This window comes from Janibacter sp. LM, from assembly GCF_039631275.1.
Lineage (GTDB): Bacteria > Actinomycetota > Actinomycetes > Actinomycetales > Dermatophilaceae > Janibacter > Janibacter terrae.
In genome coordinates this window covers 55,581-111,548 of record NZ_JBDIVG010000005.1, presented here as the reverse complement: position 1 = coordinate 111,548, position 55,968 = coordinate 55,581, and the positions used below count along the sequence as shown (strand labels likewise).

The window sequence follows — 55,968 nt, the reverse complement described above, 5'->3', positions numbered from 1 at the left end:
ACGAGGCGCGGGCCGTCGTGGAGCGGCTGCGCACGCAGCACTGGGACGCCCGGCACCACTGCTCTGCCTTCGTCCTCGGGCCCGAGCGCGGGACCACGCGCTCGTCCGACGACGGCGAACCCTCGGGGACCGCTGGTGCGCCCATGCTCGAGGTGCTCCTCGGGCACGGTGTGTCCGACGTCGTCGCGGTCGTGACCCGCTGGTTCGGTGGTGTGCTCCTCGGCACCGGTGGCCTGGTCCGCGCCTACGGCGACTCCGTGCGCGCCGGGCTGGCGGACGTCGGCACCCTGCGCCGCACGCTGGTCACCGAGCACGAGCTCGTCGTCCCGCACGCCGAGGCCGGCCGGATCGACAACGAGCTGCGCGCCCGGGGCGTCCGCGTGCACGGCGCCCGGTACGCCGCCGAGGTGACGCTGCGGCTCGGCGTCGCCGCCACCGACCAGGACACGCTGCCCCCGCTCGTGGCCGAGCTGACCGCGGGCACCGGCCGGCTGCGCGAGGTGGGCTCGCGCTGGGTGGACGGCGGGCGCGACGCCACCACCTAGGCTTGCGGCCATGACGCGACCCCCCTTCGCCGCCGGCAGCACGCTCACCGTCCAGGACGTCGCCGACCTCATCGACCATGCGCTGCTCAAGCCGGAGCTGACGCCCGACGAGGTCGCCACCTCGGTCCGCGAGCTCGCCGCGCAGCGCATCTGGAGCGTCTGCGTGCGGCCCAGCGACGTGGCCCTGGCCAGGGAGACCATCGCCGAGGTCGCCGGCAGCCCGACGCGGGTGTGCACGGTCATCGGCTTCCCCCACGGCACGACGTCGACCGCCGCCAAGGTCGCCGAGTCGCGGCAGGCCCTCGCCGACGGTGCGAGCGAGCTCGACATGGTCCTCAACATCGGCCGGCTGCGCGGCGGGGACGTCACCGCGGTGCGTGACGACATCGCGGCCGTCGTCGACGTCGGGCACGCGGCCGGCGCGATCGTCAAGGTCATCTTCGAGACCGCGCTGCTGGACGAGCGGGCGAAGGTCGACGCGTGCCGGGCGAGCGCCGATGCCGGGGCGGACTTCACCAAGACGGCCACCGGGTTCGCGGGAGGCGGCGCCACCCTCGCCGACGTCGCGCTGATGCGCGCCCACACCCCCGAGCGCATGGAGGTCAAGGCCTCCGGCGGCGTCCGCGACATCGCGACCCTCCTGGCGATGCTCGCCGAGGGCGTCACGCGCATCGGCACCTCGAGCACCGCGGCCCTGCTCGCCGAGGCCGAGCAGCTCGGTCCGGACGGCCTGGTCATCCCCGACCCCGGCCGGACCACCGACGCCGCCCCCAGCGCCACCTACTGACCCCTCCCTCCTCGGTGGAGGCGAACGCGCTGACCTTTCGTCCGCGCGTCAGCATCCACTCGTGAGACGCCGGTGCGCGGTGACGACCTGGGCCATGAAGTCCTCCTCCAAGGTGCGCAGCCCGATCGTGTCGATCCGCAGCACGGTGTCCCCGGCCAACGTCGCGAAATTGTGCCGCAGGTTGTCGTCGCTCACCGCCAGTCCCCACCGGTGGCCGGCTCCGTCGATCTCGACGACGAGGCCGCAGGCCCATCGCACGTCGAGGTAGATCCGGCCCCTGGGACCGCGCCTGACGACCTGCCGCTGCGGCTCCGGCAGGCCGTGGATCCGGCAGATCCGGGCGAAGTCGAGCTCGCTCAGCGCCTGGGCGCCACCCGCGATGTCGGCGGCGAGGAGCCTGATGAACTTCCGTCGGGTGCGACCGCGCACCTCGCGGGTGGCGACGACGAGCTGGTCCCCCGTGACCAGGCGCTGCTGGACGGGCAGCACCATGATGAGCGCCGCCTGTCGGTCCGAGCGGGCCCAGTGCGCTCCCCTCACGGCTGCCGGCCCGGGTGCCGCGACCGGGAGACCGGTCGCGCTGACATGGCGACGAGGGCGCGTGCGCACCTTGTGGAGCACGACCCCGTCGACGGGGTGGGTCCTCGCGGTGTGCGGCACCGAGACGTGGATGCTCGGCTCGGCGAATCCCGTGAGCCCCCTGTGGTGCAGTGCGCTCACGCCGTCGACCACGGCGATGCGCTCGCCCACCTCCCAGACCGCGCGCCAGCGCTGGGCGAGCAGGCTCAGGTCGCCCGTGTGGACCGCGATGGTCCATCGCCCGTGCTCACGCCAGCGACCCGCACGGACGTGGCCGCGCACCTCGTCGCGGTCGATCCCCGCCGCCCGCAGCATCCGCCGGGAGGCGACGCCGTCCTGCGCAGCAGCCGCTGCCACGGCGACCCGGTGCACGGCCCTGATGCGTTCGATCACGGACCCAGCACACCGGCTGCGAGCTGACCGAGGGCGGCGGACCACCGGGCTGTGGGTACCCGCGTCGTGAGCTCGCCCCCTGGGGACGAATCGGTGGAGGTGTACGCGCGGGGGTTTCCCCGGCGCGTACACCTCCACCCGGTCAGGGTCGGGTGGCAGCCGCTGCGTAGCCCGGCTTGATCGTCCCCTCGATGAGCTCCAGCCGCTCGTCGAAGGGGAGGAAGGCCGACTTCATCGCGTTGGTCGTCACCCAGCGCAGGTCCTCGAGCGTCCAGCCCGCCTCGGTGACCAGCGCGGTCATCTCCTTGGTCATCGACGTGTCCGACATCAGCCGGTTGTCGGTGTTGAGGGTGACGCGGTAGCGCAGCAGCGCGAGCAGGGTGATGGGGTGGGCGGCGATCGACGGCGCGGCGCCGGTCTGGACATTGCTGTGCGGGCACATCTCGAGCGGCACCCGGGTGTCCCGGACGAAGGACGCCAGCCGCCCGAGCCGCAGCTGCGAGGGGTCCTCCCGCGCGGCCTCGTTGGCGGCGAGGGGGTCGTCGGTGACGGTCGCCCCGCGGAAGCCGATGTCGTCGACGATGCGCACCCCGTGCCCGAGCCGGTCGGCGCCGCACCACTGCAGCGCCTCCCAGATGCTCGGCAGCCCGAAGGCCTCCCCGGCGTGGATCGTGAAGTGCGCGTTCTCGCGGCGCAGGTACTCGAAGGCGTCGAGGTGCCGGCTCGGGGGGTAGCCCGCCTCGGCGCCGGCGATGTCGAAGCCCCCGACCCCGCGGTCGCGGTAGCGCACGGCCAGCTCGGCGATCTCGCGCGACTTGGCCGCGTGGCGCATCGCGGTGAGCAGCCCCCGCACGACGATCGGGTGGCCCTCGGCAGCCGCGGCTTCCTCCCCTTCGCGGAACCCGGCGTCGACCTCCTCGACGACCTCCGTCAGGCTCAACCCGCCCTCGAGGTGCTGCTCGGGGGCGTAGCGCGACTCCGCGTAGACGACCCCGTCGCGGGCCAGGTCGAGGACGCTCTCGCGGGCGACGCGGCGCAGCGCGGGGGCGGTCTGCATGACACCCACGGTGTGCGCGAAGGTCTCGAGGTAGCGCACGAGCGAGCCCGAGTCGGCGGACTCGCGGAACCACCGGGCCAGGCCCTCGACCGTCCGGTCGGACCCGCCCACCGGCAGCTCGTGGCCGACCTCGTCGGCGAGGTCGAGCACGGTCTGCGGCCGCACGCCGCCGTCGAGGTGGTCGTGGAGCACCACCTTGGGCAGCGCCCGGACGGCGGCCTCGTCGAGGCTCATGCCTGGTCCTCGCGGTGCAGCGTGCCGGGGCCGAGGGCCGGTGTGCAGATGGCGACGCGACCGACGTGCTCGGCGATGACCATGCCGCCGGCGACGTCGATGATCGACGGGGAGGTGGTGAGCTCGGGCACCTCAGCGCTCCTCTGCGGTGATGCGGTCCAGCACGATCGGGGACGAAGGGGGCGCCTCCCGCGTGATCCGCCACCCGCCCTCGAGCGCCTGCCGGGCGCGCTCGAAGCGCTCCGGGGTGTCGGTGTGCAGCGTCATGAGCGGCTGACCGGCGCTGACGCGGTCCCCCGGGCGGGCGTGCAGCTCCACGCCGGCGCCGGCCTGCACGGGGTCCTCCTTGCGGGCGCGACCGGCACCCAGCCGCCAGGCCGCGACCCCGACGGACATCGCGTCGAGCTCGGCCAGGTGGCCGTCGGCGTCCGCGGTGATCGTCTCGGTCTCGCGGGCGGTGGGGAGCTCGGCGTCGGGGTCGCCGCCCTGCGCGGAGATCATCCGACGCCACACGTCCATGGCCCGGCCGTCGGCCAGGGCCGCGCGCAGCTCGTCGGTACCGACGTCCTTGCCGGCGGCGCGGGTCATCTCGTCGGCGAGCGCGACGGTGAGGTCGACGACGTCGGCCGGTCCCCCGCCCGAGAGGACCTCGACGGACTCGCGCACCTCGAGGGCGTTGCCGGCGGTCAGTCCGAGCGGCACGGACATGTCGGTGATCAGCGCGACGGTGTCGACCCCCGCGTCGGTGCCGAGGTCGACCATCGTGCGGGCGAGCTCGGTGGCGTCCTCACGGGACTTCATGAAGGCCCCGGACCCGACCTTGACGTCGAGGACGAGCGAGCCGGTGCCCTCGGCGATCTTCTTGCTCATGATCGAGCTGGCGATGAGCGGGATGGCCTCGACGGTCCCCGTGACATCCCGCAGCGCGTAGAGCTTCTTGTCAGCCGGGGCCAGGCCCGCGCCGGCGGCGCAGATGACCGCACCGACGTCCTCGAGCTGGGCGAGCATCTCGGCGTTGGTGAGGTCGGCCCGCCACCCGGGGACGGACTCCAGCTTGTCGAGCGTCCCGCCGGTGTGGCCGAGCCCGCGGCCGGACAGCTGCGGGACGGCGACGTCGAAGACGGCGACGAGCGGCGCCAGGGGCAGCGTGATCTTGTCACCCACGCCGCCGGTCGAGTGCTTGTCCGAGGTGGGGCGGCTCAGGGCGGCGAAGTCCATCCGCTCCCCGCTCGCGATCATGGCCGCGGTCCAGCGCGCGATCTCGGGGCGGGTCATGCCGTTGAGGAGGATCGCCATGGCCAGCGCCGACATCTGCTCGTCGGCGACGACCCCACGGGTGTAGGCGTCGATCACCCAGTCGATCTGCCCGTCCGTGAGCTCTCCCCGGTCACGCTTGGTCCGGATGATGTCGACGACGTCGTGCTGCTCGGTCACGGTGCTCCCTTCGTCAGGTCCTGCGCGCCGAAGGCCTGCGGGAGGATGTCGGCGATCGTCAGCTCCCCCTCGGGGGTCTGGATGCGGCACTGCGGCCCACCGTGCTCCCAGAGGAGCTGTCGGCAGCGGCCGCACGGCATCAGGGTCTCACCGCGTGCGTCGACGCACCACACGGCGACGAGCAGGCCGCCGCCGGTGCGCACGAGGTCGCTCACGAGACCGCACTCGGCGCACAGCCCGACGGCGTACGACGCGTTCTCGACGTTGCAGCCGCTCACCAGCCGCCCGTCGTCGGCGAGGCCGGCGACGCCGACCGGGAAGTGGGAGTAGGGCGCGTACGCCCGCTCCATGGCCTCGACCGCGGTCACCCGCACGCGCTCCCAGTCGGCGTCCGTGACCTCCATGTCAGTGGCCCTCTCCCCTGCGGTAGACCTTGCCGTCGGCCGCGGGCATCCGCAGCCGTTGGCTGGCGAAGGCGAGCACGAGCAGGGTCGTCAGGTGCGGGGCGAAGGGGGTGATCTCGCCCGGGACGGTGTCGCTGAGGGCCCAGTAGACGACGACGACGAGGCCCGCCACGACCGCGAAGGTCCCCTGCACGAACGCTCGGCGGCGCAGGACCTGCCACAGACCGATGCCGAGGAGGACGAGCGCGACGAGGAGCAGCAGCGCGTGCAGCGCGGCGCCGCCGCCGCGCAGCTGGAGCGCGTCCATGTAGCCGAAGAGGCCCGAGCCCATGAGCACGCCACCCGGGCGCCAGTTGCCGAAGATCATCGCGGCGAGACCGATGTAGCCCCGGCCGCCGGTCTGGCCCTCGCGGTAGGCGTCGGAGGCGACCATCGCGAGGAAGCCACCACCGAGCCCGGCGAGGCCGCCCGAGGCGACGACGGCGATGTACTTGTAGAGGTAGACGTTGACGCCGAGCGTCTCGGCGGCCACCGGCGACTCACCACAGCTGCGCACCCGCAGGCCGAAGGGGGTGCGCCACAGGACGTACCACGTCCCGGCGATCAGCAGCAGGGCGATGACGGTGAGGGCGGACAGGCCCGTCGTCGCGGCGCGCAGCACGGCGGCCACCTCGGAGACGAAGAACCAGCCCTTGGCCTCGACGCTGGCCAGCGGCTCCGAGATGCCGGGGATCCCCAGCTTCGGCAGCCCGGGCAGCTGCGGCGACTGGACGTCGCTGCCGCCCTCGACCTGGCCGAAGAAGCGCGCCGCGAGGTAGCTCGCGACACCGACGGCGACGATGTTCAGGGCCACACCGGAGACGATGTGGTCGACGCCGAAGGTGACGGTCGCGAGGGCGTGGACCAAGCCACCGAGCGCACCGCAGACGAGCGCACCGAGCACGCCGCCCCACGGACCGGCGTGGATCGCCCCGAAGGCAGCGCCCCACGTGCCGAGGACCATCATCCCCTCGAGCCCGATGTTGATGACGCCGGCCCGCTCCGACCACAGACCACCGAGGCCGGCGAGGGCCAGTGGCATGGCCCAGGCGAGGGCGGCGCTCAGGGTGCCGGACGAGGCGATGTCGCCCTGCCCGGTGACGACGCGGATCGTCGAGAGCACGACGATGAAGCCGGCGAGGGCCAGCGGCCAGAACCAGAAGGGCACCCGGCGAGAGGGCCGGGCGGGCTCGACCTCGGTCTCGGTCCCGACGCTGAGGGTCATGCCGGGGCTCCTTCCGTCGTGGCATCGAGCTGACGGGCGACGTGCCGCTGCTCCATGCGCTGCTCGATGCGGTGGACGACCTCGTAGGCGATGACGACCGCCAGGAGGATGACGCCCTGGATGATGAAGACGAGCGCGGGCGAGACGTCGGCGCGCAGCTGCAGCCCGTCGCTCGCCTTCTCCAGCCACGACCACAGCAAGGCCGCGAAGGCGATGCCGATCGGGTGGTTGCGGCCGAGGAGGGCGACGCCGATGCCGATGAAGCCGACGCCCGACTGGAAGTTCATGCCGTAGCTGTGGTCGGCGCCGAAGAAGCCCGGCATGCCGATGAGGCCGGCGACGGCACCCGAGGCGATCATCGCGACGAGGACCATCCGCGGGACCTTCACGCCGCTCGCGACCGCGGCCGACTCGGACTCACCGGTCGCGCGCACGTCGAAGCCGAAGCGGGTGCGGTTGATGACGAACCAGTAGCCGATGCCGAGGAGGACCGCGAGGAGGAGCAGGGTGTAGACCTTGCCCGTCGCGCCCGGGACGAGCCCGAGTCCCTCGAGCTGGCTCGAGGCCGGGATCTCCTGCGTGCTGCGGGTGTTGCTGCCCTCGGCGCGCTGTCCCCACGAGCGCAGGCCCCACGCGACGAGGCCGCCGGAGATCGCGTTGAGCATGATCGTCGAGATGACCTCGGAGACGCCGCGGCGGACCTTGAGCCAGCCGGCGATACCGGCCCAGAGACCCCCGACGAGCATCGCGACGAGCAGGGCCAGGACGATGTTGAGCGGCCCGGGCAGCCAGCCGTTGCCGGCGACGAGCGCCGCGGCGAAGGTGGCGATGCGGTACTGGCCGTCGACGCCGATGTTGAACAGCTTCATCTTGAAGCCGACCGCGACGGCGACGGCGGCGATGTAGTAGGTGATCCCGCTGTTGACGATGTTGACGATGGTGCGGGGCTTGGGTTCGGACAGCAGCGTCGCCCACACCTTGCCGACCGGGTCGCCCACCGCGACGAGCACGAGCGAGGTGACGACGAAGGCCACGACGACGGCGAGCACCGGGGCCGCGAGGGTGAGCGCCAGGCGGCGCGGGTCGAGCTTCATGATGCGTCCTTACCGGCGCCGGTCATCGCGCTGCCGAGCTCCTGGCTGGTCACGGTGTCGGGGTCGAACTCACCGGTGATCCGCCCCCGCAGGATGACCTTGATCGTGTCGGAGAGCCCGATGAGCTCCTCGAGGTCGGCGCTGACGAGCAGCACGGCGAGCCCCTCGCGCCGCGCGTCGCGGACGAGGTCCCAGATGGCAGCCTGCGCGCCGACGTCGACGCCTCGGGTCGGGTGGCTCGCGACGAGCACCTTGGGGTGGTGGCTCATCTCGCGGCCGACGATGAGCTTCTGCTGGTTGCCGCCGGACAGCGAGCCGACGGTCACGTCGATGCCCGGGGTGCGCACGTCGTACTCGCGCACGATCCGCTCGGTGTCCGCCTTCGCGGCCGAAGGGGTGAGCAGCCCACGTCTCGAGGACGGCGCCTCCGTCTGGTGGCCCAGCATGCGGTTCTCCCACAGCGGGGCGTCGAGGAGCAACCCTTGGCGGTGGCGGTCCTCCGGGATGTAGCCGACGCCCGCCTCGCGGATGGCGCGCACGTCCCAGTCCGAGATGTCGGTGCCCTCGAGGTGGACGGTGCCGGAGGTCGGCTCGAGCATGCCCATGAGGACCTCGACGAGCTCGGCCTGGCCGTTGCCCTCGACCCCGGCGATGCCCAGGACCTCCCCCGCATGGATGTCCAGCGTGATGTCCTGCAGCAGGTCGCGACCGTGGCCCCGCAGGGTGATCTCCCGCATCGAGAGCACGACCCGGTCGGTGACCGTCGACTCCTCGGTCTGCGGGGTCGGCAGCTCCGAGCCGACCATGAGCTCGGCGAGCTGGCGCGCGGTGACGCCGGCCGGGTCGACGGTGTCGACCGTCGTCCCGCGGCGGATCACGGTGACCGCGTCGGCGACGGAGAGCACCTCGTCCAGCTTGTGCGAGATGAACAGGACGGTGATGCCCTCGCGCTTCAGCTCACGCAGGTTGTCGAAGAGCTCCTCGACCTCCTGGGGCACGAGCACGGCGGTCGGCTCGTCGAGGATGATCGTGCGGGCCCCCCGGTAGAGCACCTTGAGGATCTCGACGCGCTGGCGCGCCCCGACGCCGAGGTCGGCGACGAGGGCGTCGGGGTCGATGTCGAGGCCGTACTCGTCGGAGATGCGGGTGATCTCGGCCCGCGCCCCGCCCCGGATGCCGTGCAGACGCTCGGCGCCGAGGACGACGTTCTCGGTCACCGTGAGGTTGTCCGCGAGCATGAAGTGCTGGAAGACCATGCCCACGCCGTGCTTGATCGCCTCGGACGGGCTGGACATCGTCACGGGTTCGCCGTTGATGCGGATCGTGCCCTCGTCGGGCTTCTGCACCCCGTAGAGCATCTTCATCAGCGTCGACTTGCCGGCGCCGTTCTCCCCGACGATGGCGTGGACGGTGCCGCGGCGGACACCGAAGGTGACGTCGCGGTTGGCGACGACGCCCGGGAACCTCTTGGTGATGCCCTCGACCTCGACGGCCAGGCCGCCGCCCCCGGTCACGGGCGCTGGGGTGGTGCTGCTCATGATGCCTCCGGTGGTGGCTCCGACAGGGACGGGGTCCGGCGACGCACTCGGCGCCGACGGACCCCGTCTCGATCAGGGCGTCACTTGGACGGGACGGAGATCTTCCCGTCGATGATCTGCTGCTCGTAGTCGTCGAGGTCCTTGGTGATGTCGTCGATCTTGCCGCCGGTGGTGGCGTAGGAGACGCCACCCTCCTTGAGGCCGTAGACGATGTTGCCGGACTGCGGCTTGCCGTCGACGCTGGCCTTGATGTAGTCGAAGACCGCCACGTCGACGTTCTTGACCATCGAGGTGATGATGACGTCGCGGACGCTCGCGTCGGCCGTCTTGGCCTGGTCGGAGTCGACGCCGATCGCCATCTTCTTGCTCTCGGACGCCGCCTTGAAGACACCCGAGCCGGAGCCGCCGGCCGCGTGGTAGACGACGTCCGCGCCCTTGTCGTACATGCCCTGGGCGGCGGTCTTGCCCTTCGCCGGGTCGGCGAAGCCGGAGCCGTCCTCGGCGAGGTACTTGACCTGGATGTCGATCTTGGGGTCGACGGCCTTGGCGCCGGCCTCGAAGCCCGCCTCGAACTTGTTGATCAGCGGCACGTCCGTCCCACCGATGAAGCCGACCTTGCCGCTCTTGGACTTCATCGCGGCGGCCGCGCCGACGAGGAAGGAGCCCTCCTGCTCGGCGAAGGTCAGCTGGGCGACGTTGTCGGCCTTGGACGCGTCGGAGGCGTCGTCGATGACGGCGAAGCTGATGTCCTGGTTGGCCTTGGCCGCGGCACCGATCGCGTTGGCGTAGATGAAGCCGACACCGATGATGTTGGTGCACCCGGCGTCGACGAGCTGGTTGAGGCGGTCCTCGCGGGCCGCGTCGTTCTCGCCCTGGCTGGCCTCGACCTCGTCGATCTCGACGCCGAGCTCGTCCTTGGCCTGGTCCAGGCCCTTGGCGGCGGAGTCGTTGAACGACTGGTCGCCGCGACCACCCACGTCGTAGGCGAGGCAGGCCTTGACGTCGCTGCCGCCGCCCTCGCCGGAGGTGGCGTCACCACCGGAGTCACTCCCACCGCACGCGCTCAGGGCCAGTGCGGCGACGGACATGATCGATGCAGCCTTCACGGTGTGACGCAAGGCGCTCTCCTTCTCGAGCAGGGGTACAGGGCACGCGATGGCGCATGCCGTCCGGGGGATGCTACGTCCGGGTACGCCCGGGGTCACCAGCCGATGCGATCCGTGGGCCAACTGTTATGAGACCGCGACCCCTCGCGCACCTCCGGCAGGGTTTTCCCTTGCAGGGCAGGACCCTGCCGGACGAGGGGGAGGTCAGTCCGCCTCGACCCGCGTCCACTCCCCCGCCGCGGCGATGGCGAGCAGGGCCGTGCCGTTGCGCACCGCGCCCTCGTCGACGACGAGGTCCCCCTGGTGGAGGTCGAAGGTGCGCCCGCCGTGGGTGCGCGTGCCCAGCCGGGCCATGGCGCCCTCGGCGTCGTGCAGCATCCAGGCGAAGTCCTCACCGCCGAGGCTGTGCGGCGTGGGCACCGGCCGCAGGCCCGCGGCCATCGTCGCGCGACCGAGCGCCGCCACGGCGGGTGCGTCGTTGACGACCGGCGGCACGCCGCGCACGTGGTCGACCGCCGCGTCGACGCCGTAGGGGCGCACGACGTCGTCGATGACCTCGTGGAGCAGCGGGCCGATCTCCTCCCAGAGGTTGACGTCGAGCATCCGCAGGGTGCCCTGGGCGACACCGGTGGAGGGGATGACGTTGATCGCCTCGCCGGCGGAGACCTTGCCCCACACGAGGACGAGACCGGCGCGCGGGTCCACCCTGCGGCTGAGCACCCCCGGCACGTCGGTGATGACCTTCGCCAGGGCGTACGTGAGGTCCTCGGTGAGGAAGGGGCGGGAGGTGTGGCCACCCCGGCCGCGCAGCGTGACCGTCACCTGGTCGGCCGCGGCGGTGAGCGCGCCCTCGCGCAGCCCGATCTCGCCGACGTCGAGTGCCGGGTCGCAGTGCACGGCGTAGACGGTGTCGACGCCCTGCATGACGCCGGCCTGCACGAACTGCAGCGCGCCACCGGGCATGCGCTCCTCGGCCGGCTGGAAGAGCAGGCGGACCGCGACGTGCCGGGCGGCGAGCTCGTCGGCGACCTCGGCGAGGGCCAGGCCCGCGCCGAGCAGGGCCGTCGTGTGCACGTCGTGGCCGCAGGCGTGGCAGACGCCGTCGACGGTCGAGCTCCAGTCGAGACCGGAGCGCTCGCGCACCGGCAGCGCGTCGAGGTCACCGCGCAGGGCGACCCGACGTCGTGGCTCGGGGGCGCCGAGGTCGACCACGAGACCGGTCTCGCCGACCGACCGCGGGGTGAGGCCCGCTGCCTCGAGCCGCGAGCGCAGCCGCTCGCTCGTGCGGTGCTCCTCGAAGGAGAGCTCGGGGTGGGCGTGCAGGTCCCGCCGGAAGTCGATCAGCTCCGGCAGCAGCTGGTCGATGACCCGCAGGAGCGTCGGGGCGAGGGGGGCAGTCATATCGGGTGAACTCTACCGACGGCCGGGCACCCGCCCGTGGAGGCGCTCACACGAGGTCGGTGCGTCCGGCGGCCTTGAGCGCCTCGACGACGAGCTTGACGTCCTGGGCGCGCTCACGACTGGCCACGAGGAGAGCGTCGGAGGTCTCGACGACGACGACGTCCTCGAGCCCGACGACCGCGACCATGCGCCCGGACTCGGAGACCACGAGACCGCCCGAGTCGACCGCCTGGACCTGCGCGGGGTCGCCGACGACGGTCATCGAGCCCTCCCCCTTCGGCAGCAGCCCGGAGAGCGACTTGAAGTCGCCGACGTCGTCCCAGTCGAAGACCCCGGGCACGACCGCGACCCTCCCTTCGTCCGCAGCGGGCTCGGCGACCGCGTGGTCGATCGAGATCTTCTCGAGCCCGGCCCAGCGCTCCTCCAGGAGCGAGGGCGCCGCGGCGATCTCGCGCAGGCCGGCGGCGAGGTCGGGGTGCCACCCCGCGAGGAGGTCGAGGAGCGTGCTCGCCCGCACGACGAACATGCCGGCGTTCCACCGGAACTCGCCGGTGGCGAGGTAGGAGGCGGCGCGGCGGGCGTCGGGCTTCTCGACGAACTGGCGCACCCGCGCGGCCGTGGGGTGCGCGCGCAGGCGCGGGCCCATCTGGATGTAGCCGAAACCCGTCGAGGGGAAGGTCGGCTCGATGCCGATCGTCACGAGCAGGTCGTCGCGCTGAGCGACGCCGACGGCCTCGGTGACCGCGGCGGCGAAGGCCTCCTCGTCGCGGATGACGTGGTCGGCGGCGAAGGAGCCGAGGATCGCCTCGGGGTCGCGCAGCTCCAGGACCGCGGCGGCCAGGCCGATCGCGGCCATGGAGTCGCGCGGCGAGGGCTCGGCGATGATCAGGTCCGAAGGGAGGTCCGGCACCTGCTCGGCGACCGCGGCGGCGTGGGCCGCGCCGGTGACGACGAGGACCCGCTCGGGGGCCAGGCAGCGCAGCCGGTCGACGGTCGCCTGGATGAGCGTGCGGCCGCTGCCGGTGAGGTCGTGGAGGAACTTCGGCGAGGCCGCGCGGGAGACGGGCCACAACCGCGTCCCGGCACCACCGGCGGGCACCACCGCCCAGAAGCGCTCGAGGTCGGGTGCCGTCGTCACAGGTCGTCCTCCCCGGTCGGTCCGAAGCGCAGGATCCGCAGCTGCTCGAGCGTCTCCTCCATGAGCACGCGGTTGGTGCGTTGCAGGTCGGCGATGACCAGCAGGGCGTACGAGAAGAGGGCCCCGACGATCAGCGCGGTGCCGAAGATCAACGACTGGACGTGGCCGCCCCCGTCACCCATCGCCGCGAGGACGAGGAAGCGGACGAAGGGGATGAGCCCCAGCAGCAGCAGCGCCGTCCCGAGCAGGCCGAAGAACACGTGCGGCTTGAACATGATGTAGGAGCGGATGATCGCCGACCCGGACTTCGCCATGTGCTGCCAGATGCTGGAGAAGAGCCGCGACTCGCGCGTCTTGTCGTTGGTCACCACGGGGATCGAGGCGATGGACATCCGCTTGTGCCCCGCCTGGATGATCGTCTCCATGCAGTACGAGAAGTCGGTGACGATGTTCAGCCGCATCAGCGACGCCGCGGAGTAGGCGCGGAAGCCGCTCGCGGCGTCCGGGAGGTCCGTGCTCGCCACCTTGTTGACCACGGCCGAGCCGAGCGCCTGCATCTGCCGCTTGAACGGGGAGAAGTGCTTGATGGTCCGGGTCTGCCGGTCCGCGACGACGATGTCGGCCTCGCCCGCGAGGATCGGTTGGACGAGGTCACCGATGCGCTCCTGCGGGTACTGGTTGTCCCCGTCGGTGTTGACGAGGATGTCGGCGCCGTGGCGCAGGGCGAAGTCGGCCCCGTCCCGGAAGGAGCGGGCCAGCCCCAGGGGCCGGGTGTGGCTGAGGACATGGGTGACGCCGAGCTTGCGGGCGACCTCGGCGGTGCGGTCGCTCGATCCGTCGTCGATGACGAGGGTCTCGATGACGTCGACGCCCGGGATCGACGCAGGGATCGTGGCCAGGACGAGGGGGAGCGTGGTCTCCTCGTCGAGGCAGGGGATCTGCACGATCACCTTCATGGGTCAGGGAGCCTTCCGGACTGGTGCTGGGATGAGCCGCGTCTCAGGGTAGTCGGCGCGTGCGACGGGCCGGAGCGACCAACGGGTAACCTGACGCGGTGAACGCTCGGGACCGCCAGGGAATGGCTCAGGAGATGGCCGGGCCCCCGCGCCGGGTGATGGTCACCGGTGGCGCCGGGTTCATCGGCTCGCACATCTGCGAACGGCTGCTGGAGCAGGGCCACGAGGTCCTCGTGGTCGACAACTTCTACTCGAGCACCCGACGCAACCTCACGCACCTGCTCGACCACCCCAGCTTCGAGCTGATGCGGCACGACGTGACCTTCCCGCTCTACGTGGAGGTCGACGAGATCTACCACCTCGCCTGCCCGGCGAGCCCGATCTACTACCAGCGCGACCCCGTGCAGACGACGAAGACGAGCGTCCACGGGTCGATCAACATGCTCGGTCTGGCGAAGCGCACCAAGGCCAAGATCCTCCTGTCCTCGACCTCCGAGGTCTACGGCGACCCGCAGGTCCACCCGCAGACCGAGGACTACTGGGGCAATGTCAACCCCATCGGCATCCGCTCCTGCTACGACGAGGGCAAGCGGTGCGCCGAGACGCTCTTCTTCGACTACCGGCGGCAGCACGACCTGGGCATCAAGGTCGCCCGGATCTTCAACACCTACGGCCCCCGGATGCAGCCCGACGACGGCCGGGTCGTCTCCAACTTCATCGTGCAGGCCCTGTCCGGTGCCCCCATCACCATCTACGGCGACGGCAGCCAGACCCGCTCCTTCTGCTTCGTCGACGACATGGTCGAGGGACTCATGGGCCTGATGGCGACCGACCACGAGGTCACCGGCCCCATCAACATCGGCAACCCCACCGAGTTCACCATGCTCGAGCTCGCCGAGCTCGTGCTCGAGCTGACCGGCAGCTCCTCGTCGATCGAGCACCGTCCCCTCCCCGAGGACGACCCGACCCGACGTCGGCCCGACATCACCCGGGCCACCGAGGTGCTGGGCTGGCACCCCCGCGCCCGGCTGCGCGACGGCCTCCAGCGCACGATCGACTACTTCACGCAGCTGCCGACCCGCTAGGGCGCTGGACGCGGGGCCCCGGATGGTCACCTGATGCTCACCGGACACCCACCGCGAGGTCACCGAAGGGGGGTGGCACCGCACGCAGAGTGGGTCCCGTGCGAGTGGCGATTGCGACCGAGTCCTTCCTGCCCAGCCTCAACGGCGTCACGACGAGTGTCTGCCGCGTGGCCGAGAACCTGCGCGAGCAGGGCCACAAGGCGGTGATCATCGCGCCGGGGCCGGCCCCGGCGACGTACGCGGGCCACGTGGTCCGCGCGCTGCCGGCGGTGCCCGTGCGCGGGTTCCGTGCAGGCCTGCCGACTGCGGCGGTGCGCAGGGCCCTGCGTGACTTCCGCCCCGACGTCGTCCACGTCGCCTCCCCCTTCCTCGTGGGGGCTCGCGGGCTGCAGCAGGCCGAGAGCTTCGACCTGCCCACCGTGGCGATCTACCAGACCGACATGCCGGGCTACGTCCGGCAGCACGGCCCCGGGGCCCTCGGTCGCAGCGCGTCAAACCTGGCCTGGGAGTGGGTGCGCCGCATCCACGAGCGCGCGGACCTCACCCTCGCGCCGAGCCGACCCACCCTGGAGGAGCTGCGTGCCCACCGCATCCCGCGCACGGGTCTGTGGGGTCGCGGCGTCGACACGCGCCTGTTCACGCCGGCGTGGAAGGACGACTCCGAGACGCTCGCGCTCAAGCACGCCCTCGCCCCGAACGGCGAGCTCCTCCTCGGCTACGTCGGCCGGCTGGCCCCCGAGAAGGAGCTCCACCGACTCGTCGAGCTCGCCCAGCTGCCGGGCACCCGCCTGGTGCTGGTCGGCGAGGGCCCGAGCCGCAACGAGCTCGGGGCCCGGCTCGCCGAGGCCGTCGCCGCCAGCTCCGGCCGGCCCAACCTCCCACCGGCATTCCTCGGGCCCCGCACGGGCGCCGACCTCGCGCGCGCCTACGCGACCTTCGACGTCTTCGTCCACACGGGGACCAAGGAGACCTTCGGGCAGACGCTGCAGGAGGCCGCCGCCGCTGGGCTGCCCGTCGTCGCGCCGGGCGTGGGTGGCCCCCTCGACCTCGTGGCCCACGGCGCGTCCGGCTACCTCTTCGACCCCGACCGCCGCGGCGACCTCGCTCGCTGGGTGGGCGAGCTCGTCGAGTCCCCCGGTCTGCGGGAGCGCATGGCCGCGACAGGTCCGGGGATGGTCGCGGAGCGCTCGTGGAGCAGCCTGACCACCCAGCTCGTCGGGCACTACGAGAGTGCGATCGCCGCACGCGCAGCCTGATCCGGTAGGCCTCCCCCACACCGTCATCCGCCCCCTTCGGGCTATGGCATCCACCCGGTGACCGCTGGCATAGTGATGGTGCAGGCACAGGCCGGGGGCCGGTGCCGCCGGACGTGAGGATGTTCAGATGGACGCACCACGGTGCCGGCTCTGCTCCACCGAGCTACGACACACCTTCGTCGACCTGGGCGCGTCGCCGCCCTGCGAGAGCTTCCTGCGGGCCGACCAGCTGGACCAGGGCGAGGTCTTCTACCCGCTCCACGTGCGGATCTGCTCGGAGTGCCTCCTCGTGCAGCTGCCGGCCTACATTCCGGCCGAGGAGATCTTCAGCGACTACGCCTACTTCTCCTCCTACTCCGACTCGTGGGTGCAGCACGCGAAGGAGTTCGTCGACGGCGCCGTCTCCCGGCTCGGCCTCGGCAGCGACGGCTTCGTGGTCGAGGTCGCGAGCAACGACGGCTACCTGCTGCAGCACGTCGTCGCGCGGGGGCTGCGCGCCCTCGGGGTGGAGCCCGCGGCGAACATCGCCGAGGTGGCCCGCGGCAAGGGCATCCCCACCGAGACCACCTTCCTCGGGGAGGAGACGGGGGCCGCGATCGCCAGGGAGCACGGCCGCGCCGACCTGGTCGTCGCGAACAACGTCTTCGCCCACGTCCCCGACATCGTCGACTTCAGCACGGGGCTGCGTCGGCTGGTCGCCGACGACGGCGTCGTGAGCATCGAGATCCCCCACCTCCAACGCCTCATCGAGGGCAACGAGTACGACACGATCTACCACGAGCACTACTCCTACCTCAGCCTGCTCACCACCCAGCGGGTGCTCGCGGCCGCGGGCCTGACGGTGGTCGACGTCGAGGAGCTGTCCACCCACGGCGGCTCCCTGCGCACGTGGTCCAGACCCACGGAGTCTGCAGGTGACCCGAGCGATGCCGTCGCCCGCGTGCTCGCGGCCGAGGAGGCCGCCGGGCTGCACACCCTTCAGGGCCACGACGGGTTCGCGGACTCCGTGGCGACCGTGCGCAACGACCTGCTCGAGTTCCTCATCCGCTGCTCGCGCGAGGGCCTGACCGTGGCCGGTTACGGGGCACCGGGCAAGGGCAACACGCTGCTCAACCACTGCGGGATCCGCCGCGACCTGATGGCCTTCACCGTCGACCGCAACCCGCACAAGCACGGGCTCTTCCTGCCCGGCACGCACATCCCGATCCGCCCGCCGGAGGCCCTCGACGACGAGGCACCCGACGTCGTGCTCATCATGCCGTGGAACCTGCGCACGGAGATCGCCGCCCAGCTGCAGCCCTTGCGCGACCGGGGCACCCGCCTCGTCGTCGCCCTGCCCCACCTCGAGCAACTGTGACGGCCGCCGGCCGTCCGGGAGGGAGCCAACCGTGAAGGTCGTCCTCTTCTGCGGTGGTCTCGGCATGCGCATGCGCGCCGACAACCAGTCGCTGCCCAAGCCGATGATGCCCATCGGGCCACGTCCGGTGCTGTGGCACGTCATGCGCTACTACGCCCACTTCGGCCACACCGAGTTCATCCTCTGCCTCGGGCACGGGGCGGAGGCGGTCAAGGAGTACTTCCTCGACTACCGGGAGACCGCGTCCAACGACTTCGTCATGACGAAGGGGGGCGAGGAGATCGAGATGCTCGGCACCGACATCAGCGAGTGGACGATCACCTTCGTGGACACCGGGCTCAGCACCGCGATCGGTGAGCGCCTGCGCCGCGTGCGTCCGCACCTGGGGGACGACGAGATCTTCCTGGCCAACTACGGCGACGTCCTCACCGACGCGCCGATGAACGAGCTCATCGAGGAGTTCCGGGGCACCGACGCCGTGGGCCAGATGCTCGCGGTGAGGCCGCAGGAGTCCTTCCACGTCATCGAGATGGACGACGAGGGGCTCGTGAGCGGCCTCACCCCCGTCGCGGACATGCCCTTCCCGATCAACGGCGGCTACTTCTGCCTGCGGCAGGGGATCTTCGACTACCTCCACGAGGGCGAGGACCTCGTCATGGACGCGTGCGTGCGCGCGGCCGCCGACGGCCGGATGCGAGCCGTCCGGTACGACGGGTTCTGGGCGCCCATGGACACCCTCAAGGAGCGCACCGCGCTGCAGGAGCAGTACCGGCAGGGCACCAGCCCCTGGGCCGTCTGGCGCCCCGACCCCACCCCCGACCCGGTCCCCGCGTCGCTCACTCCTGCCGTCGTCATGCCATGACGGCTCGCCGGGGGGCGGCAGGTCGCGACAGAGGTGGGAGGGCCTCATGATCACCCTGCATCCGGGGAGCAGCCCGCTGACCGTGCTGGCCCTGGGCGCCCACCCCGACGACATCGAGATCGGTTGCGGTGGCACGTTGCTCGCCCTGACCGAGCGGGCCGGGACGAGCGTGCACGGCCTCGTGCTCACCGGCACCCCGGCGCGCCGGGCCGAGGCCGGGACCGCGCTCCCCGCCTTCTTCCCCGGGGCGAGCCTGGACGTCCTGGACCTCCCCGACGGGCACCTGCCGAGCCACTGGGGAGCGGTCAAGGAGGCCCTGGAGGACCTGGCGGGCCGGGTCCGTCCCGACGTCGTCCTCGCGCCCCGGGCGGACGACGCGCACCAGGACCACCGCCTGGTGGGTCGGCTCGTGCAGACCGTGTGGCGGGACTCCCTCGTGCTCCACTACGAGATCCCGAAGTGGGACGGTGACCTCCTCCCCCCTTCGCACTACGTCCCGCTGACACCGGAGCAGGCACGGCGCAAGGTGGAGCTGCTCGACGCGGCCTACCCGAGCCAGCAGGCCAGGGACTGGTGGGACGAGGAGCTCTTCCTCGGGCTCATGCGGTTGCGCGGCGTCGAGTGCCGAGCCCGGTACGCCGAGGCCTTCCACGTCGGCAAGGTCGTGCTCGACTGGTCATCGGAGGCGACATGACGAGCTTCACCCGGTCCGACGCCGCGCAGGCGCGGTTGCACGAGCTCGTCCCGGGCGGTGCCCACACGTATGCCCGCGGGTCGGACCAGTACCCGGAGGGGATGGCCCCCGTCATCCGCCGAGGCCGCGGGGCGCGGGTCGAGGACCTCGACGGCAACACCTTCGTCGAGTACGGGATGGGCCTGCGCTCGGTGACCCTCGGGCACGCCCACCCCGCGGTCGTCGAGGCCGTGACGCAGGCCGTCGCCGAGGGGACGAGCTTCAGCCGGCCGACCCATCTCGAGCTCGCCGCCGCCGAGGACTTCCTCGAGCGGGTCCCCGGGGCGGACATGGTCAAGTTCACCAAGAACGGCTCCGACGCCACGACCGCCGCCGTCAAGGTGGCGCGCGCGGCGACGGGCCGCCCCCTCGCCGCCATCTGCCGCTCGCACCCCTTCTTCTCCACGGACGACTGGTTCATCGGGACGACAGAGATGAACGCGGGCATCCTGCCGCAGCACCTCACGACGACCGTCGGCTTCGACTACAACGACCTCGGCTCGGTCCGTGACCTGCTGGCGGCCCACCCGGGCGAGATCGCCTGCTTCGTCCTCGAGGCGGCGACCGCCCTCGCGGAGCCGGAGCCCGGCTTCCTCGAGGGCCTGCGCGACCTGGCCGACCAGCACGGGATCGTCCTGGTCCTCGACGAGATGATCACCGGCATGCGCTGGTCGTCCGGCGGGGCGCAGGCGGTGTACGGCGTCACGCCCGACCTGTCGACCTGGGGCAAGGCGCTCGGCAACGGGGTGGCCGTCTCGGCGCTCGCGGGGCGGCGCAGCCTGCTCGAGCTCGGCGGGCTGAGCACCGACCGCCCGCGCGTCTTCCTCCTGTCGACGACCCACGGTCCCGAGACCATCGGGCTCGCAGCCAGCCTCGCCGTCTCCCGGGTCTACCGCGAGGAGGACGTCGTCGGGACGATGGAGCGCCAGGGCACCCGCCTCGCCGAGGAGGTCAACGCCGCGAGCCGCGAGCTCGGGCTGCAGGACCATGTCGCCGTCATCGGTCGTCCCTCGTGCGCCGTCTTCACGACGAAGGACCACCTCGGCCGGACCTCCCAGGCCTTCCGCACCCTCTTCCTCCAGGAGCTCCTGCAGCGCGGCGTCCTCGGGCAGTCCTTCGTCATCTCCGCCGCCCACACCGACGAGGACCTCGACCTGACGGTGGATGCGGTCCGCGGTGCCCTGCCCGTCTACGCCCGGGCCCTCGAGCAGGGTGGGGTCGAGGGCCTCCTGCGGGGTCGTCCGGTCGCGCCGGCCCTGCGCAGCCTCGCCGAACCCCGCCGGCTGGAGGTGCGTCGATGACCGCACCGACCGCCCTGGCCGGCGACCGCCCGGCTCAGCGGCTGGTGAGCTCGAGCAGCCAGTCACCGTCCCCGTCGGCGTTGGCACCGGGGGTCCGGTACGTGGCCCGCACCGGTACGGACCGCCTGCTGCCGGTCGAGGGGTCCACCCAGGCGGCGCGCACGGAGCCCGCCAGCCGCGAGTCGTCGATGGTGAACGTGCGGGCGGTCGGGACGTAGACGAGCCCGCTCGACCCGTCGGGCGCGAGGGCTGCCGTAGCCAGGTCGCTGTCGAGCACGTCCGTCGTGCCGTCGTCCTCCGTGATGGCCTGCCCCCGGCCCGAGGTGATGAAGTCGCCCTCGGTGTCCGGCTCCCAGGTCCACCACGGCAACCCCTCGACGACGTCGCGCACGTGCCCGACGTCCGCCAGACCGGGTGCGTGGAGCCGGTCCTGCCACCCACTGCGGAACTCCCAGTCGTCGGAGCCGTAGAAGTCCGCCACCGCGCCGCTCGTGAGCGCCCACGCCGTCTGGCGGCGCAGGGTCTCGGGCGTGGTCGGCTGGTTGCCCTGGAGGTTCTCTCGCTCGTAGTTGCCCTCCCCGAAGACCACCGGGCGGGCCGGGTCCGCCGCGCGGGCCCGGCGGACGAGCCGGTAGGTCGGCGAGTACGTGTAGGCGAAGTTGAAGCTGATGCGGTGGCGCCAGAAGGGGTCGTCGCTCGAGGCCATCGGCTGGCCCCCACTCACCTGGATCGTGCGGGGCCGGGTGTCGCCGGATCGACGGATGCCGTCGAGCACCGCGTCCAGGCAGCGGTCGACCTCCGTCCCGCTCTCGGAGGCCCGGTCCGGCAGGTAGTCGCCTCCGACGGACCACATGATGTTGGGCAGGTCCGCGAAGAACTCCCCCACCTTGCGGCCGTAGGCCCGGCACGCGCCGAGCTCGGTCGGGACGAGCCCGCTGTCGACGACCCAGGAGTCCACCGGGTACAGGACGAGCGTGATGCCGTGCTGCTGCGCCATCCGGACGTAGGCATGCATCCTGCGCCAGTAGGCGGGGTTCCAGTCGGTGATGCCCCCGTCACGGAAGGGTCGGACACCGTCGTGCGTCGCGCCGTCGTCGCTCGGGCCACCGTTGCCCACGGAGCCGAGCACCGAGACGATCATCGCGTTGACCCCCCGGGACTGCCGGTCGGCGAAGTAGCGCCTCGCCTGGTCGGCCGACAGGTCCGTCATGAGCGACCACGGGGAGTCCCCCCGCACCAAGAGGGGTCGACCGTGCTGGTCGACGAAGTACCTGCCGGATGGGGCGACCGCGGTGACGAGGGGGACGTACTCTCGCACCGGCGGCTTGGACGGCTTGGACGGCTCGGCCGGCTCAGCCGGCTCGGGCCGCATGGACAGCTCGGACGGCACCGGACCCGCGGTGACCTCGCGCGAGTCATCACCCCGCACGACGCCGACGGTCCACATCCCGAGGGCGAGCACCACGGCCAACGCTGTCACGGCGAGAACCCGACGACCCACCTTGTGAAGGCTACCCCTCGAGAACGGCCTGTGAGACGATCGCCGTGCCGGTCGGTACCCGCGCCGACCCTCGGGGTGGAGGGCACATGCGCGTACTCGTCAACGGCGACCGGGGCTACATCGGAGCGGTCCTCGTGCCGATCCTCCAGGAGGCAGGGCACGAGGTCGTCGGCCTCGACGCGGGGTGGTACGACGGGTGTGACTTCGGTCCGCAGCCGACCGGGTACACCTCCCGCACCGGGGACGTCCGGGACGTGGGCGTGGAGGACCTCACGGGTTTCGGCGCGGTCGTCCACCTCGCCGCGATCTCCAACGACCCGATCGGCCACCTCAACCCCGAGGCCACCTACTCGGTCAACGCCGACGCGGTCGGCCACATCGGCGCGGTGGCCAAGGCCGCGGGGGTCCCGCGCTTCCTCTTCTCCTCCTCGTGCTCGCTCTACGGTGCCGGCGGCAGCTCGCTCAAGGCGGAGGACAGCGAGTTCAACCCCGTGACGCCCTACGGGGAGAGCAAGGTCCGCGCCGAGGCGCTCCTCGCCCGGCTCGCCGACGACGACTTCAGTCCGACGTACCTGCGCAATGCCACGGCCTACGGCTCCTCCCCCCGGCTGCGCGCCGACATCGTCGTCAACAACCTCACCGGCACGGCACTGACCCGCGGCGAGGTGCGGCTGCAGAGCGACGGCAGCCCCTGGCGACCGCTCGTGCACGTGCGCGACATCTCCATGGCCTTCCTCGCAGCGCTCGAGGCCCCGCGCGAGACCGTGCACGACCAGGCCTTCAACGTCGGCCGCGACGAGGACGTCGTCCAGATCCGCGACATCGCGACCGCGGTGGCCGAGCACACCGGCGCGCCCGTGACCTTCGCCGAGGGAGCCGGACCCGACGCCCGCGACTACCGGGTCGACTTCCGCAAGATCGGCGACCTCCTGCCCGCCTTCACCCCGGAGTGGACGATCGACCGGGGCATCGTCGAGCTCGCCGAGGACATGGAGCGCATCGGCCTGACGAGCGAGGAGTTCGAGGGTCCCCGCTACGTCCGGCTGCGTCGCATCGAGGAGCTCACGGAGCAGGGTCGCCTCGACGCGCTGCTCCACGTGCGGGGCTGACGGTGCCGGGCACGCAGGACGCCGACGGGGCGCTGGGAGCCGTCCTGCTGGAGCGGGTCGCCCGCCTGCGGCCCCACCTGCGCAGCCTCACCGGCGACGGGGTCCGGGGCACGCTCGACGTCATCGCCGAGGACCTGCCCATCGAGCGGCACGCGGTCCCCTCGGGCAGCCGGGCCTGCGACTGGGTCGTGCCCGAGGAGTGGAACGTCACGGCGGCCCACATCACCCACGCGGACGGCCGCCGCGTCGTCGACCTCGCCGACCACGACCTGCACCTCGTCGGGTACAGCGTGCCCGTGCACGAGCGCATGGACCTCGCGGCGCTGCGCCCCCACCTGCACACGCTCCCGGAGCACCCCGACTGGATCCCCTACCGGACGAGCTACTACCACCGCGACTGGGGCTTCTGCCTCACCCAACGCGTGCTCGACGGTCTCGACGAGGGGCCCTACGACGTCGTCGTCGACAGCCGGCTCGGCCCCGGGGAGCTGACCTGGGGCGAGCTCGTCGTCCCCGGCGACACCGACGACGAGGTGCTCGTCAGCAGCCACCTGTGCCACCCGGCCATGGCCAACGACAACCTCAGCGGGCTCGCCACCGCGATCGAGCTCGCCCGCCACGTGTCCGCCCTCCCGGCGCGGCGCCTGACCTACCGGTTCGTCTTCGCTCCCGGCACGATCGGCTCCCTCGTGTGGTTGGAGCACCGCGAGGCCGTGCTGCCCCGGGTGCGGCACGGCCTCGTCCTCACCGGACTCGGCGGGCCGGGACCGCTCGTCTACAAGCGCAGCCGCCACGGTGACCGCGCGATCGACCGCGCCGCCGCCCACGTCGTCACCCGCCGGCACGGTGAGATCCGGGACTACGCACCGTGGGGCTACGACGAGCGGCAGTACAACTCGCTCGGCTTCGACCTGCCCGTCGGGCGGCTGACCCGGACGCCGCACGGTGAGTACCCGGAGTACCACACCTCGGCCGACGACCTGTCGCTCATCTCGGGTGGGCGGCTCGCCGAGTCCGTGCGCGCGCTGACCGAGATCGTGGCCGTGCTCGAGCACGACGGGTTCCACCGCAACCTCCTCCCCCGCGGCGAGCCCCAGCTCGGCCGCCGCGGCCTCTACCCGACGACGGGCGGCCGCTCCGCCGACGACGCGGTCATGGCGATGCTGTGGGTGCTCGCGCTGGCCGACGGCCAGACCTCGCTGCTGGACATCGCCGAGCGGGCGGGCACCGACTTCGGGGCCGTCCACGCCGCCGCCCAGCGGCTCCTGGCGGCCGACGTCCTCGAGCCCGTCGCACGCGACGCCGACGCCTGAGCCGACCGTGGGGAGACCCGGTCAGCGCGGCGCGGGGGCGATCGTCGCCAGCCGTCCCTCCAGCTGCTCCAGCAGCGGCGCGTCGAGGTCCTTGGCCGAGGCCAGGGTCACGGGCAGCGGCCACGGGATGTCGAGCCGGGGGTCGCGGAAGGAGATCGTCAGGTCCTCGGACGGGTCGTGCTCACGGTCGATCCGGTACGTGATGTCCGCCGGCTCGGTGAGTGCCTGGAACCCGTGGGCACACCCCGCCGGGATGTACACCGAGCGTGGCGTCTCGTCGTCGAGGTCGAAGGAGAGCCAGGTCAGGTACGTCGGCGAGCCGGGTCGCAGGTCGACGACGACGTCGAAGATGGCGCCCCGCGAGCAGCGGACCAGCTTCGCCTCGCCGGCCCCGGTCCGCACGTGCAGGCCCCGCACGACCCCCTGCCGCGACCGGGAGACGGAGTCCTGGACGAACCCGTGCGGGTCGATGCCGGCCGAGGCCACGACCTCGGCGTCGAAGGTGCGGGAGAAGAACCCGCGGTCGTCCCGGTACGGGGTGGGCGTGAGGACCAGGACCCCGGGGAGCGACGTGTGCGTGACGTCCATGGGCACGAGTATGCCGCCCGCGCCCCAGTAGTTGATTGTCGCGACAAGCACAGACACAATGAGCCCATGGACCCGCGCTGGCTCGACGACGACGAGATGACCGCCTGGCTCCGGCTCATCGCGCTCGCGGAGCTGCTGCCAGCCCGCCTGGACGCCCAGCTGCGGCGTGACGCGCAGCTGACGCACTTCGAGTACCAGGTGCTCGCCATGCTCTCCGAGGCCCCCGAGCGGACCCTGCGGATGTCCTGGCTGGCCCAGCGCACCCAGGCGACGCTGCCGCGGCTCTCGCATGTCGTGCGCCGTCTGGAGGACCGCGGTCTCGTGCGTCGTCAGCCGAGCGCCACCGACGCGCGCGCCAACGACGCGAGCCTCACCGACCTCGGGTGGCAGACGATCGTCGATGCCGCACCCGGCCACGTCTCCCTCGTGCGCGAGGAGGTCTTCGACGCGCTGACCCCCGAGCAGGTCGGGCAGCTGGGCGACGTCGCGACGGCGATCCTGGAGCGGCTCGACCCGGAGGGTCACCTCACGATGAAGGCTGCAGACGCGTCCCGCTGAGCCGGAAGCCCTGCATCGGGCGCCACACGCCGTCCGCCCCGTGCTGGTACAGGTGGATCTCGCCCACCTCGAACCGGGCGTCGAAGCCCGCGAGCCCGTCGAAGGCCTGGTCGAGGGCGCTCTCGTCGACGTGGTGCGCGATCGTCACGTGGGGGTGGTAGGGGAACTCGAGGTCACGGGTCACCGGCCCCCGGCGCACCGCCTGCTCGAGTCGCTCGCACATCGGGATCCCTTGGGAGACCTGGACGAAGACGACCGGGCTCACCGGGCGGAAGGTGCCGGTTGCCCGCAGCCGGACGGTGAAGGGGCCGTGGGCCCGCACGACCGCCTGGAGGTGCCGGGTGAAGTCGGGCAGCTCGCTCGCCGAGATCTCCGTCGGCGGCATCAGGGTGATGTGCGGCGGGATGGCCCGCGCCATGGGGTCACCGACGTCCTCGCGGTGCTGCTGCAGCTGGGAGCCCCAGGGCTCCGGCACGGCGATGGAGACCCCGTGGACGGCCACCTTCAGGCCTTCGCGGCCAGGAGGCCGACCCGATCGTAGACACGGTCCCGGGTGGCGGCGGCCACCTCGCGGGCGCGGGCGGCCCCCTTCGCCAGGATGTTGTCGAGCTCGGCCGGGTCGTCCATGAGCTCGGCCATGCGCTGCTGGTACGGCTCGAGGGCGGCGACGACCACGTCGGCGACCTCCTGCTTGAGGTCCCCGTAGCCGCGGCCGGCGAAGCCGGCCTCGACGTCGGCGACCGACCGGCCGGAGAGGGCCGAGTGGATCGACAGCAGGTTGGAGACGCCGGGCTTGGCCTCGACGTCGAACCGGATCTCGCCGTCGGTGTCCGTGACGGCCGAGCGGATCTTCTTGGCGATGCGCCTGGGGTCGTCGAGCAGGGAGATCAGGCCCTTGTCCGAGGACGTCGACTTGCTCATCTTGGCGCTCGGCTCCTGCAGGTCCATGATCCGCGCCGTCTCCTTCAGGATGTGCGGCTCGGGGACGACGAGGGTCTCGCCGAAGCGGGCGTTGAACCGCTCGGCGAGGTCGCGGGTGATCTCGAGGTGCTGGCGCTGGTCGTCACCGACGGGCACGCGGGCCGCGTCGTAGACGAGGATGTCCGCGGCCATGAGGATCGGGTAGGTGAAGAGGCCGACGTTGGCGCCCATCCCCTTGGCCGTCTTGTCCTTGAACTGCGTCATGCGGCTCGCCTCGCCGAAGGAGGTCTGGCAGGCGAGCACCCACATCAGCTCGGTGTGCTCGCGCACGTGGCTCTGGCAGAAGATCGCCGAGCGCTCCGGGTCGACGCCCCCGGCGATGTACTGCGCGGCCGTGACCCGGCTGCGGCGGGTGATGTCCGCCGGGTCGGTGGGGACGGTGAGGGCGTGGAGGTCGGCGACGAAGTAGTACGCGTCGAAGTCCTCCTGCAGACCTACCCAGTTGACGAGCGCCCCGAGGTAGTTGCCGAGGTGGAGAGAGTCGCTCGTCGGTTGCATCCCCGAGAGGATGCGCTGCCGTGGTGCCGTGGTCATGGGCGCCATTGTGACAGCCCGTCGGCCGCCTCCAGGGACCGGGCGCACTCGACGCCCCGGCCGTCAGGCGCTCAGCCGCCTGACCCCGCCGGGGTACTCGTAGACGATCTCGTCGATCGCCTCGCGCACGTCGACGGCGATCGCGTCCACGATGGCCTCCACGCTGCCCCCCGTGCCGATCTTGACGAGGTCGATGTGCCCCCCTTCGCCCTCGAGCACACCGCGCAACGCGTCGTCGACGGCCTCGCACCAGACCTCGACGGCGACCCGGGCGTCGGCGGTCGGCAGGCTCTGGGCGAGCGTGCTGGAGCGACCGAGCGGGACCACGAGGAGGGTCGCCGGACCCGCCTGCGGGGCCAGCCCCGCCTCGTGGACCACGCAGCGGTCACCGAAGCGCGCGACGTTGGTGCGCAGCGTCTGCAGGTTGTGCGGCACCGGCTCCCACACGTGCACCCGCGTGTGGGGGGAGCGACTGAGGAACCAGGCCGCGCTGACACCGATGTTGCCGCCGACGTCGACGACCACCCGCGGTCGTCCCGTGCCGTAGTCATGGCGGTGGAAGATGTCGTTGACCGTCCGCACGTCGTGCGGGTGCGGGACGACCAGCCGGACCGGTCCGATCGGCGTCCGCAGCGACGTGGTCCACGGGTACTCACCGGTCCCGCGCACGTACCGGTCCACTGACTCGACCGGCTGCAGGCTCGTCGTGAGCATGGACCACAGCGCGTGGTAGCTGCGGGGACGGAACGGCGCGCTCCACGTCCGTCGCTGGTCGTCCGTCATCAGTAGGCCCCGTCCCGGGAGACGACGGCGGAGAGGGTGCGCCACAGGATGACGAGGTCCTGGGCGACGGACCAGTTCTCCACGTAGTAGAGGTCGAACCTCACGGACTCGTCCCACGACAGGTCGCTGCGCCCGTTGATCTGCCACAGGCCGGTCATGCCGGGCTTGACGAGCAGGCGCCGTCGCACGTCGTCGGCGTACTCCGAGACCTCCGAGGGCAGCGGCGGACGAGGGCCGACCAGGCTCATCTCCCCGCGCAGCACGTCGAAGAGCTGCGGCAGCTCGTCGATGGAGTACCGGCGGATGAACCGACCGACGGGTGTGACCCGGGGGTCGTCCTTCATCTTGAACAGCACCCCACGGTCCACGTCGGCGTCCTCGTCGCGGGACGTCTCCAGGTCAGCCAGGCGGGCTTCGGCGTCGACGACCATCGAGCGGAACTTCGTCATGCGGAAGAGCTCGCCGTCGAGGCCCACCCGCACCTGCCGGAAGAAGACCGGCCCACCGTCGGACAGCTTCGTCACGAGCGCCACGCCGAGCAGGAGGGGCGAGAACAGGATCACGAGGAGAAGCGCCCCGATCCAGTCGACCATCGACTTGAGGACGAGCTTGGGACCGGAGAAGGTCGGCGCCTCCACGTGCAGCAGGGGCAGCCCCGCGACCGGGCGCGTCAGCACCCGGGGCCCGGCCACCTCGGTGAGCCCGGGCGAGACCACGAGGCCGATGTCGCTGCCCTCGAGCGCCCACCCCAGACGTCGCAGGCCCACGGCGCCGAGTCCGTGCTCCCCCACGCACGCCACGACGTCCACGCCGAGCTCGATGGCCACCTTGGCCGCCTCGCGCGGGCTGCCGAGCACCGGCAGGTCGGGTGGGAGCACCGTCTCCGCCGTCGTGCAGGCACAGACGACGCGGTACCCCGCCTGCGGCACGGCGGCGAAGACGCCCACCAGCTCGGTCACCGCTGCACCCTCCCCGACGACGAGCACGTCGAGGCTGAGGTCGCCGACCTCCCGACGGTCCCCCAGCCACGTGCGCCAGGCGCGGCGGGCCACGGAGAGTCCGACGACCCCCGCCGGCAGGGCGAGGAGGATGTACCCGCGCGCCACGTCCACCTGCAGGGCGAAGCCCAGCATCGCGACACCGGCGAAGAGCCTCAGGGAGGCGACGCCGATGATGCGGTACTCGGCGGTCCCGTGGCCCAGCACGTGGGACTCGTACGCGCCGTGCAGGCGCAGCATGAGCCACCACGCGATGGCCAGCACGACGCTGAAGGCGGTGTAGCTCAGCGTCAGGTTGCCGGCGGTGGCCGCCACGTCGGTCCGGCCCTCGATGCCGAAGCGGACGAACTGCGCGCCGAAGGTGGCCCAGACGATGACCAGCAGGTCGGTGACGGCCAGCATCCCCTGCAGAGGCCGCAGGGCTGCCCGGCCGGCACCAGCGTCCACGTCGACCAGACGCGGGACGCCGACCACGTCAACCCCGACGAATCATCAGGGCGGCGCTGGCCGCGGCGTTCTCGGCGAGGCGGATCGCCTCGGTCATGCGACCGCGCTCGGTGGCACCGGTCGCGACGCGCTGGGTCCGCATCTCGTCCAGACGCCCTGCGGCGTCGGTCCGGGTCCGCAGGGCACTGCGCTGGTTGGAGTGACGGATGGCCCACTGGGCACTGGTGTAGGCGACCATCGGGACGGTGATCCACCCCACGAAGTACATGATCTCGATGCGCACTGCACAAACCCCTCCCCGAGCCGACCCGGGGCAGGGTCTGCCTCAGGACGAGGTCGTGGACCTCCCCGTCCGCGTCCTCGTGGCCAAACCTTACCAACCTCTTACCAATATTTACCAGACCCTTTACTGAACCACGTGCGGCAAGAACTACCCATTGCGTCCCCGGGCGACCGGCCGCGGGAGCCGCAGGGCGTCCCCCTTCGCCCGCGTGGGAAGATCTCCACGAGACCCACCCCACACTCCTTGGAGGGACACCCATGACCGAGAAGATCATCTGGACCAAGATCGACGAGGCCCCCGCGCTGGCCACGTACTCGCTCCTGCCGATCGTCCAGGCCTTCACCTCGGGCACCGGAGTCGAGCTCGAGACGAGCGACATCTCCCTCGCCGGCCGCATCCTCGCGCAGTTCCCCGACCGCCTGACCGAGGAGCAGCGCGTCCCCGACAACCTCTCCGGGCTCGGCGCCCTGGCCACGACCCCCGAGGCCAACATCATCAAGCTGCCGAACATCTCGGCCTCCGTGCCGCAGCTCAAGGCCGCGATCGCCGAGCTCCAGGGTCAGGGCTACGACCTGCCGAGCTACCCCGACTCCCCCGAGAGCGAGGAGGAGAAGCAGGTCGCCGCGGCCTACGCCACCGTCCTCGGCTCCGCGGTCAACCCGGTCCTGCGCGAGGGCAACTCCGACCGCCGCGCGCCGCTGGCCGTGAAGAACTTCGCCAGGAAGCACCCGCACAAGCTCGGTCCGTGGACCGCGGACAACAAGGCCCGCGTCGCCTCGATGCCCGGCGGCGACTTCTACGGCAACGAGAAGTCCGTCGTCATGGGCGAGGACGACACCCTCAAGATCACGCTCACCGCCGCCGACGGCACGGCCACCGTCCTCAAGGACTCCGTCCCGGTGACGAAGGGGGAGATCGTCGACGCGACCTTCCTGTCGGCCTCCGCGCTCCGCGCGTTCTACGACGAGCAGATCGCCGCCGCGAAGGAGGAGGGTCTGCTCTTCTCGCTCCACCTCAAGTCCACGATGATGAAGGTCTCCGACCCGATCCTCTTCGGCCACGCCGTCGCCGCCTGGCTCGGTGACCTCGTCGAGAAGCACGCGGCGGCCTTCGTCGAGGCCGAGGTCGACCTGCGCTACGGGCTGGCCTCGCTCTACACCCAGATCGAGCAGCTGCCGGCCGACAAGCGCGACGAGATCCTCGCCGATATCAAGGCCCTCGCGGACTCCCGCCCGGCCATCGCGATGGTCGACTCGGACAAGGGCATCACCAACCTGCACGTCCCGAGCGATGTCATCATCGACGCCTCGATGCCGGTCGTCATCCGCGACTCCGGGCAGATGTGGAACGCCGAGGGCGGCCAGTCGCAGACCCTCGCGCTCGTCCCGGACCGCTCCTACGGCCCGATGTACGCGGCCGTCATCGAGGAGCACAAGCGCAACGGCGCCCTCGACCCCGCGACGATCGGCACCGTCCCCAACGTCGGCCTCATGGCGCAGAAGGCCGAGGAGTACGGCTCGCACCCGACGACCTTCGAGATCCCGACCGCCGGCACGGTCACCGTCACCGGCACGGACGGCGAGACGCTCCTCGAGCACTCGGTCGAGGAGGGTGACATCTGGCGCATGAGCCGGGTCAAGGACATCCCCGTCCAGGACTGGGTCAAGCTCGCCGTCACCCGCGCCCGTGCGACCGGCGCACCGGCCGTCTTCTTCCTCGACGAGCAGCGGGCCCACGACGCGCAGATCATCGCCAAGGTCCGCGAGTACCTGCCGCAGCACGACACCGAGGGCCTGGACATCCGCATCCTCCCGCCGGTCGAGGCGATCACCTTCTGCCTCGAGCAGATCCGCGCCGGCAAGGACGCGATCTCCGTGACCGGCAACGTCCTGCGCGACTACCTCACGGACCTCTTCCCGATCCTCGAGCTCGGTACGAGCGCCAAGATGCTCTCGATCGTCCCGCTCCTCGCGGGCGGTGGGCTCTTCGAGACCGGTGCCGGCGGCTCCGCCCCGAAGCACGTGCAGCAGTTCGTCAAGGAGAACTACCTGCGCTGGGACTCGCTCGGCGAGTTCTCGGCGCTGGGCGCCTCGCTCGAGCACCTGGCGACGAACTTCGACAACCCCAAGGCGCAGGTCCTCGCGGACACGCTCGACACCGCCATCGCGACCTTCCTCGAGGAGAACAAGTCGCCGGCGCGCAAGGTCGGCCAGATCGACAACCGCGGCAGCCACTTCTACCTCGCCCTGTACTGGGCGCAGGCGCTGGCCGCCCAGGACGCCGACGCCGAGCTCAAGGAGCGCTTCACCGCGGTCGCCGAGCAGCTCGCGGCGAACGAGGACAAGATCAACGAGGAGCTCGTCGCGGTCCAGGGCTCGCCCGTCGACCTCGGTGGCTACTACAAGCCGGACGCGGACAAGGTCTCCGCCGCGATGCGTCCGAGCAGCACCTTCAACGAGATCATCGACGCGCTCTGAGCGCTCACGGTCCGCACGACGCAGGGGGTCCCGGACGGGGCCCCCTTCGTCGTGCCGCGGACCCATCCACCGGAGGATCGGCTCCGAACCCCGTGGCATGAAGACCTGGATCCTGCCCGCGACCTGCGGCGTGGCAGCCGCCGCCCTCGGGACCGCCGCCGCCCACCTCGTCGCGGCGCTGGTCTCGCCCCCTGCCTCACCCGTCCTCGCCGTGGGCAGCCAGGTCATCGATGCCACGCCCACCCCCGTCAAGGAGTGGGCGGTCTCGACCTTCGGCACCGCGGACAAGCCGGTGCTCATCGGCTCGGTCGCGCTCGTCACCCTGCTGCTCGCAGCGGTGGCCGGTGCGGTCCGACCGCGCTCGCGCCTGCTCTCGACGCTGCTGCTCCTGCTGCTCACGGGGCTGGCGGGCGCGGCTGCGGTCCTGCGCCCCACCGCCGACGCGCTGGCCTGGCTGCCCGCAGTCGTCGCGGCCGTGGTCGGCGTGCTCGCCCTGGACCTCCTCGTGGCCAGGGTGCTGCCCGCGGGAGCGGCCCACGCGGGCCCCGCGCAGCCGACCCGCCGCTCGGTCGTCGCCCTCGGCGGCACGGGTGTCGCGGCGGTCGCCCTCGGGGCCTCCGGGCAGGCGCTCGTCGCGCGCGCCACGCCGCCGACCCTCGCCCTGCCGGACCCGACGCGTCCCCTCGCCCCGCTGCCCGCGGGCGTGGAGGTCGGCACGCCGGGGATCTCCCCCTTCGTCACGCCGAACGCGCAGTTCTACCGGATCGACACCGCACTGCTCGCGCCGAACGTCGACCCGGGCGACTGGTCTCTGACGATCGACGGCGATGTGCCGGACGGGTTCACGATGGACATCGGGGAGCTGCTCGCGACGCCCATGATCGAGCGTGACATCACGCTCAACTGCGTCTCCAACGAGGTCGGCGGCCCCTACATCGGCACTGCCCGCTGGCTCGGCGTGCCCACCCGCGAGCTCCTCGCGCGCGCCGGCCTCGACGTCGACCCGAAGGACCCGGACCTGCAGGTCCTGTCGACGTCGACCGACGGCATGACGATCTCCACGCCCCTGTCCGCGCTGCTCGACGACCGCGACGCGCTCGTCGCGGTCGGGATGAACGGCTCGCCGCTGCCCCGCGAGCACGGCTTCCCCGCACGGCTGGTCACGCCCGGGCTCTACGGGTTCGTCGGCGCGACCAAGTGGCTCACGAGGATGACCGTCACCCGCTACGACCGGGCGAGCACCTACTGGACCGACCGCGACTGGGCCACCGACGGCCGGGTCAGGACGCAGGCGCGCGTCGACACACCCCGGGCGCTGCGACGCATCGCCCCCGGTCGCACCGTCATCGGTGGCGTCGCCTGGGCCCAGGGGCGCGGCATCACCCGGGTGGACGTGCGCGTCGACGACGGCGAGTGGCGGCGCGCCACCCTCGGCGCCGAGGCCAACGTCGACTGCTGGCGGCAGTGGTTCCTCCCGTGGGACGCCACCCCCGGCCGGCACGACATCACCGTGCGCGCGACCGACGGGACGGGCGAGGTGCAGACGCAGCAGGATGCCACCCCCTTCCCCTCCGGGGCCACGGGCTGGCACTCGATCGCGGTCACGGTCACCGACTGAACCATCCGGGAACGCGACGGCTCCGAACCCTTGTCGCACAGTCAATCCCGACGCCCTGGAGGCCGACATGTTCCGCATGACCACCACCCGCACCGCCGCTGCCCTCGCCGCGATCACCCTCCCCTTCGCCCTCACCGCCTGCGGTGGCGACTCCGCCGGGTCGGGGGCCTCCTCGAGCGCCAGCTCCGCGAGCAGCTCCGAGTCCATGGGCTCCGACGACTCGATGACCTCCTCGGGCGGGGCCACCGAGGCATCCGCTCCCTTCGGCGAGGGCTGCCAGGCCGTCCCCACGAGCGGCAAGGGCTCCTTCGACGGCATGGCCAAGGACCCGGTCGCCACCGCTGCGAGCAACAACCCGGCCCTGAAGACCCTCGTCAAGGCGGTCACGGAGGCCGACCTGGCCAAGACGCTCAACTCCTCGAAGGACATCACCGTCTTCGCGCCGACCGACGACGCCTTCGCCGCGATGGACAAGGCGACGCTGGACAAGGCGATGGGCGACCCCAAGGGCCTGCTCACCACGGTCCTGACGCACCACGTCGTCGACGGCCGCCTCGCCCCCGAGGACCTCGCGGGCACCCACGAGACCCTCGCCGGGGACAAGATCACGGTCGAGGGTTCCGGCGAGGACTTCACCGTCGGCGAGGCCGAGGTCGTGTGCGGCGACGTGCAGACCGCCAACGCGACCGTCTACATCATCGACTCGGTCCTCATGCCGACCGCCAAGTGATCTGATAGACCACGATGGACCTCGTGCCCCCTCCCCACCAGCAGGACCCCCCGGACGCCCTCACCGGCGCCCAGGGGGAGCCTGCCGGCGGTGTCGGCGACCCGCTCGCCCAACGCCTCAAGCAGGTGGCGAAGGGGGACGAGGCGGCCTTCGCGGCGGTGTACGACGAGACCGCACCGCGGCTGCACGGACTCGTCCTGCGGGTCCTGCGCAACCCCGCGCAGTCCGAGGAGGTCACGCAGGAGGTCTTCCTCGAGGTCTGGCGCCGGGCCAGCCACTTCGACCCGCGCAAGGGGTCGGCGATCGGCTGGATGCTGACCATGGCCCACCGCAGGGCCATCGACCGGGTGCGCTCGAGCCAGGCGGCCGTCACCCGTGACGACACCTGGCACGCGCGCACCCGTGAGGTCGACTTCGACACCACCGCCGAGCTGGCGACCGCCCGCATCGAGGCCAGACGGGTGCGCTCCGCGCTCGACGGGCTGACCGCGGCGCAACGGGAGGCGGTGAGCCTCGCCTACCTGGGCGGCTACACCCACACCGAGGTGGCCGGCCTCCTCGACCTGCCGCTCGGCACCGCCAAGACACGCATCCGCGACGGACTCATCCGCCTGAGGGACCAGTTGGGAGTGACACCATGAGCGAAGACCTGCACAGCCTCTCCGGGGCCTACGTCCTCGACGCCCTCGACGACGGGGAACGAGCCGACTTCGAGCAGCACCTCGCGCGGTGCTCGACCTGCCGCGACGAGGTGGACTCCTTCCGCCTGGTCACACCGCTGCTCGCGGAGACGGTCGCCGTCACCCCGCCGCCCGCGCTGCGCGCCGACGTGCTGGCCGCGGTCCGCACCACCCGGCAGGACCCGCCACCGGTGCCCGGGCCGGAGCCCGCGGCCGAGGCCGAGGCCGAGCAGGCGACCGTGACTCCCCTGCGTCAGCGGGTGCGGCGACGCTGGGTCGCCCTCGCCGCGGCCGCCGCCCTCGTCGTCGGCGGTGGCGCCACCTGGCAGGTGGTCGAGCGCACGAGCCAGAGCCTGACCGAGCAGGTCGTGGCTGCGGACGACGCCCACAGCTGGTCCGCGACGACGGCAGACGGTGGCACCGTCAGGATCACCCGCTCCGAGGACATGGACCGGGCCGTGCTGCGCGTCGAGGGCCTCTCCGCGCCCGGCGAGGGCCGGGCCTACCAGGCCTGGCTGCAGGACGCCTCGGGCGAGATGACCTCCGCCGGGATGGTGCCCGGCACCGACGGCGAGATGCTCCTCGAAGGGGATGTCTCGACAGCCGCGGGGGTGGGCCTGACCATGGAGCCGGCCGGTGGGTCGAGGCAGCCGACGAGCGACCCGGTGGCACTCGTCGAGCTCGGCTGACCCCGGGATCCGCCGGCGTCACCAGAGGCGCTGGGCGCGCACCCGCTCGGCGACGACGCAGTACTTGCGGATCCGACTGGAGGCGAGACACTCGGCCCAGAGCCGGTGCCCCGCGACGATGTCGCGACGCGCGCCCGCACCGACCACCGCGTCGAGACGGGGTGCCCAGCGCTCGTAGGACGCGGCGAGCGCCAGCGCCACGCGCGCGTGGTCGAGGCTGCGGTCGGTGCGGGCGACCAGCCGCAGCCCGGCTGCCTCGAGGTCGGCCCGCAGCTGCGCGAAGGGGGTCGGCCACACGGTGTCCGACCCCGGCATCACCGCGCGCTCCGCAGGGCCCAGCGGGTCCCCTGCCTCGACGGTCAGGGCGCACCGGCCGCCCGGCTCGAGGGCGGCCGCGATGCGGACCAGCAGCGTCGCCTTGTCCCGGAAGGCGAGCAGGGTCTCGAGCAGCAGCACGACCTCGAAGGTGCCCGGCGGCAGCGGCGGCACCCGGCCCACGACGAACCGGGCCCCCACCTCCAGCTCGCTCGCCCTCCGACGTGCCGTCGCGATCGCGTCCGCGTCGGCGTCGACCCCGAGGTAGTCGCACCCGAGCACCCCGGTGACCCACAGACCGGGCCCGGCGAGGCCGCAGCACAGGTCGAGCACCCGAACGCCCGGGGCGACCCGCGCCCGGGAGGCGAGCCAACCCACCTCCGACGCCGAGACGAAGCTCTGCTGGCCGACGAACTCCCCCGGCGCGAACCCCTCGCGTCGAGCCTGCCAGAGCACCCGCTCCGGGGTGGCCGGCGCGGTCATCGGGTGCTCTGCGACGTGAGGAAGCGGTCGCGGAAGTCGGCCATCGGCCACACCGGGGCACCGCGGTCCGGGACCAGGCCCGGGGTCCACCCCCACGCGGCGATGCGGTCGACCACCGTCCGGTCGCGGGCGACCACGCTCACCGGGACGTCGCGGTTGCCTCCGTGCCCGCTCACCACGGACGCCGGTTGGTGGTCCCCCAGCAGGACCACGACGAGATCCTCGTCGTCGTGGGCCCGGAGCAGGTCCAGGACGCTCGTCAGCGAGTAGGCGATGGACTGCCGGTAGGCCGCCGGCACGTCCTCGCGATGGCGCAGGAGCTGCGCCGGGCCCACCGCGCGGGCCGCCATGTCGTCGTAGACCGACCCGTCACCGAGGTCGGTCGGGTCGACGCGCGTGGGCAGCGGCGCCCACGGGCCGTGGCTCGAGGTGAGCTCGATCTGGGCCACGACGGGCGCACGGCGGGAAGGGGTGAGCTCACGTCGACCGAACTCGGTGAGGGCGAACTGGTCCGGCACCTTCGAGAAGCCGAAACGGGGACCCGCGTAGCCGAGGTCGTGGGTGCCGTAGACGCGGTCGAAGTCGTAGAACCGCTGCCCCTGCGGCCACGGTCGGTCCACCGACGGCAGGAGGGCGACCGCCGTCGGGTAGGTGATCGTGTGGCACAGGGTCGGGAGGGCCCCCGAGGCGATCCGCGGCATGACCTCGGGCAGGTCGTCGAAGGAGGAGCTGCCCGTGATGATCGCGTCGAAGGCGGGGTCACGCAGCAGCTCCATCGCGAGCAGGAGCCGCTCGTGGGTCGTGCGCCCGGGACGGCGCCGCGGCGAGACGCTCCCCACCTGGCTCGCCCGGATCGACAGCCGGCGCGCGTGGAAGGCACCACCGAGCCGCAGGCCCACCTCGGTGTCGCCGTACCAGCTGACATCCAGGACGCTGCCCCCTGCGGCGAGCAGGTCGAGCGAGAGCTGCAGGCCGGCGCCGGTGGCGCTGGCGTGGACGACGAGGTCACGGTCACGCGGCGCGTCGGCGGGAAGGGAGAAGGCCGCACCGAGCGCTCGGGCCACCGGCTCCCTTCGCGGATCGAGGTCGACGACAGTCACCTCGGCGCCGGGGGTGCCCACGAGCAGCCGGGTGATGCACAGGCCGACCATGCCGGCGCCCACGACGACCACCCGCTCCCCCACCAGTGGGGTGGCGTCCCACAGGGCGTTGACGGCCGTCTCGACGGTCCCGGCGAGGACGGCCCGGTCATCGGGCACCTCGTCGGGCACCGGGACGACCGCGCCGACGGGGACGACGTAGGCCGTCTGGTGAGGGTGCAGGCAGAAGACCCGACGACCCCGTAGGTCGTGCGGTCCCTCCTCGACGACGCCGACGCTCAGGTAGCCGTACTTCACCGGTCCGGGGAAGTCCCCTGCCTGGAAGGGGGCCCGCATCACCGCGTACTGGTCGGGGGGGACGCCACCGCGGTGGACGAGGGCCTCGGTGCCCCGGCTGACCCCGGAGCGCACGGTGCGCACCCGGACCTCACCGGGACCGGGGGCGCCCAGGACGACCGGCCGGATCTCCCCGGACCCGGGGGCACGCAGCCAGTAGGCCCGGTCCGGGCCGCTCACCGCCCCACCTCGCGACGTCCTCGCACGGTAGAGACACGGGTCGCGTGGCTCGATGGTTCATCCGCCCTCGTGCCCACCTGGGCCCTTGAACCGCAGGGCCGCCGCGTCCGTGATCAGGTCAGGGGTGATGGCGGTGTCACCCGGAGATGGAGGAGCACCATGCGCACCCGACTCATCACGGCAGCGGCAGCCCTCGTCTCAGCAGGGGTGCACCTTGCCCTCTGGGGCGTCGAGGGGTACCGGGACCTGGACGTCATCGGTCCGGCCTTCCTGCTCAACGCGATGGCGGGCGTCGTCATCGCCGGCCTCCTCATCGGGTGGCGGCACTGGGTCCCGGCCCTCCTCGTGCTGGGCTTCGGCGCGAGCACGCTGGGCGCCTTCATCACCTCCGCCACCCTCGGGCTCTTCGGGGTCCAGGAGCGGTGGACGGGTGGCTGGGTGCTCACGGCTGCGGTCGCCGAGGTCGTCTGCATCGTCGGCGGCCTGACCCTGCTGCGCCGCCACGCGCCGGCCCGTCGACCGCTCCTGCGCTCTCGCACCCTGCGGACCCACTGACGCGGGGCTCAGATCGTCAGTCGCAGGAGGGTGGTCCCGTCCTCCGAGCGCATCTCCACGCTCTCGATGTCCCCCCGTCCGGTGGCGGTGGCCGCCGACAGGTGCATCGTCCGCCCGGGCAGGCCCCGCCAGGTGGCCACCCTCTCGGTCGCCCCGCCCTCCCTCCGCACGACGAGGGCGTACTCGGGTTCGTAGGCGAGCGTGTGGCCGGCTTCCTGCTCGTAGGTGCACGTCACCTCGATCCGGGTGCCCCAGGCCACGCTCTCCAGCTGCAGGTCCGCCTCCACCGGCACGCGTCCGACGGCGGTCATCGGGAGGGAGGGCACCGGGCTGGTGGCGACGGGTGGCACCGCCACCCCCGGGTCCGGGGCGGCGCCGTCGCCGAGCGCGGCCATGCCGAGCCCCGCAGCGGAGACCGTGAGCGCGGCGACGGAGGCGGCGAGGCCGGCCACGACGACGGTGCGCCGTCGCTGCTGGTGCCGCACGTCGGCGACGAGCCTCGGCAGGAGCGTGCGCGGGACGGGGGGCACGGGCAGCAGGTCGCCGGGGCCGACCTGCGCGAGCAGGCCCGGCACGCCCGCGAGCTCGCGCACCGACCGGCTGCAGTCGTCGCACCGGGTCAGGTGCTGCTCGAACTCCTGGCGCTCGGACGGGGACAGCGCACCCAGCACGTAGGCGCCGTCGCAGCGGGCGTACTCGCAGGTCACGCGCCGACCCCCATCTCCTGCAGGGCGAGCCGCAGCGCGCGCAGGGCGTAGTGCGTCCGGGACTTGACCGTCCCCTCGGGGATCCCGAGGGTCCGCCCCGCCTCCGCGACCGACGCCCCGCGGAAGTAGCACTCCTGCAGCACGGCGCGGTGGTCAGCAGACAGGGACATGAGCGCATCGGCCACCACCCACGACAGCAGCAGCTGGTCGGTGTGGTCCCGGGCGTCCCGGGCGTCCGGCACGTCGGCCACGCTGAGCTCGCTCTGCGACCGCTTGGTCCGCCACTCGTCGATGACGATGTTGCGGGCCACGGTGAACAGCCACGCCCGCACCGACCCGTGGCTCTCGTCGAGACGAGCACGGTTGCGCCAGGCCCGGATCATCGTCTCCTGCACGACGTCCTCGGCACGCGCGTGGTCACGCCCGGTGAGGCTGAGGCAGTAGCCCCACAGGGCGGCAGCGTGCTCGTCGTGCAGCTGCTGCATGAGCGCCGTGCCGGTGTCCGTCATGAGACCTCCTGGGAGGCCGTACGCAGGGAGCCCGTCCGCGGTTCACGACCGCGGCCCACCCGCGCCCGGACCCCGAACCCTCCTCCCGCGGACGTGGCCTGTCAACGACGGCCGAGGTGGCCGGAGGGTGAACCTGCCGCACTCGCCCCGCCGCGGCGCTGCTAGCGTCGCAGGGACAGCATTTCCCTGTTTCCGCACGAAGGGGTCCACCAGTGAGCACCACTCCCGTCAAGGTCGCCGTCACCGGCGCCGCCGGCCAGATCGGCTACAGCCTGCTCTTCCGCATCGCCAGCGGATCGCTCTTCGGTCCCGAGACCCCGGTCGAGCTGCGCCTGCTCGAGATCACCCCGGCCCTGAAGGCCCTCGAGGGTGTCGTCATGGAGCTCGACGACTGCGCCTTCCCGACCCTCGCCGGTGTCGAGATCGGCGACGACGCCGACAAGGTCTTCGACGGCGTCAACCACGCCCTGCTCGTCGGCGCCCGCCCCCGCGGCCCCGGCATGGAGCGCGGTGACCTCCTGGAGGCCAACGGCGGAATCTTCGCCCCGCAGGGTGCGGCGCTGAACAAGGTCGCGGCCGACGACGTGCACGTCACGATCACGGGCAACCCGGCGAACACCAACGCGCTCATCGCGATGAACAACGCGCCCGACATCCCCAACGAGCGCTTCAGCGCGCTGACCCGTCTGGACCACAACCGGGCCATCAGCCAGCTGTCCGCCAAGCTCGGCGTGCCGGTCACCGAGATCAAGAAGATGACGATCTGGGGCAACCACTCGGCCACCCAGTACCCCGATCTATTCCACGCCGAGGTCTCCGGCAAGAACGCCGCCGAGACCGTGGGCGACCAGGAGTGGCTTGAGTCGACCTTCATCCCGACCGTCGCCAAGCGCGGTGCGGCGATCATCGAGGCCCGCGGCGCCTCCTCCGCCGCCTCCGCGGCGTCGGCGACCGTCGACCACGCCCGTGACTGGGCGCTCGGCACCCCCGAGGGCGACTGGGTGTCCATGTCGGTCTGCTCCGACGGCTCGTACGGCGTCCCCGAGGGCCTCATCTCCTCCTTCCCCGTCACCGTCAAGGACGGCAGCTGGGAGATCGTCCAGGGCCTGGAGATCGACGACTTCTCGCGCGCGAAGATCGACGCCTCGGTCGCCGAGCTGGCCGAGGAGCGCGAGGCCGTGACCAAGCTCGGCCTCATCAAGGGCTGACACCGCGCACCCCAACAAGGAGGGCCCCGCACCGGTCGGTGCGGGGCCCCCTTCGTCGTGCTGGGGACCTGCCTCAGCGGGCGGTGAGGTCCAGCGAGAAGCCCGCGACGAGGACCGCGACCGCGAGGACGACGAGCGTCACGACGTCGACGAGCGGACCGCGCACGGCGATGCCGCCGGCGCGCGAGCCCGGGAGGGTCACGCGCAGGACCGCGGCGAGCAGCAGCGAGCCCGCGCAGGCGAGCGTGGCCCGCAGCACGTGGTCGGTGAGGATGAAGAGCAGGGCGACGGCGAGGCCGCCGGCGATGAGCCACCAGGCGGCGAGCGGGCGCACGTCGAGCGCCGGTCGGGCCGGCGCCGTCGGCCGATGCTCCCGCTCGCCCGGGCCGGTCATCGCAGGGCCCGCTCCGCGGCCTCGACGACATTGGTGAGCAGCATGGCGCGGGTCATCGGGCCGACGCCGCCGGGGTTGGGGCTGACCCAGCCGGCGACCTCGGCGACGTCCGCGGCGACATCGCCGGCGACCTTGGACGTACCGTCCTCGGCGACCAGCCGGCTCACGCCGACGTCGAGCACGGCCGCACCCGGCTTGACCATGTCGGCGGTGATGATGCCCGGCACGCCGGCGGCGGCGACGACGACGTCGGCCTGGCGCACCTCGGCCGCGAGGTCGCGGGTCCCGGTGTGGCACAGGACCGTCGTCGCGTTCTCGCTGCGGCGGGTGAGGATCAGGCCGAGCGGGCGCCCCACCGTGATGCCGCGACCGACGATGACGACCCGGGCGCCGGCGATCGGCACGTCGTGCCGCCGCAGGAGCTCGATGCAACCCATCGGCGTGCACGGCAGCGGCGCCGGCTCGCCGAGGACGAGCCAGCCGAGGTTCGTCGGGTGCAGGCCGTCGACGTCCTTGGCCGGGTCGACGGCGGAGAGGATCGCGTTCTCGTCCAGGCCGGTCGGCTGCTGCACGAGGAACCCGGTGCAGGCCGGGTCCTCGTTGAGCTCGCGCACGACCGCCAGGACCTCCTCGAGCGTCGAGGTCGCCGGCAGGTCACGGCGGATGCTCGTGATGCCGATCTCTGCGCAGTCCCGGTGCTTCGCGCCCACGTACCAGCGGCTGCCCGGGTCCTCGCCCACGAGCACGGTGCCGAGCCCCGGGGTGACGCCCTGCTCCTTGAGAGCGGCCACCCGGCCGCGCAGCTCGTCCTTGATCGACGCGAGCGCCGCCTTGCCGTCGAGGATCTGTGCTGTCACGACCCCATCCTTTCGTCGGTGTCCGGTGCTCAGTGGGCGAAGTGGCGGGTGCCGGTGAAGTACATCGTGATGCCCGCGGCCTGCGCCGCGGCGACGACCTCGTCGTCACGCACGGACCCACCCGGCGCGACGACGGCGCGCACTCCCGCGTCGAGCAGGACCTGGAGCCCGTCGGCGAAGGGGAAGAAGGCGTCCGAGGCCGCGATGGCCCCCTTCGCCCGCTCCTCGCCGGCCCGGCCGACCGCGAGGTGGCACGAGTCGACCCGGTTGACCTGGCCCATGCCGATGCCCACCGAGCCGCCGTCCTTCGCGAGGAGGATCGCGTTGGACTTGGTCGCGCGCACGGCGCGCCACGCGAAGGCGAGGTCCGCGAGCGTCTGCTCGTCGGCGGCATCACCGGTCACGAGCGCCCAGGCGCGCGGGTCGTCCCCGTGCCCCTGCGTCGGCTTGTCCTCCCCCTTCGCCTCGACGACGCCGTCGATCGCGTCGCGCTGCTGCACGAGCAGGCCACCGGAGATCGGTCGGGTCTCGACGCCCCCGGGCGTGGGGGTCGCGACCTTGAGCAGGCGGCGGTTCTTCTTCTCCTTGAGGATCGTCAGGGCGTCGGGCTCGAAGTCCGGCGCCAGGACGACCTCCGAGAAGGTGTCGTTGAGGGCGGTGGCCATCGCCGCGGTGATCGGGCGGTTGCTGGCGACGATGCCGCCGTAGGCGGAGACCGGGTCGCAGGCGTGCGCCCGCTCGTAGGCGACCTCGATGCTCTCCCCCACCGCGATGCCGCACGGGTTGGCGTGCTTGATGATCGCGACGGTCGGCTGGTCGCCGTGGTCGTGCGCGGCGCGCAGCGCGGCGTCACCGTCGATGTAGTTGTTGTACGACATCTCCTTGCCGTGCAGCTGCTCGGCGCCGGCGATGCCGCCGCCGGCCTCGGTGACGTAGAGCGCGGCGGACTGGTGCGGGTTCTCTCCGTAGCGCAGGCCGGACTTCTTGGCATAGGTGCCGCCGACCCAGCCGGGGAAGGGCGTCTCGTCGCTCGGGCTGACCACCGAGCCCATCCACGAGGCGACGGCCACGTCGTAGGTGGCCGTGTGGACGAAGGCGTCGGTGGCCAGGCGCTGGCGCTGGGCGAGGGTGAAGCCGCCACCGCGCACCGCCTCGAGGACGTCACCGTAGGTCGTGGGGTCGGTGACGATCGCGACGGAGGCGTGGTTCTTGGCCGCGGCGCGCACCATGGTCGGGCCGCCGATGTCGATCTTCTCGATGCAGTCCTGCACGCCTGCACCGGAGGCGACGGTGTCGGCGAAGGGATAGAGGTTGACGACGACGAGGTCGAAGGGGGCGACTTCCAGCTCCTCGAGCTGCCGCACGTGGTCCTCGAGCCGGGTGTCGGCGAGGATGCCCGCGTGGACCCGCGGGTGGAGCGTCTTGACCCGGCCGTCGAGGCACTCGGGGAAGCCGGTGAGGTCCTCGACCTTGGTCACCGGCAGGCCGAGACCGGCGATCGTGGCGGCCGAGCCGCCGGTCGACACGAGCTCGACGCCCGCGTCGGCGAGACCCCGGACGAGGTCCTCGAGGCCGGTCTTGTCGTAGACGGAGACGAGGGCACGGCGGACGGGACGGCGTTCTGACACGAGTACTCCTGGAAGGTCGCTTGCATCTGCAGATGGGCGCACCCAGGCGGGCGATGCACCTCGACTTCGTCACTCCCCGGTGGTGATCCACCTTCGCCAGTCGTGTGCCCCCAGTCTACGAGAGGTCGCGCGACTCAGCGCACCCCGCCGAGGAGGACCCGGCGACCCTCGACCCGCCAGCCACCAGTGGCCATCGCGGCGACGACGTCGACGAGCATCTCGCGCTCGACAGCCTTGATCCGCTCGTGCAGCGACTCCTCGGTGTCGTCAGCGGAGATCGCCACGGTCCGCTGCTCGATGATCGGGCCGGTGTCGACGCCGGCGTCGACGAGGTGGGCAGTCGAGCCGGTGACGGTGACGCCGTACGCCAGCGCGTCCCGGACGCCGTGGGCGCCGGGGAAGGCCGGCAGCAGCGCCGGGTGGGTGTTGAGGAAGGTGCCGCTCGCGAGGGCCCGCGGCCCGAGGATCTTCATGAAGCCGGCCGTGACGACGAGGTCGGGCTCGTGCCGGGCGATGTCGGCCGCGAGCGCCGCGTCCCAGGCCTCCCGGTCGGGGTGGTCCGCGACCCGCTCGACGAAGGTCTGCACGCCCGCCGCCGCGGCCCGCTCCAGGCCCACGCACTCCCGGTCGGCGCCGACCGCGACGACCTGCGCGGGCAGGTCGGGGGCGTCGAGCAGGGCCTGCAGCAGGGTCCCCGAGCCGGATACGAGGACGACGAGACGAAGGGGGGCGCTCACCCGCCGCAGTCTAGGTCGAGCGCTCAGCGGCGCAAGACCCACCACTCGCGCGCCAGGACGATGAAGGCCCCGATGCCGAGCTCGAGCACGAGCACCCCGCCGAGCGCCGGCGCCCGGGCGCCGAGGTCGGCCAGGCGCAGGGCACCCAGCGAGCCGCCGGCGAGGGCGTCGAGCAGGACGACGAGGAGTGCGGCCACACCGACCGCGACCGACAAGACGGCGAGCTTGGTCTGGGTCGGGGCCAGCCGCGGCACCCACTGCAGCGCCTCACGGCCGAGCCAGGCGCCGGCGAGGACCGGCAGGAGGACGAGCAGGTGGGTCACCCAGGGCAGGTCGCCCGGCTGGGGCTGCGCGGCGAGGACGGGCACCATCGGCAGCAGGCCGGACTCCGCCCCCGACCACGTCGTCATCGCACCGCCCGCGGTCGAGAAGCCCGGACCGGCGGCGAAGGACAGCGCCCAGATCCCGAGGTTGGGCAGGAGCATCAGCTGCAGGAGCACCAGGAGCGTCCCGCCGAAGACCCCCGCGTCGAGGCCAGCGTGCAGGTGCGCCACCCGGCCGAGGTGCACGGCCGTCGCGACGAGGACCAGTGCGGAGCCGAGGAGGACGAGGAGGGCGGCCCCCTTCGCCCCCGGCACGACGCCGCGACGCAGCGAGGTCGGCGCCCGCTCCCACACCCGCGCGGCCTCCTCGGGCAGCCCGTGCGCGAGGACCAGGCCGAGCGCGGGGAGGACGACGAGCGGGAGGAGCACGCTGGGGACCACAGGTCCGGCCGGCGACAGCAGACCGAGGAGGGAGACGAGCAGGCCGACACCGGCGTAACCGCCGAGCCAGGCGCCCTGGAGCGCCCGCGACGGCTCCTGCGGCAGGCCGCGCCGGGCACCGGCCCGGGCCAGGAGGAGCAGCAGGAGGGTCCCGACGAGGGGCGTCATGGCGAGCGTGCCGTCGCCGAGGTGCAGCCGCGCCCCACCGAGGACCAGCCACAGGAGGCTGCCCGATCCGAGGGCGTCGCCGACGCCGGCGGAGGCACGGGGCACCGCCAGGGCGCCGAGCAGGACGAGGACGACGGGCACGAGCCACCCAGCGAGCGCCGTCAGCGCACCGGCGGCCGCGGCCGCCACCTCGGGCCGCCTGCGAGTAGCGTCTTCTCCCGTCGTGGCCGACCGGATGAGTTCCATCACCGTCACGGCCCCATCGTCACCGACGGGGGACGGCTGGTGGTGGAGGCCAGCCGGGGAGGACCAAAAGAAGTGGGAAAGGACCACGCACCCGCGGGGCAACCGCATCGCCGGCACACGCGTCTGGAGAGGTGATGGAGGGAGGTCGGGCATCAGCCGAGGACGAGTTCGACGAGTTCTACCGGGCGACCGCACCGCGCGTGGTGCACCTGGTGTACGCCGCGACGGGCGACCTGGAGCTCGCGCGCGACTCCACCCAGGAGGCCTTCGCCCGCGCGTGGCAGCGCTGGGACCAGGTGCGGACCGCGGACGAGCCGGGCGCGTGGGTCCGGACGGTGGCTCGCCGGATCGCCATCTCGACATGGCGCAAGGACTCCAACCGCACCAGGGCGATGGAGCGGCGCGGCGAGGACGCCCGACCGGCCGCGCCGACGGTGGACCGGGTCGCGGTCGTCGCCGCCCTGCGCACCCTCGGCCCCGACGTGCGCGAGACCCTGGCCCTGTACTACCTCGCCGACCTGTCGGTCGACGAGATCTCCCGGCAGACGGGCATCCCGTCGGGGACCATCAAGGCACGGCTGCACCGCGGCCGTGCCCAGCTGGCCACGGCCCTCGCCGACACGGAGGCCCACGATGACTGACCGTCACGACACCCCGCGCGGCCCCGACGACGACGAGCTCGTGCGTGCCGCCCTCATGGAGCTCATGGACGACGTGGGCGCGCACCCGCTGCCCGAGCCGTCGGCCGTGCGGGCCCGCGCCGAGGTCGACGGGGCGAGCTTCACGCCCGACGACATGCGCCACCTCGCCCGAGCCGTCCTCGGGGAGGTCGACCTCACGCAGGAGCCCCGTCCGCCGGCCACCCCCTCCTCGGCCGCGACGGGCGCAGCCGCGGACCACCCGGGCAGAACAACGCCGACCCGGGAGCAGGGGGGATCGACCGGGTCGGCGCTGTGGGAGACAGGCTAAGCCCGTCAGGTCGTCCGCGTCACCAGTGGGCCGGACCGGGGGCCGTGTCGTGCATCACGCCCGCAGGCCGGCGAGCAGGGCGGCCGTGGCGACGGCGGCCTCTGCGGCCTCGCGGCCCTTGTCCTCCCGGGATCCCGGCAGGCCGGCCCGGTCGAGTGCCTGGGCGTCGTCGTCGCAGGTGAGCAGGCCGAAGCCGATGGGCGTACCCGAGTCGAGCGCCACCCGGGAGAGCCCGTCCGTCGCCGCGGCGCACACGTAGTCGAAGTGCGGTGTGCCGCCACGGATCACGACGCCGAGGGCGACGACCGCGTCGTGCGTCCCGACCAGCTCGGCCGCGACGAGCGGCAGCTCGAAACTGCCCGGGACGCGCACGAGCATCGGCTCGATACCCGCCTCCGCGAGCGCTGCCCGCGCGCCACCGACGAGACCGTCCATGACCTGCGTGTGCCAGCTCGAGGCGACGACCGCCACGCGCAGGTCGCCGGCCGCGGCGATGTCGATCCTCGGTGCTCCGTGCCCGCTCATCGGGTGCTCCCTTCGTCCGTGTCCGGCAGCCACGGGAGGTCGTGGCCCATCCGGTCGCGCTTGGTGCGCAGGTAGTGCAGGTTGTCACTCGTGACGCCCGCCGGCAGCGGGTCGCGACCGGCGACGGTGATGCCGAGCGCCTGGAGGGCGTCGACCTTGGCCGGGTTGTTGCTCAGCAGCCGCACCGTCGTGACGCCGAGCCGGCGCAGCACCTGGGCGGCGTGGGTGTAGTCCCGTGCGTCGACCGGCAACCCCAGGTCCGCGTTGGCGTCGACGGTGTCGGCACCACGGTCCTGGGCGGCGTACGCCCGCAGCTTGTCGACGAGGCCGATGCCCCTGCCCTCGTGCCCGCGCACGTAGACGATGACGCCGGAGCCGGCCGAGACGACGGCCGCCATGGCCGCCTGGAGCTGCGGTCCGCAGTCGCAGCGCAACGAGCCGAAGACGTCCCCGGTGAGGCACTCGCTGTGCACCCGCACGAGCGGCGTGCCCCGGCCGATGTCGCCGTGGACGAGCGCCATGTGCTCGGAGCCGTCGACGGCGCTGCAGTAGCCGTGCGCGACGAACTCGCCGTGGGAGGTCGGCAGCCGGGTCGAGACGACGTGCTCGATGAGCGCCTCGGAGCGGCGGCGCAGGTCGACGAGGTCGGCGATGCTCACGAGCGGCCAGCCGCGCTCGTCGGCGAGGCGGCGCAGCCCGGGCAGCCGCGACATCGAGCCGTCCTCCTCGACGACCTCGCAGATGACGCCGGCGGGCGCCCGTCCGGCGAGCCGGCAGAGGTCGACCGCCGCCTCGGTGTGGCCGCGGCGCACGAGCACGCCCCCGTCCCGGGCGCGCAGCGGGAAGACGTGCCCGGGCCGCGCGAGGTCCCCGCGACCGGTGCTCGGGTCCGCGAGCAGCCGCGCCGTGCGGGCGCGGTCGGCGGCGCTGATGCCGGTGGTCACGCCGGTCCGCGCGTCGACGGAGACCGAGTAGGCCGTCCCCTTGGAGTCCTCGTTGATCGCGGTCATCGGCGGCAGCGCGAGCCGGTCGAGCTCGGCACCGGTCATCGCGACGCAGATCACCCCGCTGCCCAGGCGCACCGTGAGGCCCATGAGCTCGTCGGTCGCGGCGTCGGCCGCGAAGATGATGTCGCCCTCGTTCTCCCGGTCCGCGTCGTCGACGACGAGCACCGGGCGGCCGGCCGCGATCGCCTCGATCGCGGTCTCGATCGGGTCGAGCAGGTCGTCGTCGTGGGTCATCGCGGGTCCTTCGGGTCGAGTGCGAGCATGCGCTGCACGTACTTGCCGAGGATGTCCACCTCGACGTTGACGCGGTCGCCGACTCCCTTGCGTCCCAAGGTCGTCAGCTCCATCGTCGTGGGGATGAGGGCCACCTCGACGTGGTCGTCCCCGGCGACGGTCAGGGTGAGGCTCACGCCGTCGAGGCAGATCGAGCCCTTCTCGACGACGAAGGGGGCCAGCCCGGGGTCGATCGCCAGGCGCACCTCCTCCCACCGGTCGCCCGGGCGGCGCTGGGTGATCGTCGCGGTCCCGTCGACGTGCCCCTGCACGAGGTGGCCGTCGAGGCGGGCGCCGAGCACCATGGCCCGCTCGAGATTGACCACGTCGCCGACGGCGAGGTCGCCGAGGACGGTGCGGCGCAGGCTCTCGGCCATGACGTCGAAGGTGACCTCACCCCCCTTCGCCTCCGTGTCGGTGACGGTGAGGCAGGCGCCGTTGACGGCGATGGAGGCCCCGTGCGGTGCGTCGGTCGTCGTGACCTGCCCTCGCACGGTGATGCGGCTGGAGTCGGCCCCCTCCTCGACGGCGACGACCTCCCCCAGCTCCTCGATGATCCCGGTGAACATCAGTGGTCCCTTCTGACGGTGGCGGTGAGGGCGACGTCGTCGCCCAGCCGCTGCACGTCGGTCGTGTCGAGGCGCAGCGCGCCGGTCATGGTCGTGATGCCCGCGTCGGCGAGGACCGAGGTCCCGGCGCCGAGCAGGGCGGGGGCGATGTGGGCGACGACCTCGTCGACGAGGTCGTGCGCGATGCAGGTTGCGGCGAGGCGCGCGCCGCCCTCGAGGAGCAGTGAGCGCACCCCGCGCTCGTGCAGGGTCGTGAGGACGGCCACGACGTCGAGGCCGCGCGGGCCGCGCGGCACGGCGAGGACGTCGACGCCGGCGGCGAGCAGCCGGGAGGCGTCGGCGTCGTCCGCGACGACGACGAGGGTCGGTGCGACGTCGTCGAGCACGCGGGCGTCGAGCGGGATCCTCGCGCCGGAGTCGAGGACGACGCGCAGTGGCTGGTGGGCGCCGGGCAGGTCCCGGACGGCGAGGTGGGGGTCGTCGGCCCGCAGCGTCCCGCCCCCGACGAGGACCGCGTCGCGCTCCGCGCGCAGCCGGTGCACGGCGGCCCGCGCCTGCGGCCCGGTGATCCACCGGCTCGTCCCGTCGGCGGCGGCGGTGCGGCCGTCGAGGGTGCTCGCGAGCTTCCACGTGACGTGCGGTCGACCGGCGACCGTCGCGCGCAGCCAGGCCCGGTTGACGTGCGCGGCGGCCTCCCGACCGACTCCCTCCACGACGTCGACACCGTTGTCCCGCAACAGGTCCGCTCCCCCGCCGGCGGTGCGCGTGGGGTCGGGCACGGCGATGACGACGCTCGCGATGCCCGCCTCGAGCAGCGCGCTCGTGCACGGTCCGGTGCGGCCCGTGTGCCGGCACGGCTCGAGGGTGACGACGGCGGTGCCGCCGCGGGCGGCGTCGCCGGCGGCCCGCAGGGCGACGACCTCGGCGTGCGGTCCCCCGGCCCGCTCGTGGTGGCCCTCGCCCACGATGCGCCCGCTGGCGTCGAGCACGACGCAGCCGACGACCGGGTTGGGGCTGGTGCGACCGAGGCCGCGCGCGGCCAGCCCGACGGCTCGCGCCATCGCGGTCTCGATGATCAAGCGGTGCTGCATGTGCCTCTCCGTGGTCCGACGCGGACCACGGGGGCGAAGGGAGACACGCCCGTCGGGCGTGGCGGCGTGCGCCGGGCCACCGGCACCCCGGTGGGACCGCGCCGGGTGTGGAGGACCCACGCACGGCACGGCAGGCGACGCCGCGTGCTGCCTCCCATCCGGACTTTCACCGTCGGTCCCGGAATTTCACCGGCTCGGCCCGACCTCGGTGAGGAGGACGGGTTCGCGGACTGTCACCGCCGGCTCGGAATTGCACCGACCCCGGAGCACGCGTACGACAACTCGTACGCCGTGAAGGATACTCGCGCCCCGCCGCAGGGTCACCCGCGGTCCACGTGGTGGCGCCCACGTGGACCGCGGGGTGTCTCAGTGCGTGGCGACGTACCTGAGCCTTCGCCCGATTGCGTCAGGTCTTCGTCCGCCCACGTCCTCACGACGAAGGGCGCCGCACACGTGGTCGTGTGCGGCGCCCTTCGTCAGGCCGGGACGTCCTCAGCTGGACAGGCCCTTCATGATCTCGCGCATGAGGTCCGCCGTCTCGGACGGCGTCTTGCCGACCTTGACACCGGCGGCCTCGAGGGCCTCCTTCTTGGCGGCCGCCGTACCGGAGGAGCCGGAGACGATGGCGCCGGCGTGGCCCATGGTCTTGCCCTCCGGGGCGGTGAAGCCGGCGACGTAGCCGACGACCGGCTTGGTCACGTGGTCCTTGATGTACGCCGCGGCGCGCTCCTCGGCGTCGCCACCGATCTCGCCGATCATGACGATCGCGTCGGTCTCGGGGTCGTTCTCGAACGCCTCGAGGCAGTCGATGTGCGTCGTCCCGATGATCGGGTCGCCACCGATGCCGACGCCCGTGGAGAAGCCGAACTCACGCAGCTCGTACATCATCTGGTAGGTCAGCGTGCCCGACTTCGACACGAGACCGATGCGCCCGGCGCCGGCGATGTCCGCCGGGATGATGCCGGCGTTGGCCTTGCCGGGGCTGATCAGGCCCGGGCAGTTGGGGCCGATGAGACGCGTGGCCTTGCCCTTGGAGTAGTTGTAGAACTCCGCCGAGTCCTTGACCGCGATGCCCTCGGTGATGATCACGGCGAGGCCGATCTCGGCGTCGATCGCCTCGACGACGGCGGACTTGGCGAAGGCCGGCGGCACGAAGATGACCGACACGTCGGCGCCGGTCTCCTTGATGGCGTCGGCGACGGAGCCGAAGACGGGGACGGACTGGCCACCCGGGAAGTCGACGCTCTGGCCGGCCTTCTTGGGGTTGACGCCGCCCACGACGTTGGTGCCGGAGGCGAGCATGCGCGTGGTGTGCTTCATGCCCTCGGAGCCGGTCATGCCCTGGACGATGACCTTGGAGTCAGCGGTGAGGAAGATTGCCATGTCTGTGTCTGCGTCCTTTACTTCGCGGCCAGCTCGGCGGCCTTGCGGGCGGCGCCGTCCATGGTGTCCTCGATGGACACGAGGGGGTGGTTGAACTCGGCGAGGATGCGGCGACCCTCTTCGACGTTGTTGCCGTCGAGGCGGACGACGAGCGGCTTGGTCGCCCCGTCGCCCAGCGTCTTGAGCGCGCCCACGATGCCGTCGGCGACCGCGTCGCACGCGGTGATGCCGCCGAAGACGTTGACGAAGACGGACTTGACCTGCTCGTCGTGGAGGATGACGTCCAGACCGTTGGCCATGACCTCGGCCGAGGCGCCGCCACCGATGTCGAGGAAGTTGGCCGGCTTGGCCCTGCCCGCGGTGTAGTCCTCACCCGCGTAGGCGACGACGTCGAGGGTGCTCATGACGAGCCCGGCGCCGTTGCCGATGATGCCGACGTTGCCGTCGAGCTTGACGTAGTTGAGGCCCTTGGCCTTCGCCTTGGCCTCGAGCGGGTCCGCGGCCTCCTTGTCCTCGAGCGCGGCGTGCTCGGGCTGGCGGAAGTCCGCGTTGCCGTCGAGCGTCACCTTGCCGTCGAGGGCCACGATGTCGCCCTGCTGCGTCTTGACGAGCGGGTTGACCTCGACGAGGGTCGCGTCCTCCTCGCGGTAGACGACCCAGAGCTTCTTCAGGACGTCAGCGATCTTGGCCTGGTCCGCGGCGTCGAAGCCGGCGGCCTGCACGATCTCCGTGGCCTTGGCGTCGTCGATGCCGACGTTGGGGTCGACCTCGATGCGCGCGAGGGCCTCGGGGCGCTCGACGGCGAGCTGCTCGATCTCCATGCCGCCCTCCTTGGAGCACATGGCGAGGTAGGAGCGGTTGGCCCGGTCGAGCAGGATCGAGAAGTAGTACTCCTCGGCGATCTGGGCGCCCTGGGCGATCATGACCTTGTGGACCGTGTGGCCCTTGATGTCCATGCCGAGGATGTTCTCGGCCGCCTCGGTTGCTTCGTCAAGGGTCTTGGCGACCTTGACGCCACCGGCCTTGCCACGTCCACCGGTCTTGACCTGGGCCTTGACGACGGTGACGCCGCCGCTCTTGGCCCCGATGGTCTCGGCGGCCGCGCGGGCCTCCTGCGGGGTGGTGGCGACGGCGCCGGCAAGAACCGGGACGCCGTGCTTCTCGAACACGTCGCGTGCTTGGTACTCGAAGAGATCCACGAGGGTGATTCCGTCCTCTGCTGTGGTAACGGGGGTGCGGGTCGAGACTAGCCCCCGGACGGGGGCCGAGCATCCTCCGGTCCGCGACGCGGCCGCGAGGCCCGCGAGCAGCCGACCGGTCACGGAGTCGTCACGACGCCTCGCACCGCACTCCCACCGGGGTTACCCTCGAGTCACCATGGCCCCGCACCAGCCCCACGTGAGGCAGACCCACCCCACCAGCGACCCGGCGACGACGCCGGCCGCGCTGCGGTCCGGCGTGTACCAGCAGGTGCGCCAGATGGTCTCCGCGCAGGCGATGGTCTTCGCCGCGGTCGAGCTCGTCTGGGCCGCGACCCACGTCTCGCTCTACCCCTTCGGCACCCGGGCGCCGCGCCGCGGCGGCGACCGGCACGGCTACCGCATCGAGCATCTCAGCCCCGTGCAGCGCGGCATGCTCGTCAACGGCGTGACCGAGGTCGGGACCCCGATCCTGTTGCTGCACGGCTACGCCGACAACCACTCGATCTTCACCCTGCTGCGCCGCGGCCTCCTGCGGCGAGGCTTCAGCCGGGTCTTCGCGATGAACTACTCCGTGCGCACCCGGGACGTGCGCACCGCCGCCGTGCAGCTGGCCGAGGAGATCGAGGCGATCGCCGCGGAGACCGGCTACGAGCGCATCCACATCGTGGCGCACAGCCTCGGTGGCGTCGTCGCCCGCTACTACGTCACCCGACTCGGGGGCGACGAGCGCATCCACACCCTCGTCACGCTGGGCGCACCGCACACCGGGACGCTCCTCGCGCACCTCGTGCCGGCCTCGCTCACCCGGCAGCTGCGCCCGGGCAGCGCGCTCATGCAGGAGCTGAACGCCCCCGCGCCCGGCTGCCTCACGCGGATCATCGCCTTCTGGTCCGACACCGACGAGGCGATCGTCCCCGCGGTCAACGCCTCGCTCGTCCAGGAGGGTGTCGAGGTCAGCAACATTCGCCTGCACGGCGTCGGCCACCTCTCGCTGCCGATCCTGCCGTCGGTGGTCCACCGCATCGCGACGAGCCTGACGATGCTCGACCACGACGGCAACCAGACGGCTTCGGTCACCGACATCTCCCAGCGCCCGGCCTGAGCCGGAGCCACCCCGTGACCGGGGTCACGTGACGCCCACCACCCGGTTTTGCATAACGAAAAGGTCACGCTAGGGTTTCGCAAGATTTGTCCGAGACCCCCTGCGAGGACGTCCCCCTTCATGAGTGACTACACCGGACGGCACCGGCCGCCCACCCGAGCCGAGCGCCGCGCGATCGAGCGCCGTTCGCGCCTGCCCAAGAGTTTCAGCCCTGCCTACGCGCTGCCCACCGCCGCCGCCGCGACCCTGGTCCTGTCGGCCGCGGGTGCGACCGCCGCCCAGTCCTCCACGTTCGCGGGCGGGACCGTCCAGGCACAGGGTGCGCTCGCCGCACCTGCGCCCTCGGCCGCCGCCGCCTTCCTCGAGGACCCGAAGGTCAACGAGGCCGCCCGGGCGGAGGTCGCCGGCTCGACCGCCGAGGCCGACGACCTCGCGCAGCGCCGCCAGGCCGTCTCCACCGAGGTCGCCCGCGACCAGGGCCGCCTCCAGGAGCGTCAGCGCATCGCCCGCGACAAGGCCCGCAAGGAGCTCGCTGCCAAGCGCGCCAGCGCCGAGAAGAAGAAGGAGAAGAAGGAGAAGGAGCAGGCCCAGGAGACCGGTTCCGCCCCGGGCGGGACCGCGACCAAGGGGCCGGAGGCCACCAACGCCTCGGTCGGCTCCCAGGGCTGGGTCAAGCCCCTGGACAACGCGGTCTTCACCTCCCCCTTCGGCATGCGCTGGGGCCGCCTCCACGCCGGCCAGGACTACGCGGCCTCCATCGGCACGCCCCTGAAGGCGATGAGCAGCGGCACCGTCATCGCCGCCGGCCCGATGAGCGGCTACGGCGTCTACATCGACGTCAAGTACTGGGACGGCTCGGTCTCCCGGTACGGCCACCTGAGCTCCGTGTCCGCCTCGGTCGGGCAGCAGGTCGCCCCCGGCGACGTCGTCGCCCTCTCGGGCAACACCGGTCGCTCCACCGGACCGCACCTCCACATGGAGATCCGCCCCGGTGGCGGCGGCACGATCGACCCGGCCGGCTGGCTCGCCGAGCGCGGCATCAGCTGACCCACCCGCGCGAAGGGGGCCGACGACCACTGGTCGTCGGCCCCCTTCGTCGTGCCCGGGACCTGCATTCCCCTAGGGGAATGCGGGTGAGCGGTCGGTCAGAGCTTCTCGAGCGGCGCGTAGCGCAGCAGCAGGCGCTTGACGCCGTCCTCACCGCCGAAGTCGACGTGGGCCATCGCCTTGTCCCCCTCGCCCTCGACGCGGATGACCGTGCCGAGGCCGAAGCTGTCGTGGGTCACCTTGTCGCCGTCGGCGAGCGCGATGGGGGGTCGGTTGCCCGGCGAGCGCACCCCGGGTCGGGCCGCCAGGCGCGCGACCGCCGGCTCGCGGCGTGAGCGCGACGGACCGACCGGTGGGCCGGTGCGCTCCCAGCGCACGAGGTCCGCGGGGATCTCGTCGAGGAAGCGCGAGGCCGGGTTGTACTGGGGCGCGCCGTAGGCGCTGCGCACCGCCGCCCGGGAGAGGTGCAGCCGCTCGCGGGCGCGGGTGATGCCGACGTACGCGAGGCGCCGCTCCTCCTCCAGCTCCTTGGGGTCGCTCAGGCTGCGGCTGTGAGGGAAGGTGCCGTCCTCCATGCCGGTGAGGAAGACGACGGGGAACTCCAGGCCCTTGGCGGTGTGCAGCGTCATCAGGGTGACGACTCCTTGGTCGACACGGCCCTCCCCTGCCGTTGGTTCCTCAGGGATCTCGTCCGCGTCGGCGACGAGGCTCACCTGCTCGAGGAAGTCGTCGAGGCTGATCACCTCGCCGGTCGCCTCGCGGGTGGCGTCGAACTCGCGGGCCACGCCGACGAGCTCCGC

Annotated in this window: 57 protein-coding genes and 1 riboswitch (2 of these 58 running past the window's edge); of the genes, 22 read left to right on the top strand and 35 right to left on the bottom strand. The window is 72.4% G+C overall.

What is annotated here, in order from left to right; all coding sequences use genetic code 11:
* Both ABC138_RS03730 and deoC read left to right on the top strand, forming a co-directional pair.
* Positions 1 to 545 carry the 3' portion of a YigZ family protein gene (locus ABC138_RS03730; RefSeq protein WP_345912785.1) on the top strand. It extends 103 nt beyond the left edge of the window, so only the last 545 of its 648 coding nucleotides appear in the window; the start codon falls outside the window, past its left edge; the stop codon is at positions 543 to 545.
* A gap of 10 nt (positions 546 to 555) precedes the next feature.
* Positions 556 to 1,332, top strand: a complete 777-nt coding sequence (gene deoC / locus ABC138_RS03725; RefSeq protein WP_345912784.1) for a deoxyribose-phosphate aldolase — start codon at positions 556 to 558, stop codon at positions 1,330 to 1,332.
* Positions 1,333 to 1,380: 48 nt separating this feature from the next.
* On the opposite strand, the gene ABC138_RS03720 is transcribed toward deoC, so the two are convergent.
* The 12 genes from ABC138_RS03720 to ABC138_RS03665 form a co-directional block, all read right to left on the bottom strand.
* Positions 1,381 to 2,304 carry a hypothetical protein gene (locus ABC138_RS03720; protein ID WP_345912783.1) on the bottom strand — a complete coding sequence of 308 codons (924 nt, stop codon included), beginning with the start codon at positions 2,302 to 2,304 and terminating at the stop codon, positions 1,381 to 1,383.
* Positions 2,305 to 2,446: 142 nt separating this feature from the next.
* The gene (locus ABC138_RS03715) at positions 2,447 to 3,595 is read right to left on the bottom strand and encodes an adenosine deaminase (RefSeq protein ID WP_345912782.1); all 1,149 of its coding nucleotides are present in this window, start codon (positions 3,593 to 3,595) and stop codon (positions 2,447 to 2,449) included.
* On the bottom strand, positions 3,592 to 3,726 hold the full coding sequence (locus ABC138_RS03710; protein ID WP_255218222.1) for a hypothetical protein: 135 nt from the start codon (positions 3,724 to 3,726) through the stop codon (positions 3,592 to 3,594). Before ABC138_RS03710 ends, ABC138_RS03715 begins: the two co-directional genes overlap by 4 nt.
* 1 nt (position 3,727) lies before the next feature.
* On the bottom strand, positions 3,728 to 5,029 hold the full coding sequence (locus ABC138_RS03705; RefSeq protein ID WP_068321956.1) for a thymidine phosphorylase: 1,302 nt from the start codon (positions 5,027 to 5,029) through the stop codon (positions 3,728 to 3,730).
* Positions 5,026 to 5,433 (bottom strand): cytidine deaminase, encoded by a 408-nt coding sequence (locus ABC138_RS03700; RefSeq protein WP_068321954.1) that lies wholly within the window; start codon positions 5,431 to 5,433, stop codon positions 5,026 to 5,028. Before ABC138_RS03700 ends, ABC138_RS03705 begins: the two co-directional genes overlap by 4 nt.
* 1 nt (position 5,434) lies before the next feature.
* A complete protein-coding gene (locus ABC138_RS03695) occupies positions 5,435 to 6,697 on the bottom strand; it encodes an ABC transporter permease (RefSeq protein WP_068321951.1) in 1,263 nt (420 codons plus the stop codon).
* On the bottom strand, positions 6,694 to 7,791 hold the full coding sequence (locus ABC138_RS03690; RefSeq protein WP_068321949.1) for an ABC transporter permease: 1,098 nt from the start codon (positions 7,789 to 7,791) through the stop codon (positions 6,694 to 6,696). The genes ABC138_RS03695 and ABC138_RS03690 overlap by 4 nt, the downstream gene beginning before the upstream one ends.
* Positions 7,788 to 9,329 (bottom strand): ABC transporter ATP-binding protein, encoded by a 1,542-nt coding sequence (locus ABC138_RS03685; RefSeq protein ID WP_068321946.1) that lies wholly within the window; start codon positions 9,327 to 9,329, stop codon positions 7,788 to 7,790. The genes ABC138_RS03690 and ABC138_RS03685 overlap by 4 nt, the downstream gene beginning before the upstream one ends.
* A gap of 80 nt (positions 9,330 to 9,409) precedes the next feature.
* Positions 9,410 to 10,447, bottom strand: a complete 1,038-nt coding sequence (locus tag ABC138_RS03680) for a BMP family ABC transporter substrate-binding protein (RefSeq protein ID WP_068321944.1) — start codon at positions 10,445 to 10,447, stop codon at positions 9,410 to 9,412.
* Between the two features lie 192 nt (positions 10,448 to 10,639).
* A complete protein-coding gene (locus ABC138_RS03675) occupies positions 10,640 to 11,836 on the bottom strand; it encodes an amidohydrolase (protein ID WP_068321941.1) in 1,197 nt (398 codons plus the stop codon).
* A 46-nt stretch (positions 11,837 to 11,882) separates the two neighbouring features.
* A complete protein-coding gene (locus tag ABC138_RS03670) occupies positions 11,883 to 12,974 on the bottom strand; it encodes a mannose-1-phosphate guanylyltransferase (RefSeq protein ID WP_068321938.1) in 1,092 nt (363 codons plus the stop codon).
* Positions 12,971 to 13,918, bottom strand: a complete 948-nt coding sequence (locus ABC138_RS03665) for a glycosyltransferase family 2 protein (RefSeq protein ID WP_345912781.1) — start codon at positions 13,916 to 13,918, stop codon at positions 12,971 to 12,973. The genes ABC138_RS03670 and ABC138_RS03665 overlap by 4 nt, the downstream gene beginning before the upstream one ends.
* A gap of 110 nt (positions 13,919 to 14,028) precedes the next feature.
* On the opposite strand from ABC138_RS03665, the gene ABC138_RS03660 reads away from it, so the two are divergent.
* The 6 genes from ABC138_RS03660 (at position 14,029) to ABC138_RS03635 (ending at position 20,524) form a co-directional block, all read left to right on the top strand.
* A complete protein-coding gene (locus ABC138_RS03660; RefSeq protein ID WP_245634765.1) occupies positions 14,029 to 15,015 on the top strand; it encodes a UDP-glucuronic acid decarboxylase family protein in 987 nt (328 codons plus the stop codon).
* Between the two features lie 98 nt (positions 15,016 to 15,113).
* The gene (locus ABC138_RS03655) at positions 15,114 to 16,271 is read left to right on the top strand and encodes a glycosyltransferase family 1 protein (protein WP_068322501.1); all 1,158 of its coding nucleotides are present in this window, start codon (positions 15,114 to 15,116) and stop codon (positions 16,269 to 16,271) included.
* A gap of 127 nt (positions 16,272 to 16,398) precedes the next feature.
* A complete protein-coding gene (locus tag ABC138_RS03650) occupies positions 16,399 to 17,628 on the top strand; it encodes a class I SAM-dependent methyltransferase (RefSeq protein ID WP_068321929.1) in 1,230 nt (409 codons plus the stop codon).
* Positions 17,629 to 17,659: 31 nt separating this feature from the next.
* The gene (locus ABC138_RS03645; RefSeq protein ID WP_068321926.1) at positions 17,660 to 18,490 is read left to right on the top strand and encodes a sugar phosphate nucleotidyltransferase; all 831 of its coding nucleotides are present in this window, start codon (positions 17,660 to 17,662) and stop codon (positions 18,488 to 18,490) included.
* A gap of 46 nt (positions 18,491 to 18,536) precedes the next feature.
* A complete protein-coding gene (locus ABC138_RS03640) occupies positions 18,537 to 19,184 on the top strand; it encodes a PIG-L deacetylase family protein (RefSeq protein WP_068321924.1) in 648 nt (215 codons plus the stop codon).
* Complete coding sequence (locus ABC138_RS03635) at positions 19,181 to 20,524, top strand: glutamate-1-semialdehyde 2,1-aminomutase (RefSeq protein WP_345912778.1); 1,344 nt, start codon at positions 19,181 to 19,183, stop codon at positions 20,522 to 20,524. The genes ABC138_RS03640 and ABC138_RS03635 overlap by 4 nt, the downstream gene beginning before the upstream one ends.
* A gap of 34 nt (positions 20,525 to 20,558) precedes the next feature.
* On the opposite strand, the gene ABC138_RS03630 is transcribed toward ABC138_RS03635, so the two are convergent.
* On the bottom strand, positions 20,559 to 22,025 hold the full coding sequence (locus tag ABC138_RS03630) for a DUF4038 domain-containing protein (RefSeq protein ID WP_345912777.1): 1,467 nt from the start codon (positions 22,023 to 22,025) through the stop codon (positions 20,559 to 20,561).
* A gap of 86 nt (positions 22,026 to 22,111) precedes the next feature.
* Between ABC138_RS03630 and ABC138_RS03625 the strand changes: the two genes are divergently transcribed.
* The gene (locus ABC138_RS03625; RefSeq protein ID WP_068321915.1) at positions 22,112 to 23,134 is read left to right on the top strand and encodes an SDR family oxidoreductase; all 1,023 of its coding nucleotides are present in this window, start codon (positions 22,112 to 22,114) and stop codon (positions 23,132 to 23,134) included.
* A 2-nt stretch (positions 23,135 to 23,136) separates the two neighbouring features.
* The gene (locus tag ABC138_RS03620; RefSeq protein WP_068321912.1) at positions 23,137 to 24,447 is read left to right on the top strand and encodes a DUF4910 domain-containing protein; all 1,311 of its coding nucleotides are present in this window, start codon (positions 23,137 to 23,139) and stop codon (positions 24,445 to 24,447) included.
* 21 nt (positions 24,448 to 24,468) lie between these two features.
* Here the strand turns inward: ABC138_RS03620 and rfbC are convergent, their stop codons facing one another.
* Entirely contained in the window at positions 24,469 to 25,035 is a 567-nt protein-coding gene (rfbC, locus tag ABC138_RS03615) for a dTDP-4-dehydrorhamnose 3,5-epimerase (RefSeq protein ID WP_068321909.1), read from the bottom strand.
* Positions 25,036 to 25,101: 66 nt separating this feature from the next.
* Here rfbC and ABC138_RS03610 point away from each other — a divergent pair, with 66 nt between their 5' ends.
* Complete coding sequence (locus tag ABC138_RS03610; RefSeq protein WP_068423825.1) at positions 25,102 to 25,593, top strand: MarR family transcriptional regulator; 492 nt, start codon at positions 25,102 to 25,104, stop codon at positions 25,591 to 25,593.
* On the opposite strand, the gene ABC138_RS03605 is transcribed toward ABC138_RS03610, so the two are convergent.
* The 5 genes from ABC138_RS03605 to ABC138_RS03585 form a co-directional block, all read right to left on the bottom strand.
* Entirely contained in the window at positions 25,562 to 26,095 is a 534-nt protein-coding gene (locus ABC138_RS03605) for a 2'-5' RNA ligase family protein (RefSeq protein WP_345912774.1), read from the bottom strand. The genes ABC138_RS03610 and ABC138_RS03605 overlap by 32 nt on opposite strands.
* 2 nt (positions 26,096 to 26,097) lie before the next feature.
* A complete protein-coding gene (trpS, locus tag ABC138_RS03600) occupies positions 26,098 to 27,108 on the bottom strand; it encodes a tryptophan--tRNA ligase (protein ID WP_068321901.1) in 1,011 nt (336 codons plus the stop codon).
* 63 nt (positions 27,109 to 27,171) lie between these two features.
* Positions 27,172 to 27,891: an FkbM family methyltransferase gene (locus tag ABC138_RS03595; RefSeq protein ID WP_068321898.1), complete on the bottom strand. Its 720-nt coding sequence runs from the start codon at positions 27,889 to 27,891 to the stop codon at positions 27,172 to 27,174.
* Positions 27,891 to 29,336, bottom strand: coding sequence for a sugar transferase (locus ABC138_RS03590; protein WP_169701790.1), 1,446 nt, complete (start codon positions 29,334 to 29,336; stop codon positions 27,891 to 27,893). Before ABC138_RS03590 ends, ABC138_RS03595 begins: the two co-directional genes overlap by 1 nt.
* A 28-nt stretch (positions 29,337 to 29,364) precedes the next feature.
* Entirely contained in the window at positions 29,365 to 29,619 is a 255-nt protein-coding gene (locus ABC138_RS03585) for a hypothetical protein (RefSeq protein WP_068321893.1), read from the bottom strand.
* Between the two features lie 257 nt (positions 29,620 to 29,876).
* Between ABC138_RS03585 and ABC138_RS03580 the strand changes: the two genes are divergently transcribed.
* From ABC138_RS03580 to ABC138_RS03560, 5 genes are all read left to right on the top strand, one after another.
* Entirely contained in the window at positions 29,877 to 32,096 is a 2,220-nt protein-coding gene (locus ABC138_RS03580) for an NADP-dependent isocitrate dehydrogenase (protein ID WP_068321891.1), read from the top strand.
* Between the two features lie 97 nt (positions 32,097 to 32,193).
* Positions 32,194 to 33,714: a molybdopterin-dependent oxidoreductase gene (locus ABC138_RS03575; protein WP_345912773.1), complete on the top strand. Its 1,521-nt coding sequence runs from the start codon at positions 32,194 to 32,196 to the stop codon at positions 33,712 to 33,714.
* A 67-nt stretch (positions 33,715 to 33,781) separates the two neighbouring features.
* The gene (locus ABC138_RS03570) at positions 33,782 to 34,444 is read left to right on the top strand and encodes a fasciclin domain-containing protein (RefSeq protein ID WP_218005543.1); all 663 of its coding nucleotides are present in this window, start codon (positions 33,782 to 33,784) and stop codon (positions 34,442 to 34,444) included.
* Between the two features lie 23 nt (positions 34,445 to 34,467).
* Positions 34,468 to 35,085 (top strand): ECF RNA polymerase sigma factor SigK, encoded by a 618-nt coding sequence (gene sigK / locus ABC138_RS03565; protein WP_255218221.1) that lies wholly within the window; start codon positions 34,468 to 34,470, stop codon positions 35,083 to 35,085.
* The gene (locus ABC138_RS03560; RefSeq protein WP_345912772.1) at positions 35,082 to 35,813 is read left to right on the top strand and encodes an anti-sigma factor; all 732 of its coding nucleotides are present in this window, start codon (positions 35,082 to 35,084) and stop codon (positions 35,811 to 35,813) included. Before sigK ends, ABC138_RS03560 begins: the two co-directional genes overlap by 4 nt.
* Positions 35,814 to 35,831: 18 nt before the next feature.
* Here ABC138_RS03560 and ABC138_RS03555 read toward each other — a convergent pair whose 3' ends face one another.
* Positions 35,832 to 36,611, bottom strand: coding sequence for a methyltransferase domain-containing protein (locus ABC138_RS03555; RefSeq protein ID WP_345912771.1), 780 nt, complete (start codon positions 36,609 to 36,611; stop codon positions 35,832 to 35,834).
* Positions 36,608 to 38,227, bottom strand: coding sequence for a hypothetical protein (locus tag ABC138_RS03550; RefSeq protein WP_345912770.1), 1,620 nt, complete (start codon positions 38,225 to 38,227; stop codon positions 36,608 to 36,610). Before ABC138_RS03550 ends, ABC138_RS03555 begins: the two co-directional genes overlap by 4 nt.
* A gap of 159 nt (positions 38,228 to 38,386) precedes the next feature.
* Between ABC138_RS03550 and ABC138_RS03545 the strand changes: the two genes are divergently transcribed.
* Positions 38,387 to 38,782: a hypothetical protein gene (locus ABC138_RS03545; RefSeq protein WP_345912769.1), complete on the top strand. Its 396-nt coding sequence runs from the start codon at positions 38,387 to 38,389 to the stop codon at positions 38,780 to 38,782.
* Between the two features lie 8 nt (positions 38,783 to 38,790).
* Here ABC138_RS03545 and ABC138_RS03540 read toward each other — a convergent pair whose 3' ends face one another.
* Both ABC138_RS03540 and ABC138_RS03535 read right to left on the bottom strand, forming a co-directional pair.
* Complete coding sequence (locus ABC138_RS03540; RefSeq protein ID WP_345912767.1) at positions 38,791 to 39,489, bottom strand: zf-HC2 domain-containing protein; 699 nt, start codon at positions 39,487 to 39,489, stop codon at positions 38,791 to 38,793.
* Entirely contained in the window at positions 39,486 to 39,998 is a 513-nt protein-coding gene (locus tag ABC138_RS03535) for a sigma-70 family RNA polymerase sigma factor (RefSeq protein ID WP_338537710.1), read from the bottom strand. Before ABC138_RS03535 ends, ABC138_RS03540 begins: the two co-directional genes overlap by 4 nt.
* Before the next feature lie 212 nt (positions 39,999 to 40,210).
* Between ABC138_RS03535 and ABC138_RS03530 the strand changes: the two genes are divergently transcribed.
* Positions 40,211 to 41,206, top strand: coding sequence for a malate dehydrogenase (locus ABC138_RS03530; RefSeq protein ID WP_068321847.1), 996 nt, complete (start codon positions 40,211 to 40,213; stop codon positions 41,204 to 41,206).
* Positions 41,207 to 41,279: 73 nt separating this feature from the next.
* On the opposite strand, the gene ABC138_RS03525 is transcribed toward ABC138_RS03530, so the two are convergent.
* The 5 genes from ABC138_RS03525 to ABC138_RS03505 form a co-directional block, all read right to left on the bottom strand.
* The gene (locus ABC138_RS03525) at positions 41,280 to 41,600 is read right to left on the bottom strand and encodes a DUF3017 domain-containing protein (RefSeq protein ID WP_068321844.1); all 321 of its coding nucleotides are present in this window, start codon (positions 41,598 to 41,600) and stop codon (positions 41,280 to 41,282) included.
* Positions 41,597 to 42,457 (bottom strand): bifunctional methylenetetrahydrofolate dehydrogenase/methenyltetrahydrofolate cyclohydrolase, encoded by an 861-nt coding sequence (locus tag ABC138_RS03520; protein ID WP_068321841.1) that lies wholly within the window; start codon positions 42,455 to 42,457, stop codon positions 41,597 to 41,599. Before ABC138_RS03520 ends, ABC138_RS03525 begins: the two co-directional genes overlap by 4 nt.
* A 29-nt stretch (positions 42,458 to 42,486) precedes the next feature.
* Positions 42,487 to 44,085, bottom strand: a complete 1,599-nt coding sequence (gene purH / locus ABC138_RS03515; protein ID WP_345912765.1) for a bifunctional phosphoribosylaminoimidazolecarboxamide formyltransferase/IMP cyclohydrolase — start codon at positions 44,083 to 44,085, stop codon at positions 42,487 to 42,489.
* 134 nt (positions 44,086 to 44,219) lie between these two features.
* Positions 44,220 to 44,822 carry a phosphoribosylglycinamide formyltransferase gene (gene purN, locus ABC138_RS03510; protein ID WP_345912764.1) on the bottom strand — a complete coding sequence of 201 codons (603 nt, stop codon included), beginning with the start codon at positions 44,820 to 44,822 and terminating at the stop codon, positions 44,220 to 44,222.
* Positions 44,823 to 44,845: 23 nt separating this feature from the next.
* Complete coding sequence (locus tag ABC138_RS03505) at positions 44,846 to 46,000, bottom strand: DUF6350 family protein (protein ID WP_345912789.1); 1,155 nt, start codon at positions 45,998 to 46,000, stop codon at positions 44,846 to 44,848.
* Between the two features lie 134 nt (positions 46,001 to 46,134).
* On the opposite strand from ABC138_RS03505, the gene ABC138_RS03500 reads away from it, so the two are divergent.
* Together ABC138_RS03500 and ABC138_RS03495 are read left to right on the top strand one after the other, a co-directional pair.
* Positions 46,135 to 46,641: a SigE family RNA polymerase sigma factor gene (locus ABC138_RS03500; protein WP_345912763.1), complete on the top strand. Its 507-nt coding sequence runs from the start codon at positions 46,135 to 46,137 to the stop codon at positions 46,639 to 46,641.
* Complete coding sequence (locus tag ABC138_RS03495) at positions 46,634 to 46,969, top strand: hypothetical protein (RefSeq protein ID WP_345912762.1); 336 nt, start codon at positions 46,634 to 46,636, stop codon at positions 46,967 to 46,969. The genes ABC138_RS03500 and ABC138_RS03495 overlap by 8 nt, the downstream gene beginning before the upstream one ends.
* 54 nt (positions 46,970 to 47,023) lie before the next feature.
* On the opposite strand, the gene ribH is transcribed toward ABC138_RS03495, so the two are convergent.
* From ribH to sucC, 6 genes are all read right to left on the bottom strand, one after another.
* Positions 47,024 to 47,494 (bottom strand): 6,7-dimethyl-8-ribityllumazine synthase, encoded by a 471-nt coding sequence (gene ribH / locus ABC138_RS03490; RefSeq protein WP_345912761.1) that lies wholly within the window; start codon positions 47,492 to 47,494, stop codon positions 47,024 to 47,026.
* On the bottom strand, positions 47,491 to 48,735 hold the full coding sequence (locus tag ABC138_RS03485; RefSeq protein ID WP_345912759.1) for a bifunctional 3,4-dihydroxy-2-butanone-4-phosphate synthase/GTP cyclohydrolase II: 1,245 nt from the start codon (positions 48,733 to 48,735) through the stop codon (positions 47,491 to 47,493). Before ABC138_RS03485 ends, ribH begins: the two co-directional genes overlap by 4 nt.
* On the bottom strand, positions 48,732 to 49,343 hold the full coding sequence (locus tag ABC138_RS03480; RefSeq protein WP_345912758.1) for a riboflavin synthase: 612 nt from the start codon (positions 49,341 to 49,343) through the stop codon (positions 48,732 to 48,734). Before ABC138_RS03480 ends, ABC138_RS03485 begins: the two co-directional genes overlap by 4 nt.
* A complete protein-coding gene (gene ribD / locus ABC138_RS03475) occupies positions 49,343 to 50,434 on the bottom strand; it encodes a bifunctional diaminohydroxyphosphoribosylaminopyrimidine deaminase/5-amino-6-(5-phosphoribosylamino)uracil reductase RibD (protein ID WP_068321812.1) in 1,092 nt (363 codons plus the stop codon). Before ribD ends, ABC138_RS03480 begins: the two co-directional genes overlap by 1 nt.
* Positions 50,435 to 50,574: 140 nt before the next feature.
* Positions 50,575 to 50,708: riboswitch (FMN riboswitch) on the bottom strand.
* Between the two features lie 218 nt (positions 50,709 to 50,926).
* Positions 50,927 to 51,817 (bottom strand): succinate--CoA ligase subunit alpha, encoded by an 891-nt coding sequence (sucD, locus tag ABC138_RS03470; protein WP_068321809.1) that lies wholly within the window; start codon positions 51,815 to 51,817, stop codon positions 50,927 to 50,929.
* 17 nt (positions 51,818 to 51,834) lie between these two features.
* Entirely contained in the window at positions 51,835 to 53,016 is a 1,182-nt protein-coding gene (gene sucC, locus ABC138_RS03465; RefSeq protein ID WP_068321806.1) for an ADP-forming succinate--CoA ligase subunit beta, read from the bottom strand.
* Between the two features lie 178 nt (positions 53,017 to 53,194).
* On the opposite strand from sucC, the gene ABC138_RS03460 reads away from it, so the two are divergent.
* Positions 53,195 to 54,121: an alpha/beta fold hydrolase gene (locus tag ABC138_RS03460; RefSeq protein WP_245634764.1), complete on the top strand. Its 927-nt coding sequence runs from the start codon at positions 53,195 to 53,197 to the stop codon at positions 54,119 to 54,121.
* A 120-nt stretch (positions 54,122 to 54,241) separates the two neighbouring features.
* A complete protein-coding gene (locus ABC138_RS03455) occupies positions 54,242 to 55,168 on the top strand; it encodes a M23 family metallopeptidase (protein ID WP_068321803.1) in 927 nt (308 codons plus the stop codon).
* 98 nt (positions 55,169 to 55,266) lie between these two features.
* Here ABC138_RS03455 and pcrA read toward each other — a convergent pair whose 3' ends face one another.
* On the bottom strand, positions 55,267 to 55,968 hold the 3' end of the coding sequence (gene pcrA, locus ABC138_RS03450) for a DNA helicase PcrA (protein WP_068321800.1). Its footprint extends 1,746 nt past the window's final position; only the last 702 of its 2,448 coding nucleotides appear in the window; its start codon lies off the right edge, out of view; the stop codon is at positions 55,267 to 55,269.

Coding starts and splice junctions, on each gene's coding strand:
- deoC (WP_345912784.1), top strand. CDS start 556: ATGACGCGACCCCCCTTCGCCGCCGGCAGCACGCTCACCGTCCAGGAC.
- ABC138_RS03715 (WP_345912782.1), bottom strand. CDS start 3,595: ATGAGCCTCGACGAGGCCGCCGTCCGGGCGCTGCCCAAGGTGGTGCTC.
- ABC138_RS03700 (WP_068321954.1), bottom strand. CDS start 5,433: ATGGAGGTCACGGACGCCGACTGGGAGCGCGTGCGGGTGACCGCGGTC.
- ABC138_RS03695 (WP_068321951.1), bottom strand. CDS start 6,697: ATGACCCTCAGCGTCGGGACCGAGACCGAGGTCGAGCCCGCCCGGCCC.
- ABC138_RS03690 (WP_068321949.1), bottom strand. CDS start 7,791: ATGAAGCTCGACCCGCGCCGCCTGGCGCTCACCCTCGCGGCCCCGGTG.
- ABC138_RS03685 (WP_068321946.1), bottom strand. CDS start 9,329: ATGAGCAGCACCACCCCAGCGCCCGTGACCGGGGGCGGCGGCCTGGCC.
- ABC138_RS03675 (WP_068321941.1), bottom strand. CDS start 11,836: ATGACTGCCCCCCTCGCCCCGACGCTCCTGCGGGTCATCGACCAGCTG.
- ABC138_RS03650 (WP_068321929.1), top strand. CDS start 16,399: ATGGACGCACCACGGTGCCGGCTCTGCTCCACCGAGCTACGACACACC.
- ABC138_RS03640 (WP_068321924.1), top strand. CDS start 18,537: ATGATCACCCTGCATCCGGGGAGCAGCCCGCTGACCGTGCTGGCCCTG.
- ABC138_RS03635 (WP_345912778.1), top strand. CDS start 19,181: ATGACGAGCTTCACCCGGTCCGACGCCGCGCAGGCGCGGTTGCACGAG.
- ABC138_RS03625 (WP_068321915.1), top strand. CDS start 22,112: ATGCGCGTACTCGTCAACGGCGACCGGGGCTACATCGGAGCGGTCCTC.
- rfbC (WP_068321909.1), bottom strand. CDS start 25,035: ATGGACGTCACGCACACGTCGCTCCCCGGGGTCCTGGTCCTCACGCCC.
- ABC138_RS03610 (WP_068423825.1), top strand. CDS start 25,102: ATGGACCCGCGCTGGCTCGACGACGACGAGATGACCGCCTGGCTCCGG.
- trpS (WP_068321901.1), bottom strand. CDS start 27,108: ATGACCACGGCACCACGGCAGCGCATCCTCTCGGGGATGCAACCGACG.
- ABC138_RS03595 (WP_068321898.1), bottom strand. CDS start 27,891: ATGACGGACGACCAGCGACGGACGTGGAGCGCGCCGTTCCGTCCCCGC.
- ABC138_RS03580 (WP_068321891.1), top strand. CDS start 29,877: ATGACCGAGAAGATCATCTGGACCAAGATCGACGAGGCCCCCGCGCTG.
- ABC138_RS03575 (WP_345912773.1), top strand. CDS start 32,194: ATGAAGACCTGGATCCTGCCCGCGACCTGCGGCGTGGCAGCCGCCGCC.
- ABC138_RS03570 (WP_218005543.1), top strand. CDS start 33,782: ATGTTCCGCATGACCACCACCCGCACCGCCGCTGCCCTCGCCGCGATC.
- ABC138_RS03560 (WP_345912772.1), top strand. CDS start 35,082: ATGAGCGAAGACCTGCACAGCCTCTCCGGGGCCTACGTCCTCGACGCC.
- ABC138_RS03555 (WP_345912771.1), bottom strand. CDS start 36,611: ATGACCGCGCCGGCCACCCCGGAGCGGGTGCTCTGGCAGGCTCGACGC.
- ABC138_RS03545 (WP_345912769.1), top strand. CDS start 38,387: ATGCGCACCCGACTCATCACGGCAGCGGCAGCCCTCGTCTCAGCAGGG.
- ABC138_RS03535 (WP_338537710.1), bottom strand. CDS start 39,998: ATGACGGACACCGGCACGGCGCTCATGCAGCAGCTGCACGACGAGCAC.
- ABC138_RS03525 (WP_068321844.1), bottom strand. CDS start 41,600: ATGACCGGCCCGGGCGAGCGGGAGCATCGGCCGACGGCGCCGGCCCGA.
- ABC138_RS03505 (WP_345912789.1), bottom strand. CDS start 46,000: ATGGAACTCATCCGGTCGGCCACGACGGGAGAAGACGCTACTCGCAGG.
- ABC138_RS03500 (WP_345912763.1), top strand. CDS start 46,135: ATGGAGGGAGGTCGGGCATCAGCCGAGGACGAGTTCGACGAGTTCTAC.
- ABC138_RS03495 (WP_345912762.1), top strand. CDS start 46,634: ATGACTGACCGTCACGACACCCCGCGCGGCCCCGACGACGACGAGCTC.
- ribH (WP_345912761.1), bottom strand. CDS start 47,494: ATGAGCGGGCACGGAGCACCGAGGATCGACATCGCCGCGGCCGGCGAC.
- ABC138_RS03485 (WP_345912759.1), bottom strand. CDS start 48,735: ATGACCCACGACGACGACCTGCTCGACCCGATCGAGACCGCGATCGAG.
- ABC138_RS03480 (WP_345912758.1), bottom strand. CDS start 49,343: ATGTTCACCGGGATCATCGAGGAGCTGGGGGAGGTCGTCGCCGTCGAG.
- ribD (WP_068321812.1), bottom strand. CDS start 50,434: ATGCAGCACCGCTTGATCATCGAGACCGCGATGGCGCGAGCCGTCGGG.
- sucD (WP_068321809.1), bottom strand. CDS start 51,817: ATGGCAATCTTCCTCACCGCTGACTCCAAGGTCATCGTCCAGGGCATG.
- ABC138_RS03460 (WP_245634764.1), top strand. CDS start 53,195: ATGGCCCCGCACCAGCCCCACGTGAGGCAGACCCACCCCACCAGCGAC.
- ABC138_RS03455 (WP_068321803.1), top strand. CDS start 54,242: ATGAGTGACTACACCGGACGGCACCGGCCGCCCACCCGAGCCGAGCGC.